The sequence below is a fragment of the Klebsiella sp. JN_Kp126 genome (assembly GCF_033843325.1).
In the GTDB taxonomy this organism is placed as follows: Bacteria; Pseudomonadota; Gammaproteobacteria; order Enterobacterales; family Enterobacteriaceae; genus Klebsiella; species Klebsiella michiganensis.
On sequence record NZ_JAWXQV010000090.1, the window covers coordinates 56,153 to 112,289 of the forward strand.

Below are 56,137 nucleotides of genomic sequence, written 5' to 3' on the forward strand. Positions count from 1 at the left end.
CGCACTCATAAAAAAAGATGTCATTCAAAATGAACAGCCCGCGCAGGTTCCTGCTTTACAGCAGTGTATCCAGGATGCCGACGCTTTAGTTAAGCTCGATAAAAAGTTTCAGCAGGACTCAAACGAGCTATATGGTTTAATCAATGACGCTAAGTTTTATGCTTCTGTTTCAGACCAAACCTCCGCCAGCGTAAAATCAACGATTACACCGCTTTTTGAATACAAGATAAACGATAAGTGTAATAGCATTTCGCAGAAATTAATTAAAGAGTTTGAAAGCCGGGCAAGAAAAGCTGAACTCAAGGATGGGCTAGCCAGATGATGGACGCTAAGGGGAAACTGAATATATGCAATCTACGAGGTCCTGCGATTGTATTTGCTCTTTTTACCCTTATTGTTGTGTTTCCTGCTCGTGCTGAGCCGGGAGACTTCCTTGATAATATATCGAAACTCGAAATAAACAATCCGCCGGCCTCAGGCGCCGCCAGCGGGGAGTCGGTCTCGTCTAAGCAAAATAACGATAGCCCTGATAAAAAAACGCCTCAGAAGCAGGACGTCGTCAGAAAAAAAAGTCATCAGAATAAAACAGAGAGTACGATTAACGCTCTGCGGAAACAGAATGCGGAGCTGAGCGCTGCCGCCAAAGCGGCGGAGAAAAAGCACGCTGAAACGACGCGCGAACTGTCGGCGCAGATCGCCGCGCTGAAGGCTCAGAGTGAACAGCGTGTACAGAAAGAGAGCGGCGAAACTACCGCCGTGAGCGCGCTGAGCAAAAAGAACGCCGAGCTGGCCGCCGCTGCCGAAGCGGCGCAGAAAAAACTGGATGAGACCACCCGCTCGCTGACGGCGCAGATCGCCGCATTGACGGCACAGCGTGCACAGAACGAAAGCGGGCAGACCACCGCGCTTGATGCGCTGAGCAAAAAGAACGCCGAGCTGGCCGCCGCTGTCGAAGCGGCGCAGAAAAAACTGGATGAGACCACCCGCACGCTGTCGGTGCAGATTGCCGCGCTGAAAACGCAGAAGGAGCAGAGTGAGAACCTGCAGAAATCGACGATCGATACGCTGACGGGAAAGAATCTGGAACTGCGCGCCGCTGCCGAATCTGCACAGAAAAAGCAGGATGAGACAACCCGCGCGCTGTCGGCGCAGATTGCCGCGCTGACCAAAAAGAACGCCGAGCTGGCCGCCGCCGCCGAAGCGGCGCAGAAAAAGCAGGATGAGACCACCCGCGCGCTGTCGGCGCAGATTGCCGCGCTGAACAAGCAGCGCGTGGAGAGAGAAGGTCAGCAGAAAACCGCGCTTGATGCGCTGAGCAAAAAGAACGCCGAGCTGGCCGCCGCCGCCGAAGCGGCGCAGAAAAAGCAGGATGAGACCACCCGCGCGCTGTCGGCGCAGATCGCCATGCTGAACAAGCAGCACGCGGAGAGGGAAGAGCAGCAGAAAACCGCGCTTGATGCGCTGACCAAAAAGAACGCCGAGCTGAACGCCGCCGCCGCAACCGCGCAGAAAGAATATGATGTTTCAGTCGCTGCTTTAAACGACAAAAATAAAAAATTACAGTCTACGCTCGATAGCCTGGCCATCAAGCAAAGTGATTTAAGCCTTGCGGATAAAAGTCATAAAAATGCCTATGCGCTCGGCGTTTTCTACCTTACCCAGGCGCTATCCGATGTGAATAAAATGGCCGACAATAATGTCAAGCTGGCGCCTTCAGCGTTGGTTTCCGGGTTTAACGACGCTTATAATAAAAAACTCAAAATTAAAGAAAATGAAATAGAAAGTATCGTTAACATGCTTAACGAACAACTATCGTCTAAGTACGTCGATATTGAAAAAAGAATCATGGCAAAAATCAAAAATAAAAAATATGAGATTTTGCCTAATGGCGTATATTTTGTGGTTGATAAAAAAGGAAAGGAGCCGTACAAGTCGAATGAGACTTTGTCTATGAATATCCTTGAGAAGAAGCTTGATGGTACGCCGATACTCAATACGATGAATTCAAAGATGGTTTACGATAAGCAAATCGATCCGCTAATGGCCAAAGTATTATCATCCGGATTAAAAGGGGGAACGGTCACGCTATATGGACAGGCCGGCTCGCTGTATAGCAGCACGCCAGCGGACCTGAACCCGGATACCTTAATCTCCATTACCTTCGAACTCATTCCCTGAGCGATCAATAGCGGCTCCCCGCCGACTTGCGTATCCGCAAAGCCATCGCCCGCATACCTGGGGTTGTCAGTCAGATGTCCGGGACGGACATCATGGCTGCAACTATCGCCTGGCGGACAGAATATTGCCCATCGCGCTTTCAACCGATCGCTTCCGGCAGCAGTCAATCCAGCTGCATGAGGTTTGACTCAAAGGCGGTGACGCCCGAGGCCTCTCCGGCGTAATGCGCCGCGTCGTCATACGGGGCGAGGTGTGAAAAGCAGCATATTACCATTCTCAACGAGTATGAAGACGGAACTGCGATCCTGTCCCTGTTGCTTTCCCAATGAATCCCGACTTGATATCTGCCGGATATTATTTGTGAATTTTATATTAATCTTGCCAGTCATTAATTATAACCATATTTATGCCCAGAGCTGGGCGGTTTACAGACTGTAAACCATAAAAAAATAATTTATTTCACACTTCGCTATTCGCGATGTTTTCAGTGTCAGGAGTGATCTTTATTTCCGCTGCACATTGATTTGCATCAATCAACTCTGTCTATTCAGATATGAATTTAATTCATATTCCTCTGGCAGGTATACACTCAGCCTTTATTGTAAGCAAAAGGTTGTTATTACATACCGGCTTTGTTTGTCTGATGCGTTTCATTTTTACATTTGCCTTAAGGTGTCTGAGGAAAGTCTTATAATGGACTTTGGGGCCGGCAGGTTGATATTTTTTGGCGCTTTGCTCTACTATATCCTGGTCATCACACGCCGTTATGTTTAACTCATTATTCCTCACGGGAAGGGACCGCTATGGCTGATACGTTCCAGAATGAGGTGCCCAGGGCACGCATTTTCAGAAAAGAGTTCGAAAAAATCCTGAAAGACCCGGCGCTAACGCAGGAATTACGCGACGAAATCAGCGCGCTGGCTCCGAAATAAACGGCGTGCGTTATTTAATAGATTAACCGGGAATATGCTGGACGCGCAGGTGGCTGATTCCGTGGCCCGAACGGCGCTGGCAGCCGGCCCGGCGCTGACCGGAGAGGAGATGTACTGATGGCCAATGTTTATACTCTGATTTCAGTCTGTCAGGCCGCTGCTGATGCGCTGGTGGTACAAACGCAACAACGTCTGCTGTTGTGGAACAACTGGCTGCAGCCGCTGTCAGCCGATAAACCCGCGGGGGACGATCCCGGCTACGATGATGATTTCCAGCTGATGCGCGAAGAGGTGAACAAGATCACCGGTGCGGATAGCGATCTGATTTGTAGGTTGGCCGAAAAACTGCTCACCACCGTGACCAAAGATATTCGCGTTGCCTCATATTACGCGTGGGCGCGGCTGCACCGGGATGGCGAAAGCGGTCTGGCGGACGGACTGGAACTGCTGGCCGGGCTGATGCAGGGTTTTGGCGAGCAGCTGCACCCGCTGCGGGAGCGCAGCCGAAGGGCCGCATTTGACTGGCTCGCCGGACAGCGGATGCTTGACAGCCTGTCGCTGTACCCCGAGGCCGGCAGTACTGATGCCTTGCGTATCAGCGGCGCATTATTGCTGATGGAGCAGGCGCAGGAGGGGACCGTCCCCGATGCGTTGTGCGGCGTCCTCGAGACTCGTCTGTTGAAGTCGGGCGGGCCGGATGCCGTCGTGCCGCAGAACGTCAGCGATGTTTCGCCCTCTCAGGCAAACAACTATACGCCGGCGCTGAGCCCTATCACCTCCGGTCAGGAACTGCTGACCCAGGCGCGTATCCTGGCGAAATATCTGGGAGACCAGCCGGAGGGCTGGCTGGCCGCTCACCATCTGATGAAAAGCATCCGCCACGACACGTTATATCAGCTGCCGCCGCTATCAGCAGAAGGCAGAACCCGTATTGAACCGCCGAAGCCGGACCAGCGGGCATTGCTGAAGCGGTTGTATCTCCAGCAGAGCTGGACGGAATTGCTGGAACAGGCTGACGGGATGTTTTCTCGTGGCGCGAATCATCTGTGGCTGGACCTGCAGTGGTATATCCACCAGGCTCTGCTGAAGGCTGGGCGGGAAGCGGAAGCCGCTATTATTCAGAATGACCTGAAAGGGCTGCTGACCCGGCTGACGGGGCTGGAAGGACTGGCATTTAACGACGGCACGTCGTTTGCCGATGAGGTCACGCTGAACTGGATACAACAGCAGGTGCTGGAGAACGCCGCAGGCTGGCGGGATGATACTGCCGCCAGCGCCGCTACCGCATCCGGCGATGACGATATTCTGCTGCTGGAGCCGGAGGCCCTCGCGGTTGCCGACAGCGACGGCCCGGAGGCGGCGCTGGCCTGGCTGCAGAACCGCCCGGGTATCACCAGCGTGCGCAGCCGCTGGCTGCTGCGCCTGCTGATGGCGCGTATTGCCGAGCAGACCGGCAAAAATGAGCTGGCGCAACACCTGCTGGCGGAACTGGGCGCGGATGCTGCCGGAATTCCGCTGGCACAATGGGAGACAGGTCTGCTGTTCGAAGTCAAAGCCCGCCACCTCAGGCTGCTACGCATGAAGGCCGGGCGCAGTGAAACCGACAAAAACCGCCTGCAGTCTGCTATGGACCGCCTGCTTGCCGAGCTGATTGCCATCGATCCCGCCCGTGCCGCAGTGCTGTGCGCTTAATCTGTTTACGAAAATAAGGTGGCGGGAGCGGCGATGAAAAAAAGAGAATGCGGCTTCAGCGCATATCTCACAACGTATTAAAAGTTAACGGGGACGATAACGTGTCGGCCAGAGAACGTTTTTTTAAGAAAGTGCAGCAGAATTTCGAGAGCACACCGCCCGGCAATAAATCCGCTGAGGCGGAAATTCAGGCATTCCGCCGCCGGATGGATGCGCTGGTGCAGCAAATCAGCCAGTGGTTTGCGGCTTCCGGCATTGAGGTCATTCTATCAACAAAGCATATTCATGATCTGAGCACGATCGGCTATAGCCTGAACAGCGGTATATGCCGTTATGACATCACCACACTCCGGCTACAAAACGGCGATCGTCACGTCAGCATAGTACCTGAACAGCTCTGTCGAGGTGTGGAAACGGGCTGCATGACAATGCGGGTTAATGCCCCTGGTATCACTCAGCTGTTTTACCTGAGCATGGCGCCGGAAACGGGCTGGTTTATCCGCCACGAACATCAGAGCGAAAAAGAGAATGTCATCATGACGGAAGAGCTCTTTTTCCACGCCGTTGATTGCCTTGCGTGAATAGTCGCAGCGGTTTCTCATATTGTGCAGGCAACCGTTGCCTGACCCATTACAGATATTCGTGCTGTCTGCTCTGAAGGCTTCATGCTTGTGCTTTCAGCCGCAATGAGCTTCTTAATGAGTTTTGCCATTTTAGGACCCGCGTTTTTTGGCTCTTTTCTCCTGGAGCCCAAAAAGGCACCACAAGGCTGCGGTCCTCAGTCATTCCCGCCAGACCGATACAGACACAAAAAAGCCCGCAGGGCTTGCGCCGTGCGGGCTTTCAGAACTTCATCGGATGACTCTGGTAATCACCGATGGAGAATTTTGGGCTGGCGTCCCTGTAATTAGTTATTCAATTCACTGATTTATATATTTATTTTGACTTTGTATTTTATGGGTGGTTCTAAAAAGGAACCATAAATCTTAATGGTATGAGTTCTCACGATTAGCTGATTGGCAAATTGTATCAAAAGATAACCAATCCTCAGTTCAACTCCCAGTAGGTAGCTGAACTGCGTAAGCAGGATCTGCTTTCCACCGATTAGTGTATACGGTAGTTTTTCAGCATAACTGAATTGTACCCGTAGGACAGTACTATCATAGGTGGAGAATGAATTTTGAACAATTGGTCACCAGAGCATACAAAAGACATCAAGAGTTGGTTTAAGATTGATACATATCGTAAATTTGAAGACCTCTCATTGATCCAGTTCTAACATGAGATATGGGCCCGAAACTTGTTCTTTAAGGAGTATAGAGAAGAGTTTGAGAGCAGAACTCTTATGGGTTACTTCTCAAAGATATTCAGTGGCAACCCTTTTTTAATCGAAGAAGGGCAACTGGGATACATGACTCCTGCTAACAAACTTTTCCAGCCACCCCATTTTTTTCTAACAACCCTTGATCGCCTTGCTGAAACGAGCATTATTGCAATGCAACGTGGAGGTTTTCTTTGGCATGAAGGTGACAATTATTCTATAAACGCAGAGCTTCGAGAGGAATCACTTTCAGACATTATGCCAGATCAGTTTACACGAACAGTCATGTTCGAGATTGATTTGGCAAGTGGCACAGACGAAGAGATTGCAGAGTCGCTTAAAGCTGCATTACCGCAATGGCGTAAAGTAAAGGGTATTGATGAAAACCCATTGGAATCTGTTCGTTTTGGATACGGAACTATCAAGAAACTCATCAGTTATCGTGTAATACCCATGCTGGATATCCTGGTGTGGGCAGCCGTTAAAAAAATCCGTGTCTCTGACGACAGGTTATCCAGACTACTATATACAGACGATGACGAAGAAAGCGAAATGAGGCAGTCCAGCCAAATCAAAGATACCGACAGGCCTTTGGCTCTTAAATCCTGCACAACTGACTTTATCCGACAATTCCATTACTTCATGAACAAAAATAGCCATTTGAAGCAAATGAAAGTCGCTGAGGTAATGAAACTATCGGATTAGTTTATATCCGTAACTGTTTGTTTTTATTTATAAAAAAGAAACTCAAAGCATCATTTTAAATGATGCTTTTTTTGCGATTTTTACTTTAAACCGGCCATTTTGCCACTTGCTATAAAACAGGGGAATTTCAGCTACTCTCAAGTTCCCCTGTTCTGTACGGCACCAACTTCGAGAGAACCATCCTGCATAGCAGCAAGGAACCTCCGCTTCAGGAGTCTCACTCCTTTCTTTTCCCAAGTGTTCGTATAGTGACTTCACCGCAACGACAAGGGAAAACAAAATGAACAATCAACCAACTCGCCTCATACGCCTACCAGAAGTTCTCGAACGAACTGGCTACGGAAAAGCATGGATCTATCGTCTGATCAACGATGGCAAGTTTCCTGCTCCTGTCAAAATTGGAAGTCGTGCAGTAGCTTTCGTTGAAAGTGAGATTGATACCTGGATTCAGTCTGTAATCGAAACAAGTCGAAATAATGTTGCTTAGTTAATTTTGGGAGACATGTTATGAATATCGAAGAATTTGTGAGTGAAGATAACCATATGTGTAATCTGGGCCAGGAACTTTTCTGTAAAATCTTCGAACCCGGAGCGATTTACGATTTACCTGATAATGAATTTAACAGAAAGATTGTTTACTGGTTAAGCCAGTATTTAGTGGGGAATCTAAGAGAACCGTTAGATTCGATCTCTGAGCTTAATATTTTCGAACAGTTTTATGTGTATGAAACATGGTTCTCGCTAATTAAATGTCCCGTTGAAATGAAAAATCTTTCAAAGCGAGTAATTCAATATCAGATTGGGCTGAAAACTCTTTTGTAAAAGTGTAAAGTTTGGTCCCATATTTTGGCTTAAAACCTTACAAAATAACTTACATAATTTTGGTTGCCGTTTATTAGCAAGGCAGTGAGATAGTTTTCGATGTATTAGGTGTACATAATAATAACTAGATCTACCAGATGATAATTTGACAAGAATAATCGTCTATCTCACTGTTTTAATTTAAATAAATATCTTAATCGGTCCAAATAAATTTGTAAATCTACGAAATGCTTATTATTAATATATTGGAATTATACTTTTTGTAAAGTTTAGGAGGAAAATATGTGCAGTATTTGTGTGGATTCTTTTATGTTCGAAAATGGTGAGAGATATTGTCATGTTGTAAATAAAGATACTGGTGAGCCATTGTATTATCCAAACTTGTATATAACAACACAAGTCAGGAATCGGTCAGAGTCTATATCAACAATGAAGGTTATCGCTGGGAGCATTTCATTGTTATATCGATTCTTTATGAGAAAAAATATCAATATTGATGAAAGAATCCAGAATAAGCTGTTTCTCGCTCCTCATGAAATTGAGGATTTGATTGAATTCACTTCATTAAATTTCCGAGATGGAGGGGATGGTAATTTTATGGTTTCAAATGTCAAAAAACCAACTAAGTATTTTCGCATTACAACAGTCGCTAACTATCTTGAATGGTTGTGCAAAATACTTCTTTCACATGCAGGTCAGAAAAATACTCTCAAGGAAGTAATGGCTTTCATTAATAACATAAAAAGAAAGAAACCAAGGAATAATGATAAATATAATATGGAAATCGAAAAAAGCTTAGACAAAGCACAATTAGATTCTTTATTCAGCATACTTTCGCCAGGGAGTAACTTGAACCCGTTTACGGAAAAAGTGCAACAAAGAAACAATCTAATATTCCTTCTATTACATTGCTTTGGTTTGAGAGCAGGTGAACTTTTGAATCTGCGTATTGGCGATATTGATTTTGCAGAATCAACAATCGCAATAAGAAGGAGAGCAAATGATAAAACAGATCCACGAGTTTATCAGCCATTAGTGAAGACGTGTGAGAGAAAATTAATTGCTGACACAAAACTTATATATGAAATTTCAGATTATATTTTGAATGATCGTAGGAAAGTTAAAAATTCTAATAAGCATGATTTTCTGTTTATTACCTATAAGGAAGGGAAGACCCAAGGGCAACCTCTGTCATTTTCCTCATACCATAAGATAGTGAGTGTTGTTCGTCAATCATCCTCACTTCTAAGTGGATTAACAGGTCATAAATTACGACACACATGGAATTATGAGTTCTCAAAATCAATAGACAAGGCCCAAGATATATCCGATGAAAAAGAACAGCAAATCCGTTCTTATCTCATGGGATGGCGACCTGGTTCAGATACTTCAATAATTTATAATCGCAGGCATATTTTTGAACTATCGAAAAAAACTGCACTTGAACAACAAGAGCAACTATTCAAAGGAGGATTTGATGAATAATTTAATTAAATATAAATCTGATAAAATGTCTTTGCATGAACATAAAATCGTCAGTTCGATTGAAAACAATGGAATCAATCTTACAAACTTAATGTATGCTATGAACGAAAATTTGGTTTGTGGATTTGTATATACAGTACAATATTATTTTAATAGCAACAGCTATTTGTATGTGAAAAATATTGTTAGAAATATGGAGAGTCTTATCCGTAAACTATCTCCTACTCATATTGATGATAAGGTTCTAATTGAATATCAAAATAAGAAATTATCAAAAGCCCCAGCATCATTTCGTGTTTTACGACCATTTTTGATTAAATGGTTTGAGTTAGGATATCCTGGAATAGATGAAAGTGCGGTAGAACTGTTAAAGCATTTGGACCTAAAAATAAAAAAATCTGGTCAGTCTGTGCTTCAAAATGATCCAACAGAGGGATCATTAACTAAAGAAGAACATACTTCTTTGATTAAGGCTATGAATCATTCATATAGAAAAGGTGAACTGTCACTGCCACATTATGCAATATCACTATTGATCAGCCTTACAGGTAGAAGACCTCAGCAGTTAGTTATGTTGAAATATAAAGACCTTCTTCAAAAGAACTTAGATAATGGAAAAGTAGAATATGTAATTTCAGTGCCACGAGTTAAACAACGGGGTAAAGAACTACGATATCGAGAACTTGCAATAATATCAGAGGTTGCATCAATTGTTCAATTGCAAGCTAATCAATCAGTGAAACTTGTTGAGCAAGCTCTTGGAAAAAGTCTTGATGATTATTCTAAACGAGAAGTTCCTATTTTTTTAAATGAGGAAAAACTCTCGGATTTATCCATAACAGGTTCAATTCTTCTGGAGTATAATAAATTATATGCGAAGCCTACAATTGCTAATGTAGCATTGAAAAGTATTGTTAATAATGGGGGTATAATATCCAACCGTACCGGTTCGATACTAAATGTTACTCCTCGTAGGCTTCGTTATACAATAGCAACTTTGCTGGCTAAGGATGGGCATAATGTTAATACTATAGCTGAATTATTGGATCATTCCTCTACTTCAAGTGCGGGGATTTATATTAAAAATCATGCTGACAGTGTTGAAAGGATTGATTCCGTAGTTTCAGAACAGTTGTCATTTGTCGCTGATATTTTTATGAATGGAATCACTTCGAAAGAGAATTATCATATTAAGTTTTGCTCTTCAAGAAAAAGCATAAGTCAGAATTTAAATAAAAATTTCCCTTGTGATAAATGTGCTTTCTTTATGCCAGTTGATATTGATGAGGTAAATGTCAAATGAATAATATTATTTTATTTAAATCTAAAAAACAACTTACGGCAGAAAGCAACTATAATGAATTTATAAAGTTTTGTCGCTATCAACTGACCGGACTAACCCAAACTCAGGATTGGGACCAGTATGCCTGGAAAGGATATGTCACATTTAGAAAAATAGGGGTTGGAAATAAAGTCTTTGATTCCAATGATGCAATGCACGAAGATTATATCAAGTTTGCGAAAGCATATATTAGATATCAACACTCATTGAAACCTTTGAAAAATTATGGGGCTATTATGATGGCCTTGCGATGTCTCGAACAGGCTCTTTTGCAGGTTCAGAACACGGGGCTCATTTATAATGTTACAGCCGTTGTTTTCGATGAGGCAATGCAGATCGGAAGTAAATATTTTGAAGGTAACGTTTTGGCTAAATGTGGAATACAGCTTGAAAAAATATCAAAGTTTCTATGTGAACATAATCTTGTGAAGTCAGGATATATCTCATGGAAAAACCATGTAAAACAGAAAGTCAAAAATAATTACCTACCTGAGATCGAGGATTATCACCGACGCGATAAGTTACCAGATGAAGAGGCATTACTCGCTATTGCTGATATTTTTTCTAAAAATGATGAGTTACTGAGCCCAAGGGATAAGTTCACTAGTTCAGTATTTGCACTTCTACTTTGTTGTCCGAGCAGAATCTCTGAGATTTTAGCCTTACCTGCTGATTGTGAGATTACACAAATAGATGGCAAGGGTATCGAAAGATATGGGTTGAGATTTTATTCGGTTAAGGGGTATGGCCCTAATATCAAATGGATTCCACGGGTTATGATACCAGTTGCAAAGAAAGCGATTAGAAGATTACTTTCCTTATCACAAAATGCAAGAGCACTTGCTCATTGGTGCGAAAATAACCCTGATAAATTTTACCGACATGAGCTTTGCCCAACAGTTGATGAAAAAACTAAATTGACCGTTGTACAAGTTTGCCATGCACTGGGGTATCATTTATTTGATCATAAATCATGTGTTTTAAAAATTAAAAGAACGAGTTTGGATGGTGGAAAAAGTTTCTTAAACTCCAATGATTATAATTATTCATTGTGCGAACTATGGGAAATGATTAGTTCTGGTTTTAGCAGAGACTTTCCATGGTACGATAAAGAGAAATCTATAAGATTTAGTAATGCTTTATGCTTGCTCAATGCTGATCAATTTTCTTTATCACGAATGGCTTCAATTTTCATATTTTACAAACCGACTAAAAGTTTCTTCTTTAGCGATATACAAAGTAAAAGAAGCTTTGAGGTGGGGTATAAAAATATATTTGCACGATATGGCTATTATGATGATGAGGGTAAACCACTACTTATTCGCTCACACCAACCACGGCACCTATTAAACACAATAGCCCATTATGGTGAAATGTCTGAACTGGATATAGCTAAATGGTCTGGTCGTGTCAATGTGAATCAGAACAGAGTTTATAATCACGTGTCAGAAGAAGATATGTTAGATAAAATCAAAACTATTAAATTGAGCATGGAAAATTATTGTCAAAGGAAGTCAATACCCACAAATGAATTGACAGTTGATTATAATAACCTGAATCAAGGAGCAATTCACTTAACAGAATTCGGCTACTGTGTGCATGACTATTTAGTTCATCCTTGTACTAAAATCAATGAATTTATAGAATATGATAATGAAACACTGGACATGAAATCAGTAGATAGTATTAGACTGGAATCAATCCGAGAAAAATTAATGCAATTGATAAATATAACTCAGATCGCTTTTGAAAATGGTGACTATGGGGCTGATAAATGGTTGCAGCACCACGAAAAAAACTTGGAAAGAATAAATAAACTTTTGAATAATTGAAACAGGAGATGCATATGGCAAAACATTTAAACAGGAGTGAAATAAAGGCAATTACACACATGATACTGACTTGGGACGGCAAAATCACATGGAGTGATTTATGTGAATCAGTTTATAAGAATTTAAACAGAACTATCACAAGGCAATCTTTAAGTGCTCATGATGAAGTTGTTGAAGCATATAGAACAAAGAAAAATTTGTCCAATTTGAAAAAATCAGGCCTTAAAAAACCAGCTAATTTAACGATTGCGGCACAACAAATATTAAATCTAAAAGCCGAAAATGAAATGTTAAAAAAACAGAACAATAGATACAAAGAGCAATTTAGTTATTGGCAGTATAATGCTTATAGACATGGTCTCACTATGGAACAATTGAATAGACCATTTAATAAAAAATAGCAATTGATAGGTTGCACCTATTGACAAGTTAAATAAATGCGATAAATATAAACATATGGTCAGGAAGACTATTTCAATTATGCAAGGATGCATTTTATGGACAAAAAAAATTTTAATTCAGTCGTGACACTTGAAGAACAGCTTGTTATCATCATAGATAAATACATATCAAAACGATATCAGCCACATGATAAAAGTTTTTCTTACCAGTTATACCTAGTGTTCGTTGGCTATCACTTAAAGTATTTCTACCCCAGGCAGTTATATACAGGTTCTAATAGAAACATAGACAACATCATGACGATGTTTAGTTCTGTGTATAAATCCCTTACAAGTAATCTGTTGCGACAGTTATACAATAAAGAGGCTGTTCTTCGTGAACTAAACTCTCTTGTTAACTACATAGATAGCAATCAAGAAAGAGCGGAAGAGATCTACGCAACATTTAAAGCTCAATATGAAATGAGAGCCATAGAGAAAGAAATAATTCATGAGTTCATTTGTGTTAATCGTGTTAGATTGTAGACAATAAAAAGCCCCTAATGGTAGGGGCTTTAAAAACAGATAGTTTTTAATTTTTATTGTTGTATCTCTTTCCAGACACCATCAGATTTCACTAATTTAACTGGTTTTGTTTGTTTCATATTGCTAATAGAAGCATCTACTATACAGTTGTAAACATTATTGGCTTCTTCGGAACAGCTAACTTTTTTAACATAATCGATTTTTAAAAGGTCTTTTTCTGACATTCTTGAATCAAAATCTTTCATACTGGCATTTGTTTTATCTACAACACTCTTAAATGCATTATAGATATCATCTTGACTGGGTTCGCTATTACATGCGGTTAATAGGAAAGTAGAAAGAATGATTGTAAGCATAGCATATGCTTTCATGTTTAATCCCTTTTATACTAAATTAATGTAGGTGTGTGAAAACTGCTCTGTGTGCAAATTTCTTGCGTAAATAGAATCTTAAAGAAATTGCTAATGCAAAATAGATTACGACGGTTAATATAAAATTTTGACTAATAGCGAATATGAAGAAAGCAATTGCTAACAGCACAATTCCTATCAGTACAGCTAACCAAGCTGAAATGGCTCCATATGCAATAGATGAATGACACCCTGTACAGATACGAACTCCAAAAGGACTCTCTTTGAAGCAAAATGGACACTTTATTGTTTCGTTATTCATACAAACTCCGTTTATTAAACAGGTTCCTGAGACTGCAAATTGTTTAAAAATTATCAGGCTCTTTTGAGGGATTTTCGATGGCTGGCTGGCTAAAGTAAAATCACTTGTACCGATCGATGATTGCTTCTTGATAGTTTGTGGCTATCATAAATAGATTATCGATCTGTATTAACGATCAATATTTTCTTGACTAAATGCAAATTGATTACTAGAGAATAGAGTGTAGTTACGGGAGCTGTTTGTAACTAGCTGTCTATAAACGAATTTTTCTCGCCTTGTTTAAAGGTTGCATTACATGAATTTTTGAGAGGTGTGTGTGGGTTTTGTGAAGAATGGACTTACCATAGCTTCGCAGAAGCTCTATGAACTGCTTTAGAGAAGCAAGCCTCCTAAGAAAAAGAAGATGTTTTTGCTGTTGTACTGCATTCTTTTGAAGAATTTTTTCAACGATCTCGTTTCGTCTGTCTTTTCTGAGTCGCAGTTCGAGTTCAGCAATTTTTTCACTTATGCTTTCGCTCTGGGCGGCCGTTCTTGCTATCGGTTCTGCAGGAACAGGAACAGGAACAGGAACAGGAACAGGAACAGGAACAGGAACAGGAACAGGAGCAGGAACAGGAGCAGGAACTTCCTTGGTCTGTATACCCTTTCGCAGAGCTTCTAAGTGATCCGGGTTGTAGTTAAGCTGCTTTTGAAGATTTGCCCATGAATAGCTCTTGCCTAACTGGGAAGCTTTGAAAGCTATTCCTGTGTATTCGAAAGAGAACCCGTTCATTTTACCTGTGCTTGCGACATTCGCCGTCCAGCCTACTTCTGCTTCTTCCAGCCTCTTGATAAAAGTTAAAAGGTCAGGTGTATCTGCCAAACTCTTGTCAAGAATAATCTGTAATTGCTTCTTATTGCAGATCTCACCTGTTCGTTTTTCATACATGGTTTCATTTCTAGAAAGCTTCTTGGCTTTTGTTGGTATTACATTATTTTTCTCTTTTCCCGTATTCTCAGGTTTTAGTGGTACTGGTCCTTTTGTTATCGTTAGGTCGTACTTAATTTCAAGTTCCTGGATTATACGACCACTTTTAAGGCTTTCATGTCTACCTAAGTTAACCTTACTTGATACCGAATCTATTCGGTTAGCAATGATATGTATGTGTTGACCAACGGGATCGTCATGCAATACATAACAACGAAGATGAGTGTCATTGAATCCCATACGGTGCATGTAATCATCAGCTATCGATTTCCATTGTTCGTTTGAAAGCTTATCTCCTTGAGGAAGACGAAGCGAGTTGTGCCATGCAGGTTTTGCAATGTCGGTTCTGAGCCTACTGGCCGTATCAAACTCAGCTATCAGTTCATTGGCACAATCACCTGTCATGTTGCCACCAATAACCACAGGATCACTTCTGTGATGAGAACTTGGCTTCAACACATACTTTACGACATTGATAAAGTTCTTATGCCTCTTTATCCGTTGCATTCCTTTCATGCAAGACTTACCTGCCTGGCAGAACGGAAGAAGCTGTCAGGCACGAACGAAGCTGATTGATTTGTTTTTTGACTGCGAAGATCTCTGTTTTGGTTAACTCACTATTACTATTTTTTGTATCAAGATGGCTTATAAGACGATTCAGCTTCTGTGATATGTCAGACAGTGATTTCCAGGCTTCAATATTTATAGCAGGAACGACAGGAGGAAGCCTATTAAGAGAGGTTAATCTAAGCCATTCACCTTTGCTTTTGTCACCTCTCTTTTTATTGAGAATATCCAGTTCTTCTTTATTAAATCGAACACTAACACAATGTATTCGTAATGATTCATTCGGTGACTTTTCTGTTTTATGAAGACAAATAGGCTGGAAATTATTTGTATAGGATAAGGTTATTGTATTACTCATAGAAACTCCTTTTCATATGTGTATGTTTGTATTCGCTTATAGTGAGCAATTCCTTTGCAACACTTATAATACAGTTATATTAGAAATACAGAGTAAGTCAATCTTTGGGATTCGACTTTGATTTTCTTTTTTCAACGGAACGGCGAAAAACAAGGAGACTAAACGAAGCTCCGCTTCGTTTAGTCATACCTTGCAGATAAATAAAGGTTAAAACACTAATCGGTTTATTAATAATTCATATACTATTTCTTTTATGCATTCGTCGTCAGCAGAAGGATAGCATTCACTTCGTAATGCTGATATATCTTCTTCTGATAACTTATTTATAATATCTTTTTTAATAAAAATTGGTTCTAAGTTGTTTCTTACTTCAAAATAATTCTTGTCAAATATATTGTAAAGAGTAAAAAAAGCTTTTGCGAATAACATCATTCCTTTGTCAAATGTTGCAATAGGTAACGACATATAAGGTTCTAATCGCATAGGTGTGGTTCTAATAACTTTACTCATTTGAACAGGTAAGTGAAATGTGTGGAAGAGAATATAGCAGTCCATATATACATTATAAGCTATTTGATCCTTTGTTTTCTTTTTGGGATTGTCATATTGCTGTTTCTTCAAAAAAGTCGCGGAGGTATCTTTTATATTTGCTTTGTTTCTGTATGAATAAAACAATGCAGTATGAACCAAGAATGGATTAATTAAATGTTGTTTGGATTTGGTGACAGGACCAAAACTTAGGAAATTATCGATGATAACTTTTAAATTTAAATCCTCTATTTCATAAACTCTTCTAAGAAATTGAATTCCACTATTATGGATATCCGTTGATGGATGGTTAAAAGCATCAAGGAAACTCTTTGTAAACTCTTGTCGTTGAAAATTATATCCATAACTCTCAAGTTTTGCTTTTGTTATATAACAATATCGTATGTATTTTTTGGTTTCATCATCAAAAGAAGACGAATTACCTTCTAAGGCCGAGTAGTTTGCACACATTTCATAACCATACAATTTTGCAAACCGACTTGACCAATAGTTACATAACAAATCAGTGCAACAGTTGCTATCTAATGAAATAAGAGTTTTTTTCTTATTGAATTCATTTTTAAAGCTATCGAAATCATATATTCTTCTTTTTATTGTATCTATTAAGTATAAATTCTCATTGCGCATTCTATAATCCTTTTAAAAATGATTAAAATAATAGGTATTTAATAAATGCAAACTAAATCTACCCTTTTTTATTGTGTGGATAATGGTATTGACATTTAAAAAAATTAATTTAAAGTTGTTCATTAGTAATTATAAAACATGTGAGGGTATATGAAATCTATTAAAGTTTGCATCTGTATCATCCTTTTTATAATAATTAATGTTTTAGCCTTCAATAACTGGAATAGCACTGAAAATTATGTTGCTTTGTTTAATGTCGCTGTTTTAATCAGCGATATATTTATAACATTATGTGTCGTGGTGTTTGTTTTGGACTTTGTTTTTGATTTTTTCAGGAAAAATCTTTCTGATAAATGAGAAAAGCTTTCTTATCGCACTTGGATATTTCCCAGATAATTTTTCATTTTTTCTGAGACTTAAAAATTCGTTTATGGTAATAAAAATTTTTGCTGTAAGGCAACAGGTTACTACTATAAACTTAGATATCATTAAATAATATGTTTGTGGATCGCTGTCTTTCAAGCCTAAAACAGGGATAATATCAAATTGTTTATTGCCGAAAAATAAATATTCAGAGGCAATAATTCCGGCTGATAGAGCGAGAATTAAATCATTCAGAATTTTGTATGATGCCCTGTGTTTTTGCAATAAATAAATGCCGAATGAAATAATACAAATGGAAGTAAAAAGATACCCTTCGGGGTGCTTTGAAATTAAGCTGTTGTCGATAATAAGGCCAGTTAAAATCCCAATAACTAAAGTGATGTGTATGGCAATAATTATTTTAGCTATTGTTTTCATATATTAATAACATCCGAAGGATAATTTTCCATTGGTTTAATTTAAATAACCATTTTATAATGAAATAAATACAAATTCGACTTATAAATCTTAGTAGGATTCATATAAATGGCTTACACATGTCCCACAAACTTTTCGCCCAATTTTAGCGATTTTCTCCCTTGCTTCTTGTTCAGTAGCACATGTGAAACGATTTTCTTTACTATCTGATTTGTCCATTTTTTTACATATGGATTTTGCCTTTGAATTACATTTATATTCTGAATCTTTTGGATACATATCCCCTTCAAAAAGGTGAAGTTCTCCGGAATCTTTATTTTCTTTAAGTGTGTAAGCTTTCATGTTTTTCCTATTTTATAAAATATAACTCTGTTGTTTATCATTCAAAAAGCCACTTTGCAGCTTCGGCTGATTAGGCAAACATTTTTACGGTTACAAGCTTCGAGTTCTATCTACATCCTACTTTCGTGCTTTAAACCATCGTAATTAATGTTCTACCTTCGTCATAGAACTACATATTACCGGGAATAGACATGTGGTGTTTCCCATATGCAGTCGTAAATCCCTATAAATAGTGTATCTATTGAATGGTGGTGAGTAAACAACCAATGCTTAGTTTTTTGCTCTAAGAGGAGTTTGTCATCTGCTTCTATCAAATCACAGCCATACCACCCAGAATGTATGCCATCAGTAAGCTAGAACCTACTTCGCAATCGCTTTCTGCCTCAATTTCAACAATTTGACCATTGAAAAATGGTACTGCTGCATCATGTGAGTGCTTGATTCGATTAATTTCTAGTTGAACTGAATCTCAGAATTTTGACATACTCAGTAACATGTTTTGAAAGGTGTTATATCATTAATCTATAAGAAAAATCCCTAAATGGAATAAGTTTCTTTCCGTTATTATTTCTTTTGGAAGGTAATGGCGATGTGGGAAAAGATATTACAAAAAAATCTTTATTCTGAATGGGTTATCCGAAACACCCTATACTGGATGACTCCTGTAAGTCCATGGAAACTTGAAGAAAACACATCCTCTTGGATTATCTTCTTTGAGATAAGTGGCCCTGAATGTGAGTTTGAATTCGGAAGGCTGTTAAACGATTTTAGCCTCCGCGAGAAACTTCATCATCAAACCGGTCAATTGCGTGATGCCATTGTCAGCAAGGTTCTCCGAAGCATAGATGACAGGCTTGCATAATGATACTGATGCCTTTCAACTTCGACAGGATGCCTGACGGCCGGGTATTCATCAGTAACCTCGCTGGCTTTCATCATTTTTTAGGAGAGCAGGAATTTCTCGATCTGGTAAACGGTCACATCAGTCAAGAACAGTCCTCATCGCTTGAAAGCAAACTTTTCATTTGCGGAGATGAATCTTCCTCCGTTACCCCTTATGCACTAAGTTCGGCTTTTGCCAAACGACTCATGAATGAACTGGCGATCAGGCCAATCTTCATGATTGTACCTACTCTTCGTTGTGATCATACTTGCAAATATTGCCAGGTCAGTAGGGCATCGGTCACCGCTGATGGTTATGACCTCAATCCTGAACTGATACCGCAAATTGTCAGCACCATAAAGAAACTAGGTACACCTCCCTACAAGATAGAAGTACAGGGCGGTGAACCACTTCTCAGGTTCGATCTTGTTCAGTCAATCTATCACGAGTGTGAGATTTCATTGGGTAGTGATGCTTTTGAAATGGTGATTGCTACAAGTCTGTCATTACTCGATGAAAGCATTCTCTCATGGGTTAAAGAGCGGAATATCACCTTCTCGGTCTCGCTCGATGGGAATGAAGCTGTCCATAACAAGAATCGCATCCTTACTGACTTTCAAGCTCATAACAAAGCAGTAACTGGTATTCGGAAAATCACAGAAGAACTTGGCGCAAACCGGGTAGCTACGGTTACCACAGTTACTAAGGAGCTGACTAAAGAGCCAGCTTCCATAGTAGATGCTCATTTGTCTCTGGGTCTTACAGACATGTTTATCAGGCCTGTTAGTCCTTATGGGTTTGCTCAGAAGCAGAGCTTCACTTTTTCAATGCCAGAGTATTTTGCTTTTTATAAAGAGTTGATGCAGGAAGTGTTGATTCAGAATGAAAAGGGAATACCTGTCATTGAGCACTCGGCTGCTATTCATCTCAAGCGAATTTTCAATCCAGGCTTCAGTGGTTATGCAGATCTAAAATCGCCAAGCGGAGTTGTGCTGAACTGCATCCTGTTCAATTATGACGGTAAAGTCTACGGTAGTGATGAAAGTCGTATGCTTCAGAAAGTAAACCCGGAAGCAGATTTCAGTGCAGGAGAGTTTGCCTCACTCTCATTCAGTAGCAACGAATACTACCGTTCCGCCCTCTCATCTTCATTTAACTTCGCAATGCCAGGTTGTGACACCTGTGCATACCAGCCTTTCTGTGGAGCAGATCCTTGCCAGAACATTAGTGTTCATGGCGAACCTGTTGGTGACAAGAGTCGTTCTACTTTCTGCCAGTATCACAAAGGCATGTTCCGCTTCCTTCTGAATGAAATCTCTCAGGATGGACCGATGGCAAAGATGCTTAAAGGGTGGGCTTATGTCTGAGGTGCTGAGAAACGACATTTTCAGATTTACGGCAGATCTGCCAGTTCAGCAAGGTTTCTATCGCTTGTGCAAATCTAAGCCCGAAAATCCTCAATTCTATCTGCCAAATTTACTGGTCAGTGAAACTCAACTTGATTCCAGACTTCCTGCATATTTTGCAGACTTCGTTGTGAGCACTGATCTTTTCAATTCCATAGAAGATGGTGATATAGGGATTGTTAACAATGGCAACATGATTAGGGTGATTTTGTCACGGAGAGCAAACCATAACACTGTTCTGGTAACTGAAAGGTGCAACAACCGTTGCCTTTTTTGTTCTCAGCCTCCTAAGACAGGAAACGATGACTGGCTTCTTAACCAGTCAGCACTTGCCATCGCCTCTTTCTCCCTGAATGGTGTAGTAGGAGTGAGTGGGGGAGAACCTCTACTGTATGGCGAAGATTTCTTGCAATTTCTGGACTTCATAATCGAAAACTCACCTGAGACAGCTTTGCATGTTTTGACCAATGGACGAAAGTTTGCAGATGTCAGTTTTATTCAACAGATGAAAGAGCGAAGCGAAAAGCTCAAAATAACTTTCGGTATTCCGCTTTATTCTTCAAGGTCGTCAGTTCATGACTATCTGGTTGGAAGCGAAGGGGCATTTGATGAGACAGTTATGGGGCTTATCAATGCCGGTAACTCAGGGATCAACATTGAGTTAAGAATCATTCCGACACTGGCTAACTATATGGAACTGGACAAAATCATAGAGTTCGCTGGTCGCGTGTTTTCCAATATCAACCAGATTTCTCTTATGGGGTTAGAATCTATCGGCTGGGCACGTAAAAACTGGTCATCAATCTTCATTGAGCATGATAGCTATAGTGAGAAAATTCTCTCTGCCATAGGAACAGCACAAAGGTCAGGCATCACCCTAACAATCTTCAATTACCCATTGTGCCATCTTCCTGAAAGAGCTTGGGGATTTGCTACTCAGTCAATTTCTGACTGGAAAAATTACTACCCCAAAGAATGTGATGAATGTACTCAGAAGTCTTCCTGTGCTGGTTATTTCAGTTCATCAAAAGGCCGTTTTCATCAACCACCGAGACCAATTTTATGAAAAAATTTAATTTCGCTGCTCTGCTTCCGGGATTTTTAGCACTCAATAATTCTGTATGGGCAAGTGATTCCTCCACTGGTGCAAGTGATTTGCCCGGAATGACTCTTAATGAGCATGATTTAGTTATAGCTCCACTTAACACGGAAGTACCTTTCTACATTGCAGGGCATCGTAGTCATAGCTCCCATCGAAGCCATAGTTCTCATAGATCTTCGTCTGGTGGTGGGTACTATGGTGGAAGCACTCCTTATTATCCTAAAACATACAGTTCACCAAGCTCATCAGGCTCATCCACTTCAGGTACAAATTCGCCATCGTCTTCTTCATCTGTTCGTTCGCTTCGCTCTAATGACACCGATGCCTCTACGACCACAAACTCTGCTGGAATGAATGGAACTACTCGTGCAAGTAGTGGGCTGGCTTCTGATACTGAAAAGCGTAAGCGTTTGATCATGCGAGTGCAGTTCGCATTACTGGATAAAGGGTTTTATAACGGCAATATAGACGGAAGTATGGGGCCTGCGACACGAACTGCTATCAAAAATTACAGAGTTGCATATGGGCTTTCTACTCCAGTAAGAGAAACATTAGATGCTCAGTTATTGAACTCTTTGAATATACTGGCTCGTTAAAATATTAGGTAAAATAGAATGAAGATAAAACTCTCTATTTATAAAACAAAAAGGTTTAGCGATGATATTGATCAGGTTTTGAATTTGGAAAGGGTCAAAAGACCTGTTGAATTCGAGATGGAGGATGCACGAGCATATCTATATGTAAAGGAGTACATGGACCCAAAACCTCCTGAATGGACCACCTTTTTTATGAACCAAAATCCTGGCATAGAACCTGATTTCTTCGGTATGAATAGTAGCACAGGAGCAGTATTAGTTATTGAAGCTAACAATTCCAGATATCTTATTCCCTTTGGAACCGGTCATCACTTAATCAATGATGGCAGCATTGTCAAAGGATTTGGGCTTAAAACAACTCTTAATAGTATAGAACATAAAAAAATTCGCAGTTTAGATAAAGGCAGTCACAACGAAACGAACCTGTTAACTCGCAGTCAGAGCAGTAAAGAAGTCGATATATACAACCTAAAAATAGATTCTGAGATGGATATTCTCACAACTCTCACAGGCACTTCGACAGAAGATATTTTAGGAAGTAAAATTACTGGCAAAGATGCTTTTGTGATCATGCCGGATATTGAATTGAAGGCTATTCCAGCACTATTGACCAAAATAGACTCTATTTACTTATTACCTCTTCCTGAAGAATTCGAATGGGTTAACAATATCAAGGAGGCTGATGAACAAGAAGTTGAGATATTGGATTCGCTTTTGATTGATCGGATAAAAGAAAAAGACTTCAATGATTTATGGCTTGGAGAGCCAGAAATAGTAGACTGGGAAAATCAAATAGGCTATTGCTTTGATAAGAGACAAAGATTCATTCATGAAACCTTATCAATATACCATGTTTGTGATTATTTTGATGGTAAGAAAACTGAAGTTACTGTTGATGAACTCAAAAAAAATTACCTGCATGTTTTGAATGCCGATTTTGAATCGATAAAAAAATGGTCTTTATATAGGTGCCTCTATGCCGAGATAAAAGAAGGTGATCAGAACTATATTCTTCGAGACTCTATATGGTATGTTGCAGATAGGAATTTTGTATCGACTATTGATGATGAAATGAAAAAAATAATTCATTATGAGGAGTCGGATAAATTCCCTGTATATTCATATAAACGAGAGGAGGATTATAATAAAAAACTTTGCCAAGATGATAATTCCTTTACACACATGGATCAGAAATTCATTCATCATGGTGGTGGTAAAAGTAAGATTGAATTTTGTGATCTTATCAGAGGTCAATCAGATTTTATCCATGTAAAATATTATACTGGTTCGCAAAGTATGAGCCATCTTTTTTCACAAGGATTTATAGGTTCTGAACTTTTTATAAGTGACTCTGAATTTCGAGGCAAACTTAATGAGAAACTACCTGCTCATATAAAATTAGCCGATCATATAAATAGACCAGATGCTAAAAAATATAAACTAGTTTTCGCCATAGCTTCTAATAAAAATCTTCCCGAAGATTTACCTTTGTTTTCTAAAGTAAACTTGAAAAATTTCCACAAGAGTATTACCAATTTTGGGTATGAGGTCAGGATCTGCAAAATTGCTGTGGACCCAGATATTTATAAAAAGAAGCTATGTAAACCACAAAAGAACAAGCTTTAAATAAATTTTTCAATGCCAGAGACGTTTGCCAGTTCATGCAGAAAATCGCTTTTGTAAGTTACAGCCCATGTATCTTGGTTTAGAACAAAGTGGTGTCAAAAATGGTTTATGTCTTGGTGGATAAGGGGCTGGGAGATTTAACCCCTTATAGAGTTGTTATGCCGCAATAGCTTTAAATTTTTGAGCAATGACATAATCACTCCACCACTGCATGAGAATCACTCGTTCTGCCAGATATTCCGGGCGATTGTAAGCTGCAATTATTTCATCTTTCTTCGAGTGGGCAAGGGCCGCTTCTAAGACACCAGTCCTGAACTTACCAGATTCGTCTGTCGCCGTTCTCACAATAGATCTCATTCTGTTAACCATAAGTTCACCTCCTTAAACCGTTCGAATGATCACGGCTTATACTGCCTACTTATGCTAATATCTAAGAGAAGCCATTATGGTTGTGTAAGTATACTTCATGGTTTATTTCGGATATATAAAACCATACCTATGACTGGCTGTTTTCAGCAAGAGTCTTATCATCTAAAGAATTAATTTTCGAAATTCTTTTTAACTCATTAAGATAATCAACCTCGTTTTCCAAGAACCAATGAAGAACTTTAGAGTTACCCAGTAATTTATTAATATATGACTGGATTATCACGAATTTCAACATATCTGAACCATACTCGGTTTGAAGTTTTTTTGTTTCTTCCGAAGTTGTTGCCATCTCCTGTTCCAGACGAAGTATGGTTTTTTTTATGTCCTTTTTATAGGGAGTGTTTTTCCCTTTATTTACTATCATTGATGCCGGTGTAGCATCCAAGATGCTCATTGCAAATTTTTTACTATAATTATCAAAATTAATCATTGTACCGACTGCTTCAATTTGACGAATTGGCTTCATTTTCCTCAAAACATCAAATGTAGCCTTAGGTATAGGTTTATCAGAAAGTTTCGCAATTACACTTGGATCTATACCGTTCATCACATTAGCTTTATCTTTTATAGCATCAATAGATATTCCCAAAGCAGCACTAAGTTTTTCAATTGAAACTTTTGCCAAGGACTTGATTATCATTCTATGTTCTTCAACTACATTTATATGATTGACTTGTTTGTTAGGAGTGAACGCATCATCTATGCTCGAAAGTATACATGGAGCTTTTTCTATGCCTAAGTCTTTTAAAGCCTCAACCCTCAAATGGCCATCGAGTATCTTAATGGCATCTTTATCTTTGTCATAGAACACTATTATTGGTTCAATAATACCTAAGCTTTCAATAGAGGTAACTATTTGATGATATTTATGACTTAACTTTACATTTTCTAACAATTCCTTAGAGGGAATTAACTTGTTAGTTTCTAAATAAATAAAATTGTCGCCAAAACGTAACTGAATCATTTTGATGCCTCTTTGTTTATTGGATTGAGGATTTGAGATGGCAGTTCTGATAGATTCTCTTGTTCAAGTATATTTTGAAAGCTTTTATTCATCATTATGATGTTAAAGATCTCATTTACTATCAGCAAATTAGTTTTAATAAATTTAGAGTTGTTATAAACAGATTTATGTTCAGCGATACTATTTTCATAAAGCTCAATTAACTCTTCAGCAGTCATTCTTTTTGATGGTTTGTGATAATAAAACCCGGCTGCTTTTGCACCTTTATTCCCTATTGTTCGCTGATTTAGAATGTGTTTTATCTTTATAATGTCCCGGCTTTTTATTAATTTTTTATCATATGCTTCGGTAAGAATATCTTGTGCTTCTTCAGTTTCACATCTTGCAAATTGTACTGCGAGATATAGAGGTAAATTCCCCCGTTCGACTGCAGAGAGAAGTTTATGCTCTCCCTTATCAAGAAGCATATTTATACTGCTCACCCAGTTCGATGAATACCCAGTAATCTCACTTATTTCGGAGTCTGAAAGTCCTCTGTTTTTCATATCTTTTATTATCTGTAATAACTCATTGGAACGTGGTCTCCTCCTTGCAATGTTTTCAACCAAACTCATAACATAAGCATCTTCTTCTGATACATCTCTTATAATTGCTGGAATAATGGTTTCACCTAATGCAACGAGAGCCTCTATTCTCCCTTGGCCACAAATTAAAGCATATTTGAAGTCGTCTTCATCAATTGCTCTTACGCTTATAGGCTTGCTTAATCCTCTTTTTTTTATACTTTCCTTAATTTCTTCATGCACTACCTTATTTCTAGTTCGCGGGTTAAGAAATTTTATTTTGGCAATTTCAATTTGGATTATTGGGAATTCATTTGATTCAGGCAGCATATAGTTCCCTCACTTTCATGCGAGTAATAATTTGTAGAAGTTTATCCAGATTATCAAATCTATACAGATCTAATCGAATGTTGTTTGTTTCCGTCATACACATTTTACTATATTCGTTTTCAATCTTTGGTATGATATAAAAATCAAGTGGTGAAATATTTTGTGAATCCATTCGTATAACAATTGTTATGTCTGCTTTCTGTGAGTTATCAAACCGGACTTTCCATCTAAGTTTACCCGATTTCATAGGTGTGCATTTAGTAATAAGGACGGAAATTAAAAGCTCATCATTGATGTAAAGCATTGGTGCATATTTATATTCGTCTATATAGCAGTTGCTTTTTAAAATTTCCCCCTTAAAATCCTCAATTATGCCTGAGTAAAATGATCTTAGTGCTTCATTTATTTGGATATAGCTGTAATCATGTTCTGGCTTATAACCAATCAAAGTATATGCTCTTAAAAGACCACCAAATCGGGTTCTGTAAACAGAAGATGAAGGGCCTGTATCATCTTCATCAATGATAAAGCCAGATAGTTTTCCATTAGATTCTAATTTTTGTTTTAGCTTTTCTAAAAGCTCTTCATTAGTCAAATGTACGGATCGGAGCTGAATTATTTCTTGAGCTTTATTATATTTTTTCTTTGAAATAATGGGTTTATATGCCTTGTCGCATCTAACCCATTCATTTTTGGGGTTTTTTACAAGCCTGCTTTTTAGTTTAGATGAGGTTTTGTTATATATGTTATTTCCAATATATTTTTCATTTGTCAAGATTTGATGTATTTTTGCACGAGTCCATAATGTTCCATTTTCTGCAGGTATATTCTGTTCATTTAGTCTCTCAGCAATAATGAATTCTGGCATGTTATCATCTATAAAGAGATCATAGATGCTATTTACAATTTTTATCTCATTTTTTGGTCCCGGAATTAATATCACCCTATCTGTTTGAATACTCTTTCTTTTGCGAAAGCCCAATATTTCTTTAGCTATGCCATTTTCATCTACTAAAAGACGTCTCAGCCCATAACCAGCCATTCCGCCTTGATGATAACCAAGCTTTATTAAATTTACTTGCCCTATAAATACCTTTTCTGATAAATTCCTGCTGTGATATGCGGCACTAGATCTTTTTATATTCAGTATAACAGAAGACTCTAAAGGGAAATCTTTAGTGGGAATAGGTTCAGAACAGTATATAAGATCTACACCGTTTCTCTCAAATAGAAAGGAATAATATGCAGCTTCATCACTATTTTGAAAACGACCAAAACGGCTCACATCATAAAATAATACAGCCTGTATATCTATTTTCTTTTGTTCTACATCACTAAGTAACTGCTGCAAAGAATGCCGGCCTATGATACTGACTCCGCTCTTACCTGCATCATCGTAGGTATAAGCGATTTCCATATTGTTCTTTTCAGCATAATCTTTTATATATTCGGACTGATTATGTAAAGAATATTGCTGATGGTCGGTAGACATCCTCAAGTACTGTGCGACCCTAACTTTATGATTTTTATCATTTTCGCTAGCCATGCACGAAACCTCATGGATGATTCAATACAATGTAGAGGATAAAATTGATCAATTTTTAACCAAATTCAACTGTTTTATCATTGATTAGAGCGAATTTAGTAAATCTTCAAGGTGTATGATAATCGAGAAGAGATGTGAATTATTTAGCTGATATGACCGACAGCTTTCGTTATGTGGCCTCAAGGTATCGATTCGTAAATGGCTATGCTTAGTCCACATAGGTTAATAGTATGATTATTAATTCTTTAACTAAATCAAGATAGTTAACCCATCATGGAAGAGTTATGCGGCAATAATTTTGTATTTTTGAGACGAAACAAAGTCACTCCACCACTGCATGAGAACCACCCGTTCTGTGAGATACTCTGCACGATTGTAGGCTGCAATTATTTCATCTTTCTTCGAGTGGGCAAGGGCGGCTTCTAAGACATCAGTCCTAAATTTGCCAGACTCCTCCGCAGCCGTTCTGGCGATTGATCGCATACCGTGAGCTACAAGCTCACCTCCGAAACCCATACGGATTATGGCCGCATTAGCTGTTTGTTCATGCATGTGATTGAGTGGAGCTTTGATACTGGGGAAAACCCACTCTCTATGCCCACTGATGGCTTTCATTAAATCCAAAACTCGCAAAGCTTCTTTGCTCAGTGGAACTTTGTGAGGCTTCTTCATTTTCATAAACTCCGCCGGGATGTTCCACATGCCAGTTTCAATATCAATATCTGACCATCTTGTGCGAACAGCTTCACCTGGGCGAACCCATGTGAGAAGTTGCCACTCAATCAGTAGCCTTGTTTCCAAACGGATAGAAGCATTGTTTAGAGCAACCAGGAAGCGAGGGAGTTCGGAAGGGGGTAATGCTGGCATATTCTGTTTTTTTGGCTTGCTGAACCGTTGCCCCAGATTGTCTGCCGGGTTGAATTCTATGAGTTCTTCTGTTGCTGCATAGCGGAAAATTTCATTCAGGCGGGATATGATGCGGCGAAGTGTTTCAAGGACACCTCGTTTTTCTATAGGTTCTAAATGCTGTTTAAGCATTTTAGGGCGAATCTCCTTAATGGGGGTATCACCCAATGTGGGAAAGATATTTCTCTCTAGGCTTCGCCAGATGTCGTTAGCATGATCTTGGGAGATGCCTGACGTTTTGACTTTCTCATCAAGCCACTTCTTGGCTACTGCTTGAAATGTATGTTCCGTGGCTTCTTTCAGTGCATTGGTTTTTTGGGTGTTATGAACTTGGGGGTCTATACCATTTGCAAGCAACGACAAGTATTCATCACGTAAAGCTCGTGCCTTCGCAAGTGTAAGGTGAGGATAGGTTCCTAAGCTCACCTTAGTTCGCTTTTTGGTCACAGGAACTGCATATCTGAAATACCAATTTTTCTTCCCTCCCTTCGCCAAGGGAGCGATTCGCAACAGCAAACCATCGCCGTCAAAAAGGTTAACCTCTTTCTCGGCAGGTTTGGTGCTTTTGATTTCAGTGTCAGTGAGTTTCTTAGCGATTTTGGCCATGTTTGGGACCCTCAATTTTAGGACCTTTTTTCGTGGGTCCCATTCAGGGTGCCATAACTCGAAGTTCTCAGCAATTCTCACTAGACTACAATAGACGTAAAAAAGCCCGCAGAGCTTGTGCTGTGCGGGCTTAGTAGACTTTACTGAACTTCAGTACATCAATATTTGGTGGAGCTGGCGGGAGTTGAACCCGCGTCCGAAATTCCTACATCCTCGGTACTACATGCTTAGTCTGTCTTTACATTCGCCTGGCACCTGCGGACGGACACGCCACTACCAGACTAGCCTGATTAGTTTTAACGCTTCAACCCCAGGCAGGGCTTCCACGCGATCTCTTTTGGGTTTGACCTCTCTTTGATCCCCGTCTTAAGAGCGGAAGCTAGGGAGAGAGGGCTCAGAGCAGGTTATTAAGCTGCTAAAGCGTAGTTTTCGTCGTTTGCGACTATTTTTTTGCGGCTTTTTACGAGGCCAACCGCCCCTCGGCATGCACCTTGGGTTTCGCAAATCCCGTCGAATCCAGAATCAGCCCCAATGTGTACGGTGAGTATAACAGATTTATGAATGTGCTTACCAGTCCTCGTTTTGAGGATTATGGCGTCAGGTTGGGTGAAAAATCAGCATCAACAACGATATAGCATCAGGGCCAGCAAAACTGACCCTGACAGGAAGGGGAATTAACGACCGGCGTGTTTCATAATTCGGGCTTTATCTACCGCCCACTCGCGGTCTTTGATATCGGTACGCTTGTCGTGCTGTTTTTTACCTTTTGCTACGCCGATTTTGACTTTGCACCAGGCATTCTTCCAGTACAGCGAAAGAGCAACCACGGTGTAACCTTCGCGGTTGATGCGCCCGTAAAGGGTATCCAGTTCGCGCTGGTTGAGCAGAAGCTTACGGGTACGCGTCGGGTCGCAAACGTAATGAGTGGAAGCAACGGCCATTGGCGTAAAGTTGGCGCCAAACAGATAGGCTTCGCCATCTTTTAAAATGACATAGCTATCGCCAATGTTGGCTTTACCTGCGCGGAGAGATTTTACTTCCCATCCCTGCAGGGCAAGACCAGCCTCGTATTCATCTTCGATAAAGTATTCATGACGAGCGCGTTTATTCAGCGCAATGGTGGCTGATCCAGGTTTGTGGGCTTTTTTCTTAGTCATAGTATCCTGAAGTCATCGTCTTAAAACAGTCGTACCTCAATCTTCCCGCGAGGCGTAATGGGCTATCTTAGCACGAGTTGCGGTACAGCGTTTTTTTTAGCAGCAGATAAATGATATTATTTACACCGTGTTTATATGTGGAACCTGCTATGCCTCAGATTAGCCGTACCGCCCTGGTGCCGTTCAGTGCGGAACAGATGTACCAACTGGTAAATGATGTGAAGTCCTACCCTGATTTTCTGCCGGGCTGCACCGGTAGCCGGGTTCTGGAGCTCGGTCCGACGCAAATGACCGCGGCGGTTGACGTCTCCAAAGCGGGTATCAGCAAGACCTTCACAACGCGAAATACGCTGACCAGTAACCAAAGTATTCTGATGAGTCTGGTCGATGGTCCGTTCAAAAAGCTGATTGGCGGCTGGAAGTTTATTCCCTTAAGCCCGGAAGCGTGCAAAATTGAGTTCCATCTCGATTTTGAATTCACTAATAAGCTGATTGAAATGGCCTTTGGTCGCATTTTCAAAGAGCTGGCCATGAATATGGTGCAGGCGTTCACGACCCGCGCTAAAGAGGTCTACAGTGTCGGCTAAAATCGTGGTTGAAGTGGCCTACGCATTGCCGGAAAAGCAGTATCTGCAAAGCGTTAAGCTGGAGGAGGGCGCGACGGTCGAGCAGGCGATCGTGGCCAGCGGCCTTCTGGCGCTGCGTGATGATATCGATCTGACGAAGAACAAAGTGGGGATTTATAGCCGCCCGGCTAAGCTTCACGATCGGGTCCACGATGGCGATCGGGTAGAAATCTATCGGCCGCTGATTGCTGACCCAAAAGAGCTGCGCCGGCAGCGGGCAGAGAAAAGCGCCGGAAAGTAACCGTTTCGCACGAAGATGCAGATATAAAAAAAGCGCTCATTGAGCGCTTTTTGCGTATTGATAGCTTTACTCCGCCGTCAGGGCAGGTTTGTTATCAATGTTGGTCAGCACACCGCTGCTGTTGAAGGTCAGGGTAAACGTCTGCTGGGTAACTTTCTCATGCCCAGGCTGCTGACGGAAAACGTAGAACCAGGTATTGGTGCCAAACGGATCCGACATCATAGGGGTACCAAGAGCATAGGCAACCTGTTGTTGCGTCATGCCGACGCGGATTTTTGCTACATCGGTTGGTGCCAGATAGTTACCCTGGTTGATGTCAGGACGGTAAACCACTCGTTCCAGAGTGGAACAGCCTGCGGTCAACATAAGAAGAACCGCTGCGGCAGCAGTCAGCATTTTACAGCGCATAGTGATTTGATTCCTTTTTGGGCCCGAGCAGTACGTGGCTCATCTGTAATATGCCGATGATAATAGACCTTTGCCCGGTTGGGAACCTTCGGCTGCAGGTCTGTCGGCAATTTGCTGTTCACTATGACTCTGTGAAAATCAAAAAGTTTACGCGGCGAGCAACTCTTTCGCGTTTGCCAGGGTGTTACGAGTGACTTCACTACCGCCCAGCAGTCGGGCCAGTTCCTGCAAACGAGCGCGTTTATCCAGAGGGTGCATATGCGTCTCGGTCATTTCACCGTCGGTTTCCTTGCAGACGAAGAAATGGTGATGTCCGCAACCGGCAACCTGCGGTAAGTGGGTAACGCACATCACCTGGGTTGATTCACCCAATTGACGCAGCAGCTTACCGACGACCGCCGCCGTAGGGCCGCTGATGCCGACGTCCACTTCATCGAAAATCAGCGCCGGAGTTTCCATCTTACGCGCGGTGATGACCTGAATCGCCAGCGCAATACGAGACAGCTCGCCGCCGGAGGCAACTTTAGCAATCGGCTGCAGCGGTTGACCCGGGTTAGTGGTGACGCGGAATTCGATATGGTCTGCGCCTTCAGCCGTAAGATGGCGCTCATCAAACGCGACATCAATGGAGAACACCCCATGCGGCATCGAAAGTGAGTGCATACTCTCCGTAATGAGCTGAGTCAGCTCATCGGCGCTATTTTGGCGTAAGGCATGCAGCTGTTTCGCTGTATCCAGCGCCAGCTGATGATGCTCCACAACCCTCTGGCTGAGTGATTCCAGAGAACCCGCGCTATCATCCAGCATACGCTGTTCTTCCAGCAGTGACTGGTAAAGGTCAGGAAGCTCTTCGGGCGTAATTTGATGCTTCCGCGCGAGGGCAATTTGCCGGGAGATACGCTGTTCCAGCTCAAACAGGCGGTTCGGATCGAGATCGAGTCGGTCATGATAATGGCGCAGTTCGTCCGTGGCTTCGCTAAGCTGAATAGACGCTTCTTCGAGCATATCGAGTACCCCGGAGAGCTTACTGTCCATACCAACCAGCTCGCTGACCAGCTGCTTCGCGGCGTAGAGTTGGCTTTGCAGGTTGGATTCTTCGCCGTCTGCCAGCACCGTCAGCGCATGCTGGCAGGTAGTCAGCAGCTGACCGCTGTTAGCAAGGCGTTTGTACTCTTCATCAATTTGCTCAAATTCGCCCGCCAGCGGGTTGAACTCATTTAGCTCTTTTAATTGATATTGCAGCAGGTCTGCACGCGCTGCGCGCTCCTGGCTTTGCTGCTGATGCTGCGCCAGATCGCGACAGCTTTTATGCCACTGACGATAGCGCTCTGCCATAAGCTGAGTAAGCGCATACTCACCGGTATAGCCATCAAGCAGCGTTTTCTGGTGTTCGGGTTTAGTCAGTAACTGGTGGGCATGTTGGCCGTGGATCTGGATTAGCAGCTGACCGAGCTCACGAAGCTGGGATAAAGGGACTGCCGTACCGTTAATAAACCCGCGAGAACGGCCGTCTGCGCTGATGACGCGACGAAGTAAACACTCACGCCCGCTTTCAAGCTGGTTCTGTTCCAGCCAGCGCTGCGCGGCAGGCGTGTCCTTCAGGGAGAAACGGGCGCACAAATCAGCCCGGCTGGCGCCTCTGCGCACCATGTCGGCTTCCGCCCGACCACCGAGGCACAGCCCCAGCGCGTCGATAGCGATCGATTTACCGGCGCCGGTCTCGCCGGTAATGGCGGTCATCCCGCTGTGAAAATCGATTTCCAGCTCACGAACGATAGCAAAATGACTGATAGTGAGTTGTGCCAACATAGCTGCCTTCCTGTATGAAAAACCATTACTGTGTTTTCGTACAGTATAATATGGTTTTTTATCCAGTAAAGGGGCTGGCTATAAAATCAGAACAATTTTTTCGACCAGCCAAGCTTGGTGCTTAATGTATTGAAATAGCTGTAATCTTTTGGATGAATGAGATTGAGGTGATAGTCACAGCGGCGGATCAGCACATCTTCACCATCCTGAATCGGCAGCGCTATCTGGCTATCGCAGCTAATCTCGAGGTCGCTACAGCGTTGAGAAAAGCGCAGGCGAATCGTGCTGTCACCGTTGATCACCAGCGGGCGTGCCGACAGCGTATGCGGGAACATGGGGACCAGAGTGATAGCATCCAGCGAAGGCGTGAGGATCGGCCCGCCGGCGGAGAGGGAATAAGCCGTGGAGCCGGTTGGCGTGGAGATAATCAGGCCATCGGAGCGCTGAGAGAAAGCAAACACCTCATCAATGTAGACTTCAAACTCGATCATATGCGCCACTTTGCCAGGGTGCAGGACGACTTCGTTAATCGCCGTGCTGATGCGCTTCTGGCAATCCTGCTGACATACCTGCGCTTCCAGCAGGAAGCGTTTTTCGGCGATATAGTGGCCTTCGAGGACATCGGCGAGCTGCTGTAGCGCGTTATCCGGGTCGAGGTCGGTCAGAAAACCGAGGTTACCGCGGTTAATCCCAATAACGTTAATGTCGTAGCGGGCCAGCGTCCGCGCTGCGCCGAGCATATTGCCATCACCGCCCACCACGACGGCCAGGTCTGCCTGCTGGCCGATTTCCGCCAGCGTCCCGGTCTTCACATTGCTGAGCTGCAGTTCATGAGCAATTTGCTGCTCAACCAGCACTTCATAACCTTTGCCGGACAGCCAGCGCCAGAGCATTTCATGTGTGGTCAGCGCGGTTGGGTGACGAGGGTGTCCCACAATGCCTATACACTTGAAGTGGTTCTTCATGATCTGGATGTCCTTGCGTTAAATGAATAGTGACAATCTGGCTGCGTTCCCTTGAAACCAGGAAACTGATCCCCATAATAAGCGAAGTTAGCGAGATGAATGCGAAAAAAAACGCGGAGAAATTCATGAGTAGTAAAGAACAGAAAACGCCTGAGGGGCAAGCCCCGGAAGAAATTATCACGGAGCAGCACGACGACGTTGAGGCGGTAGAGCCTGAGGTTTCGGCTGAGCAGGTGGATCCGCGCGATGAAAAAATTGCGAATCTGGAAGCTCAGCTTGCTGAAGCGCAGAAGCGCGAACGTGAAGTATTGCTGCGTGCGAAAGCCGATGAAGATAACCTGCGCCGCCGCACCGAGCTGGATATCGAAAAAGCGCATAAGTTTGCGCTGGAGAAGTTCGTTAACGAGCTGCTGCCGGTTATTGACAGCCTGGATCGCGCGCTGGAAGTCGCTGATAAAGCTAACCCGGATATGGCGCCGATGGTTGAAGGTATCGAACTGACGCTGAAGTCCATGCTCGACGTGGTGCGCAAGTTCGGCGTAGAAGTGATTGGCGATACTAACGTGCCGCTGGATCCGAACGTACATCAGGCCATTGCGATGGTTGAGTCTGAAGACGTTGCGGCAGGTAACGTTCTGGGCGTGATGCAAAAGGGTTATACCCTGAACGGCCGTACTATTCGCGCGGCGATGGTCACCGTGGCGAAAGCGAAGTAAATAAGCGAAACGGCTACCGCGAGGTAGCCGTTTTTCTATTCCCCTCAGCCAGGTCCCAGGGTTGCTATGACTCGGCCACGCTTTCGCGAATGGGTTTTACCGGCATCACTTTCACCCTTTTAATCATATTCTCCTGAACATCAAGAATATCAATGTCATACTGTTCGATGCGTACGCGGGTGCCCGGGGCGGGGATCTCTTCAAGTGCTTCCAGGATAATACCGTTAATGGTTCGCGCTTCATCTTCCGGCAGATGCCAGTTAAAAGCCTTGTTGATTTCACGTACGTTGGCGGTACCGTCGATAATCACTGAACCGTCGTTAAGCGGCGTCACCTCTTCAGCAAGCGTAGGCGACATTGACGTCGTAAAATCGCCAACGATCTCTTCGAGGATATCCTCAACCGTGACCAGACCCTGAATGTCTCCATATTCATCAACAACCAGGCCCACTTTCTTCTTATTGCGCTGGAATTTCACCAGTTGCGTACTGAGCGGCGTACCTTCCGGCACGAAGTAAATTTCATCGGCGGCGCGCAGCATGACTTCTTTCGTGAACTCTTTTTTCTCCGTCATCAGGCGATAAGCTTCGCGAACCCGCAGCATGCTGATGGCATCGTCCAGCGAGTCGCGGTACAGCACAATGCGTCCGTGCGGAGAGTGGGTCAGCTGGCGGACAATGGATTTCCAGTCATCGTTAATATTGATACCGACAATATCGTTGCGCGGGACCATGATGTCGTCAACGCTGACTTTCTCGAGGTCCAGAACGGAGAGCAGCATGTCCTGATTGCGGCGGGAGATTTGCGAGCGTGATTCATTAACGATAGTGCGCAGTTCATCCTTGCTTAAGGCCCCGCTCACGACGATATCGGTTTTTATACCCATCATGCGCATCAGAATGCGAGTAATGGTGTTGAGCAACCACACCAGCGGCATCATCAGGATTTGCAGCGGCGCGAGCAGGAGGCTGCTGGGATAGGCGACCTTTTCCGGATAGAGCGCGGCAATGGTTTTTGGCAGCACTTCGGCAAACACCAGCACCACAAACGTCAGGACGCCGGTGGCAATGGCGACGCCGGCATCCCCATACAGGCGCATACCGACAATGGTGCCCAGCGCCGAGGCAAGAATGTTGACGAGGTTATTGCCAATGAGGACCAGACTAATGAGACGGTCAGGTTTGCGCAGCAGCTTTTCGACACGTTTTGCCTGACGATTGCCCTGCTTGGCCATATGACGCAGGCGATAGCGGTTCAGCGTCATCATGCCGGTTTCAGAACCGGAGAAATAGGCGGAGATGACCACCATGACGATCAGCGTCACGATCAGCGTGGTGGTGGAGATATGTTCCACTTGGGATTCCTTAAAGACTTAGCTCATGAACTGTTGCAATACGCGGCTACCAAAGTAGGCCAGCGTCAGCAGCCCCGCGCCAGTCACGTTAAACCAGACGACCCGGCGTCCGCGCCACCCTTCATGATAGTGGCCCCAAAGCAGGACGATATAAACGAACCACGCAACGATAGACAGCACTGCTTTATCAATGTTTTCCGCACTAAACAGGTTGTGCATGTAAAACAGCCCGGTACACAGCGTCAGGGTTAACAGAACCACGCCTATCTGGGTGATATGAAACATTTTACGTTCAATGCTCATCAGCGGCGGCATTTCGCTACTGAAGGTCAACTTTTTATTCTTCAGCTGATAGTCAATCCACGCCAGCTGCAGCGCGTAAAGCGCAGCGATAATCAGCGTAGCATAAGAGAAGAGCGACAGGCCGATATGGACCAGCATCCCCGGCGTGGTTTCCAGATGCGTGATGTACTCGTTCGGCATAAAGGTAGCGAACGCGAGGTTGATTAAGGCGAAGGTGTAGACAATGGGTAGCAATAGCCAGCCGCGATTACGCGAGGCGACGATGGTCATCACCGTACAGATCATCAGGCTGACCAGCGATCCCACGTTTAACAGACTGAGATTTTGCCCGCTTTCGCCGCCGGGAAAAATGCGTGACTCCAGCGCGAAGGCGTGACAAATCAACGCAATAGTTGCGGAAAGAATCGCCATCCGCCGCCAGCTGCTGTTTTTTTGCAGCAGGCCAGGGACGATCAGCGCGAGGCTGATGGAGTAGGCGACAAGGGCGAGTAGAGCAAAAACAGGCATAGGGGTGTCGACTGTTGACTAAATAGTAAAGAGAAGCAGTATAGCGTCACGCGACTCTGGCTCCAACCGTTGCAGCACATTCGCGTTTATGTCGTGTTATACTGCGCCCATTCCGTTTTTGTGTCGCTGCGGCGACCGACCGTTTCCACCTCAGGCGAGAGACAATGTTTGATAATTTAACCGATCGTTTGTCGCGTACGCTGCGCAACATTAGCGGCCGCGGACGCCTTACAGAAGACAATATTAAAGATACCCTGCGCGAAGTGCGTATGGCGCTGCTGGAGGCGGACGTTGCTCTGCCTGTGGTACGTGATTTCATCAACCGCGTAAAAGAAAGCGCGGTAGGTCATGAAGTCAACAAAAGCCTGACCCCGGGCCAGGAGTTCGTCAAAATCGTGCGCAACGAACTGGTTGCCGCGATGGGCGAAGAGAACCAGGCGCTGGATTTAGCGGCGCAGCCGCCAGCCGTGGTTCTGATGGCCGGTTTGCAGGGGGCGGGTAAAACCACCAGCGTCGCTAAGCTGGGTAAATTCCTGCGTGAAAAGCACAAGAAGAAAGTCCTTGTCGTTTCCGCTGACGTCTATCGCCCTGCGGCGATCAAACAGCTGGAAACGCTGGCCGAGCAGGTTAACGTTGATTTCTTCCCGTCTGACGTGGGTCAGAAGCCGGTTGATATCGTTAATGCCGCGCTGAAAGAAGCGAAGCTCAAATTCTACGACGTGCTGCTGGTGGATACCGCCGGTCGTCTGCACGTTGATGAAGCGATGATGGATGAGATTAAGCAGGTCCATGCGTCTCTCAATCCAGTAGAAACCCTGTTTGTTGTCGATGCGATGACCGGCCAGGATGCGGCGAACACGGCGAAAGCCTTTAACGAAGCTCTGCCGCTGACCGGGGTCGTGCTGACCAAAGTGGATGGCGACGCCCGCGGCGGTGCGGCGCTGTCGATTCGTCATATCACCGGCAAGCCGATTAAGTTCCTCGGCGTTGGCGAGAAAACCGAAGCGCTGGAGCCGTTCCATCCGGATCGTATCGCTTCCCGTATTCTCGGCATGGGCGACGTCCTGTCGTTGATCGAAGATATCGAAAGTAAGGTCGACCGCGCGCAGGCTGAAAAGCTGGCCTCTAAGCTGAAAAAAGGCGACGGTTTTGACCTGACCGATTTCCTTGAACAGCTGCGGCAGATGAAAAACATGGGCGGTATGGCCAGCCTGATGGGCAAGCTGCCGGGCATGGGGCAGATACCGGACAACGTTAAATCACAGATGGATGATAAAGTTCTGGTGCGTATGGAAGCCATCATCAACTCGATGACGCTGAAAGAGCGCGCTAAACCGGAAATTATTAAAGGTTCGCGCAAGCGCCGCATCGCCGCAGGCTGCGGAATGCAGGTGCAGGATGTGAACCGTCTGCTCAAGCAGTTTGACGATATGCAGCGCATGATGAAGAAGATGAAGTCGAAAGGCGGCATGATGAAGATGATGCGCGGAATGAAAGGAATGATGCCGCCAGGGTTCCCCGGAGGCCGATAGGCTGGTCGCCATTTCTGCCGGGGCGCGCTTCTTTTCTGACACATGGTTGGCGCATTCTGGCTATGACTTATGCTCCGGTACCAATTTAAGGGTACCGGAGTCGCCCTTCCACAGCAGAGTTTATAACTGCTGATTGCAATTTCCCCAGAAATCAGTAAAATTTTCGGGCTTTTAATATGACACCGGGCTCCGTTCCTCGATGGGGCCCGGTGTTTTATTCACACAAGAGGATGTTATGGTTACTATTCGTTTAGCACGTCACGGCGCGAAAAAGCGTCCGTTCTACCAGGTTGTTGTTACCGACAGCCGTAATGCACGCAACGGTCGCTTCATTGAGCGCGTTGGTTTCTTCAACCCGATCGCTTCTGCGACCGAAGAAGGAACTCGTCTGGATCTGGATCGTATCGCTCACTGGGTTGGCCTGGGCGCTACTGTTTCCGATCGCGTAGCTGCGCTGATCAAAGCCGCTAACAAAGCAGCTTAATCTGTCACGGTGGTCATGATGAGCAAGCAACACACCGCACAAGCACCTGTTGAACCGATTGTATTGGGCAAGATGGGTTCTTCCTACGGTATCCGTGGTTGGCTCAGAGTGTTTTCCTCCACCGAAGACGCCGAAAGCATTTTTGACTATCAGCCCTGGTTTATCCAGAAGGCGGGTCAGTGGCAGGTTGTTGAGCTGGAAAGCTGGCGCCACCACAATCAGGATATCGTCATTAAGCTGAAAGGCATTGACGATCGCGATGCAGCGAATCTGTTGACTAATTGCGAAATTGTCGTGGATTCATCGCAGCTGCCTGCGCTTGAAGAGGGTGACTACTACTGGAAAGACCTGATGGGCTGCCAGGTAGTGACCACGGAAGGCTATAGCCTCGGCAAAGTCATCGACATGATGGAAACCGGGTCTAATGACGTTCTCGTCATCAAGGCAAACCTGAAAGATGCATTTGGTATCAAGGAGCGGCTGGTTCCGTTCCTCGATGGGCAGGTTATCAAGAAAGTCGATCTCGCTACTCGTACCATCGAAGTAGACTGGGATCCTGGTTTTTAAATTCTCCGAATAAACGGTAAAAAACGGCACTATGGGGATTGGCTTGTGTTTATAGGTATCGTTAGCCTGTTTCCTGAAATGTTCCGCGCAATTACCGATTACGGGGTAACTGGCCGGGCAGTAAAAAATGGCCTGCTGAGCATCCAGAGCTGGAGTCCTCGCGATTTCGCTCATGACCGGCACCGTACCGTGGACGATCGTCCTTACGGCGGTGGACCGGGGATGTTAATGATGGTGCAACCTTTACGGGATGCCATTCATGCAGCAAAAGCCGCGGCAGGTGAAGGCGCAAAGGTGATTTATCTTTCACCTCAGGGACGCAAGCTTGATCAAGCGGGCGTCAGCGAACTGGCAACAAATCAGAAGCTGATTTTGGTGTGCGGTCGCTATGAAGGCGTAGATGAGCGCGTAATTCAGACCGAGATTGATGAAGAATGGTCAATTGGCGATTACGTTCTCAGCGGTGGTGAGCTACCGGCAATGACGCTGATTGACTCCGTTTCCCGGTTTATTCCGGGGGTGCTGGGTCATGAAGCTTCAGCAATCGAAGATTCGTTTGCTGAAGGATTGCTGGATTGCCCGCACTATACGCGTCCTGAAGTGTTAGAAGGTATGGAAGTACCGCCGGTATTGCTGTCGGGAAACCATGCTGAGATACGTCGCTGGCGTCTGAAGCAGTCGCTGGGCCGTACCTGGCTTAGAAGACCTGAACTTTTGGAAAACCTGGCTCTGACTGAAGAGCAAGCAAGGTTGCTGGCAGAGTTCAAAAAGGAACTCGCGCAACAGCAACATAAACATGATGGGATGGCGTAAGCCCCCAATATCAGTTTACCCAGGATAAGAGATTAAATTATGAGCAACATTATTAAGCAACTTGAACAAGAACAGATGAAGCAGGACGTACCTTCCTTCCGTCCGGGTGATACCGTGGAAGTGAAAGTATGGGTTGTTGAAGGTTCCAAAAAACGTCTGCAGGCATTCGAGGGCGTGGTTATCGCTATTCGTAACCGCGGTCTGCACTCTGCATTCACTGTTCGCAAAATTTCCAACGGCGAAGGCGTTGAGCGTGTCTTCCAGACTCACTCTCCGGTAGTTGACAGCATTTCTGTCAAACGTCGTGGTGCTGTACGTAAAGCTAAACTGTACTACCTGCGTGAGCGTACCGGTAAGTCTGCTCGTATCAAAGAGCGTCTTAACTAAGATTCGCTTTCGCGACATCCTGAATGAGAGGGCTGGCCTGATGGGCCGGCCCTTTTTTTATCTTTATTTTAACCATTCCATTGCGAATCATTTACAATACGCCCCTCATGGGGAGGGACGGTGGTCAGCAATATTTTTCATCACGCAGCATTACAACGGCGGGCCGTATGGTTGGCGCTGTTTGCGATCCTGCTGATCGTGGTGGCGCCGTTGATCTCCATCGCCCTGCAAAAAGATCCGATGAATGGCATGCATCACGCAATGATGGGGATGCCGGAAGGTATGCCATCACATCAGATGTCCATGACGAATACCGATGCCTCGATGCCGGAACACGCGCACAGCGTGCCGCTCGATCATGCTGAAGCCTGTGGCTACTGCGTACTGTTAGCTCATGTTCCGGGCCTGATTTTCGCGCTGCTGCTGCTGCTCAGCCTGATGCTTCGACGCCAGCGAGCCCCGGTTTCCCGCCCGGAGAGGAAACGCTGGCATGACTTTACCTGGCTTTATCCCCACACCCGCGCGCCACCGCGTCCGTCTGCTTTCTCCCTTACATAAAAAATAATGTGCGCACTGCGCAACGTTCTCTTTTGCTTTAAAAAAAGGAAAAGTATGACTACCTGCACCTCGCGCGCGGCATGGCTGAACCTGCTGCGTCGTCTTCATTTCTATATCGGATTGTTTATCGGGCCGTTTATTTTTGTGGCGGCCCTGACCGGTACGCTATATGTTGCCACCCCTCAGCTGGAAAACTGGCTCTATCGTGATGCTCTGTACGGTACGTTGACTGGGGAAAAACAGCCGCTAAGCGCGCAAATTACCGTAGCGACGGAGGCCATTCAGGGAAACCTCCGCCTGCATGCGGTTCGGCCGGGGATAATGGCTGGCGATACGACCCGAGTGATGTTTATTGACCCGACCCTTGGCGAGTCGGAAACGCGGGCAATTTTTGTCGATCCGGTGACGCTACGGGTGACAGGCGATATGCCGGTTTACGGCACCAGCGGTATTTTGCCCCTGCGTCAGTGGATTGATTATGCCCATCGCTCTTTGCTGCTGGGTAACTTCGGCCGACTGTACAGCGAGCTGGCAGCCTCCTGGATGTGGGTTGCCGCTCTGGGCGGGATCGCGCTGTGGTCGATGACCCGGCCTCGTCGTCGTATAAATAATAGAGTGCAGAATAACCGCCGCCTGCACGTTTCTCTCGGCTGGGTGCTGCTGGTCGGTATGTTGTTATTCTCTGCGACCGGTTTAACCTGGTCGCAATGGGCCGGTAGTCACGTCGATAGGATGCGTGCCGCCTTTGGCTGGCTGACGCCGCAGGTGAATACCCAGCTGGAAAGTGCCGCTCCGGCCGCTCACGATCCGCATGCCGAACATCATGTGGGACATGGAGCAATGGGGGAGATAACGGCGCAGTTGCGTGTAGAGGATTTTGACCCGGTTCTGCTGGCTGCCCGCGCGGCGGGGCTGGATGCCGGTAAGCTGGAGATTCGACCGCCGTCGGGTGCCGGGCGCGCGTGGACGGTAAATGAAATCGACAGAAGCTGGCCAACCCGGGTTGATGCTGTCGCGATCGATGGTGCAACGATGCAAATCGTGGACCGCACTCATTTTTCCGACTTTCCTCTCATGGCTAAGCTGACCCGCTGGGGCGTTGATTTCCATATGGGAATTTTGTTCGGTCTTGCTAACCAGCTACTGCTTATCGCGTTCGGAACCGCACTCTGCGTGATGATAGCGGTGGGGTACCGGCTGTGGTGGATCCGTCGCCCGGCGCGCGCGGCGTTTAACCCGGCCAATACGTTGATACAGGCGTGGTTTGGCTTAGCGTGGCCCGCTCGTTTGCTGACTGCCGTTATTGCGGTGTTGTTGGGCCTGGCGCTGCCGCTCATGGGGAGCAGTCTCGCGCTATGTCTCGCCGTTGATTATCTGTGCTGGCGCTCAGCAACGGCGGTGATAGCGGCTAAACCAGTCGAATAGGTGTTTAAGGCGTGCTGATAACCACCGTGACGCGGCGGTTTTCAGCGCGCCCTTTCGCGGTATCGTTGCTGGCTATAGGATACTTTTTCCCGAGTCCGCGAGTGGTCAAGTTTGCGCGCGGAATATTCGCCCCTTCGGCCCAGGCATCCGCCACGCTGTTAGCCCGCTTAAGCGATAGCATTTCGTTGTAGCTGTCTTCGCCGTAATTATCAGTATGACCTTCAAGGCGACTATGGGTAATACCGGTATTCGCCAGACGTGAAGCCATTGTGCGAATTTGCTGTTTGCTTTCGGCACGCAGATGATAGTCGTTTTTATCAAACAGGATGGTATCAGATATTCCTAATAACCAGTCGCCGTTGGTTTCAGTAAAGCCATATGACTTCATTGCTGCAATTTGTTCTGCCGAGAATTTTCCTTGCGGAGCCTGGCAGCCGCTAAGAAAAAGTGCGGCCAGTAAAGCAGGAGCAAAATATTTTCCGATCATGGTGATTCCTTTTATTTTTGCGTTTGCTGTAAGCGCTGGTGTTTCATCCGATACATATTTTGATCGGCAAGCTCTTGCAGATTTTCCGCTGAGGTATGTTCCCAGGTTAAAGCGTAACCAATGCTCAGTGACAGGCTGGCGGTGTGGCCATTGTGTAGATTAAACGGCGGGATAAACTGTTCGGACAACGCGCTGCACAGTGCCCGAACTTCGGTTTCTGAATGAACATCCCGTAGCAGAACGGCAAATTCATCGCCGCCGAGACGCCATGCCTGATGCTGTTTACCGACAAAGGCCATCAGGCGGCTCGCGACCTCAATTAACACTTTATCGCCGGCTGCGTGGCCCCAGTTGTCGTTAATAAGCTTGAAGTTATCGCCATCAAGAAATAACAGCGCAGAATGACTTTGGGCGGTTTCATCCTTCATCAGATCATTAATGACATTCCGGAAAGCCGCTCTGTTAGCCAGCCCGGTTAGCGGGTCGTGTAATGAACTGCGCAGGAGCTGGGCGTTTTTAGCCTGAAGCTGCCGCTGCCAGTCCTCCATTTCACCCAGCAGGCTATTGAAGTCCTGGGCGAACAGGTGGAATTCTTCAATGCGCTCTTCGGGCACCCGGCGGGAGAAATGGCGATTTTCGCGGATGTCATGTACCACCTCGGTAATGCTCTGTAACGCTGCCACAATGCCGCGATGCAGCGAGTGGGTAAGGAGCAAGGCGATGCAGGAAGCCAGAAAAATGCTGCCGGTGAGCACAATAATAGAGATACCAAGAAAATAGCTTATCAATCTGTCCAGCGCGGTCAGACGGAGTTCACCGATAATTTTTCCCTGGTGCAGGATAGTTTGCACCGTGGGTTTCGGGAAGAGCCATTTGCTGATGACGTCGCTGATTTTATCCTGACTGACCAGACCATCGTTATGCCATGAGGCGAAGGGTCTTTGCCGGCCATCGACCAGAATTGCTTGAGAAAATTGCCCCTGTCTGCCCAGCGTGGCCAGCGTGTCTTCAGCCGCTGCGCTATCGCCAAAAACGAGCGCTGCTTCCAGGCTACGGCCCATGGTGGCGGCGGTAAGTTCCAGGTTTTTTTGGGCGTATTGCTTGAGTGTAAATATGGAAGCGGTGCAGAGTAACAGCCAGACCAGTGTCATAGAGATCACCACGCTTATCATGCTGATACGGCGCAGCGCTCTTTTAAATGTGGGGCGCGGGGCCTGAGAAAAATCCTTATTCATGTGATGTTTTCCGGGCAAGCATCAGCACCTCGGGATTAACCCGAACGCCGCTGTGCGTCAGTACATCCAGATTTACGGAAAATCTGACTCTCTCATTGTTGATGAGCAGGCAAAAAGCGCTGCCAATAGAGCAATCGGTGTTTTGTTCCGCAATAAGTAATAGGGGCCGGTTTCCATATTTGGCCGTAAATTCAGACTGTTGGGTCGGCGATTCACTGCCAAAATAAAAACCATCGCAGGTCGTCTGTAAGGCTTCTTGTGTATTACGAACAATCACGGGTTTATAAGGCAATATTTCCGGAGCGTCTTCGGCCAGGCTATGGATATATCGTGATGTTGAAAAAATACAGAGCCTTGGAGGACCGGATAATTGCGGCCAGCGAGTATAAGTCACGATCCCCGAAACGATTGTCCGAACATTTTCAGACGGTCCGGAGGCAACAGCAGAGATACCCACGAGTGATAGTACTAAAGTCAAAAAGAGACGGTGAAGAACAGTCATTACGGTTCCGTCAGATTGTCATAGCGTGGGGGATGCAGATTGCTGAAACCCGGGCGAAGAATAGCATTGTTGAGGAAAATCGTCATTAGCCAGCCTCGCCGCTTTGAGATAATTCTTACCAGGATTTTTCGTAAAAGAAATTCGTGGAAGCAGGGAAAAACTGGCGTTTAATGACTCACTGTAAATAATTTGATACGCATTGAATGAAATACAGCGCGATTTAATTTCTATGTGTAAAGTAAAATTTACGGAATATGGATTGAAATCTTTACTTTGTGTGGTATCGTTACGTCATCCTCGCTGAGGCAATAACTATCGCAAACGAGCTATACAGGATCGCAATCATGCAAAAAGACGCGCTGAACAACGTACACATTACCGACGAACAGGTTTTGATCACACCGGATCAGTTGAAGGCTGAATTCCCTCTTAGCGTTGAGCAGGAGGCGCAGATCGCGCAGTCTCGCCAGACCATCTCCAACATCATCGCCGGCCGCGATCCGCGTCTGCTGGTGGTATGTGGCCCTTGTTCGATCCACGATCCTGAAACCGCCATTGAGTACGCTCGTCGTTTTAAAGCCCTTGCCGAAGAGGTCAGCGATAGCCTCTATCTGGTCATGCGCGTCTATTTTGAAAAACCCCGCACCACCGTTGGCTGGAAAGGGCTGATTAACGATCCGCATATGGATGGTTCGTTTGATGTGGAAGGCGGCCTGAAGATTGCGCGCCGTCTGCTGGTTGAACTGGTCAATATGGGGCTACCGTTGGCGACGGAAGCGTTGGATCCAAACAGTCCTCAGTATCTCGGCGATCTGTTTAGCTGGTCTGCTATCGGCGCGCGTACGACCGAATCCCAGACTCACCGTGAGATGGCTTCTGGCCTGTCGATGCCGGTAGGGTTTAAAAACGGCACCGATGGCAGCCTTGCCACGGCAATTAACGCAATGCGCGCTGCCGCGATGCCGCACCGTTTCGTCGGCATCAACCAGGCCGGACAGGTGTGCCTGCTGCAAACGCAGGGCAACCCGAACGGTCACGTCATTCTGCGCGGCGGGAAAGCGCCAAACTACGGCCCGGAAGATGTTGCGAAGTGTGAAAAAGAGATGACTCAGGCGGGACTGAAGCCATCGCTGATGGTAGATTGCAGCCATGGGAATTCTAATAAAGACTACCGCCGTCAGCCTGCGGTTGCGGAATCCGTGGTCGCGCAGATTAAAGATGGTAACCGTTCCATTATTGGTCTGATGATTGAGAGCAATATCCACGAAGGTAACCAGTCCTCTGAGCAGCCGCGTTGCGATATGAAATACGGCGTCTCAGTGACCGATGCCTGCATTAGTTGGGAAACCACCGATGCGCTGCTCCGCGAACTTGATAAGGATCTGCGAGGCCATCTGGCGGCTCGTCTGGCGTAAGAGGATGATATGGTTGCTGAACTGACCGCGTTACGCGATCAAATTGATGAAGTCGATAAGGCGCTACTGGAACTGCTGGCTAAGCGCCTGGAGCTGGTAGCGGAAGTCGGAGAGGTTAAAAGCCAATACGGCCTGCCCATTTACGTTCCTGAACGTGAATCGGCGATGCTGGCGTCCCGGCGCGAGGAGGCTGCTGCGCTTGGGGTCCCGCCGGATCTTATCGAAGATGTTTTGCGTCGCGTCATGCGGGAGTCTTATTCCAGCGAAAACGATAAAGGTTTTAAAACGCTTTATCCGAACCTGCGTCCGGTCGTGATTGTTGGCGGCGGCGGGCAAATGGGGCGTCTGTTTGAGAAAATGCTGACGCTTTCCGGATATCAGGTTCGTATCCTTGAAAAAGACGACTGGTCGCGGGCGGAAGAGATTGTCGCCGATGCCGGTATGGTTATCGTCAGCGTGCCGATTCATATCACGGCGGCAACGATTGCTCAGCTGCCACCGCTGCCGGCGGACTGCATCCTGGTCGATTTGGCCTCGGTGAAAGCGGAACCGCTGCAGGCGATGCTGGCCGCGCACAAAGGTCCGGTATTGGGGTTACACCCCATGTTTGGGCCGGACAGCGGCAGCCTGGCGAAGCAGGTGGTGGTGTACTGCGATGGCCGCCAGCCCGAAGCGTATCAGTGGTTCCTGGAGCAAATTCAGGTCTGGGGCGCGCGGCTCCATCGTATCAGCGCCGTCGAGCACGATCAGAATATGGCCTTTATTCAGGCGTTGCGCCACTTTGCGACCTTCGCTTACGGCCTGCACCTGGCCGAAGAGAACGTGCGTCTTGAGCAACTTCTGGCGCTGTCGTCGCCTATTTATCGTCTGGAACTGGCGATGGTAGGCCGGCTGTTTGCCCAGGATCCGCAGCTCTATGCTGACATTATTATGTCCTCGGAAAATAATCTGGCGCTGATTAAGCGATACTACCAGCGCTTCGGTGAAGCTATCGGCCTGCTGGAGCAGGGGGATAAACAGGCGTTCATCGATAGCTTCCGTAAGGTTGAGCACTGGTTCGGTGACTATGCCCAGCGCTTCCAGAGCGAAAGCCGGACGTTGCTGCGCCAGGCAAATGATAATCGGCAGTAAGTCGTCAAACACGTATACAATAAAGCCAGAGGGGTGACCCGCTGGCTTTTTTTATAGGGATGAAAACGATGGCTGAACCACAACCGCTGTTTGATTACACCGGGCATTTACCGGAATGTCCGACCTGGAGCGAAGCCGAACAGGCATTGTACTGGGCCGATATTATGGAATGCGAGATTCATCGCTACGACGTGCAGACGGGTGAACATCAGGTTCTGCAATTTCCCGAGGAGCCCGGATGTTTTGCCCTGCGCGAGAAGGGCGGTTTTATCGTCGCTTTACGCAGCGGTATCTGGCTCACTGATGCGCATGGTCTTCTACAGCGCAAAGTCTGCGATAACCCCAGCAACCCGCAATTAGCGCGCTTTAATGATGGTGGAACCGATCGTGACGGCCGCTTTTATGCCGGGACTTTCTGGGGGCCGGGAGATTTTAATGGCGCGCTCTTAGTGCGCATCGATAACGATCTCTCCCCGCAGGTTATCCAGTGCGATATTCACGGCGCTAACGGTCTGGCGTTTAGCGAAGACAAACGTTGGATGTATACCTCGGATACGCCAAATGCCGTTATCTATCGAACACCTCTCGATGAGCGGGGCGAGGCGGGTAAACGTGAGGTCTTCCTGCGCTTTCAGCCGGGAGAGGGGATTCCAGACGGCGCGGCCATCGATGCTGAAGGTTGCTACTGGAGCGCGATGTTTGACGGCTGGCGTATTGCGCGCTTCTCGCCGACGGGCGAGCAGCTGGAGGAGCATCGTCTACCGGTGCGTTGCCCGACGATGGTCTGTTTTGGCGGAGCGGATATGAAGACGCTCTACATTACCACCACGCGGGAGAATATGGATGCCGAAGAAGTGGCGAAATATCCGCTTTCCGGCGCGATCTTCACCCTGCCAGTTGCCGTGGCAGGGATGAAGAAATTGCCGTTTATAGAACGTTAAACCGGGTCGACCGGTACCACGTTTTCGCTGGCATAGCAGCCCAGCACTTTCATTGAACGCGTTATCTCGGCCAGCTCTTTTAATGCCTTGCGCATTGGCAGTGATTCCAGGTTGGCCTGGATATCCAGATAAAACATCTCTTCCCACGGATTACCGTGAATGGGGCGTGATTCCAGCTTGGTCATGATCAGATTATGGTTTCGCAGCACCAGCAGCGCTTCAACCAGGGCCCCGGCTTGCTGGCCGGTGGCCATCAACAGCGTGGTTTTCGCGGGGACCTGATCGGAGACTTCCACCGCTTTACGCGCCAGAACCAGGAAGCGGGTGATGTTTTGCGTCTGGTTCGCCTGACAATGTTCCAGGACCTGCAAACCGTGCAGCGCTCCGCCTGCTTCGCTGCCCAGGGCGGCAACGGTCGGCGATTTAGCCTGAGCGACTTTTTCCATCGCTGAGGAGGTGCTGTCGGTATATTCAATGTTCCAGTGCGGATAGCGGCTCAGATACTGGCTGCACTGCTGAAACGGCTGCGGATGGCTGTAGACCGTCGTAATCTGTTGCGCATCGGTGGACGTTGAGACCAGCACGCAGTGATCGATAGGCAACGTCAGCTCGCCCACGATGGATAAGCTGGTGTGCTGCAGAAGATCGTAAACATCATTGATGCCGCCGGAACTGGTATTTTCAATAGGAACGACGGCATAGTCAGCCTGGCCGGTCTCCACTTGCTCAAAGATATCGGCGAACTTCGCGCAGCCGCTTTCGATAAACTGTTCAAAGTGGCGGGCGGCGTACTGACGAGCCGCAAGGTGCGAATATGAACCTTTAGGTCCGAGGAATGCCACCCGCGCGGAGTGCGGATTAATTTTATTCAGGTGCTGTTGCAGCAGCGTTTGTTGGGTAAGGACCGAGTCTTCAATGATCAGCTGGAACAGGCGCGTGATGTAATGGGCATCAAGATGGTGTTTTTTCCCCAGCGTCATCAGGCGTTCCAGCAGGTCCCGCTCGCGGTCGATATCCCGCACCGGCCGGTGCGATGCCAGCTTGGCTTTGCCGACCTCGACGGCCAGGCCGCGGCGCTCAGCCAGTAGCGCAAGCAGTTTCTCATCCAGAGCGCTGATCTTATCGCGTAGGGCCAGTAATGGGTTTTCCTCGGTCATATGTGTTGCCTTTCTTGTTATTGATTATCAATAAAAAAGGCCTCCCGTTTGGGAGGCCTTGTTGTTCGTCTTCGCATTCTTTATCACACGACGAATTGCCTCCCATTCAGGGGAAGGTAAAAAAGAATGCGAAGAAAAACGGGATCAGTTTCACGATGAATTCCTTGAATTAGTGGGGATTACAGTACCTGTACTGTTTTCACTCTGTCAATAAAAAACGCGCCCGAAGGCGCGTGGCATGACACAAGCTTAAGTTAAGGATTACTCTTCTTCTTCCACAAAGCCTGCCTCTTTCACCGACGTTGCGGCGCGGCGGGCTTCCCCTTTGTGTTGCACTTTATTGAGCTGCCGTTCCAGCTTGTTGATCAATTCGTTAATTGCGGCATACATGTCTTCGTGCCGTGCGCTGGCGACCAGGTGCCCGTTTGGCGTATTGATGGTTGCGTCAGCGACAAAACCCTGCGGCTCCTTAGAGAGGATGATGTGCGGGTTAATTAAGTGGGTTTGCCATTTATCCAGTTTGGCGAGACGGTCTGCGACGTGCTGGCGGATTGCCGGAGTAATTTCCATTTGTTTACTGGTAATGTTCATTGTCATAAATTTTACCTCTTGTCTTTCCCGTCTTGGTAAACTCAGCATACCTCGCCCAATGTCAAAATGCGTGATTTAAATCACATTTTATTGTCACTTTTTGTCAACAAATCTGTTTTGTGAGACAGGACAGGAACAGGTGAGATTTTACTTGTGGAATGGAAGAAAGAGAGCCATATTTGATGAGTTAACTCGGCGCTAAACCGCTTCAGCTTAACGGTTTAACGAATAAAAAAACGGCAGCCACTCGGCTGCCGTTTTGCTTATCTAAGGGCTATCAGGTGTTCTTGCTGTTAGCCGCGATGATTTTCGCAACCTTGTCCGCCTGCGCGTTCATCTGCATCTGACGGTAGGCGTTTTCCATTTTCGGAAGCGCGTCGCGGGTGGCCTGCGTATCCGGATAGTTACGCAGCATGCCGTCTACGCGGTTAACGACCGCAACCCATGCGCCACGATCGGTATAGTAATCCACGACCGACAGCTCGTACTTCGCCAGACGATCTTTCAGGAACACCATACGCTTGTAGGCGTCAGTAGCGTACTGGCTGTTAGGATAGCCACGAACCAGTTTGGAGAAGTCGTTAAAGGCATCGCGCGCGTGTTGTGGGTCGCGGTCAGAACGATCGACACCGAAGAAGCCCTGCAGCGCACTGTCATCCAACGCCATATTTGTCAGACCACGCATATAAATGACGTAATCAATGTTAGGATGGGTAGGGTTCAGGCGCACAAAGCGATCGATAGCTGCCTGAGCCAACGGCAGATCGGCGTTTTTGTAGTACGCATAAATCAGATCCAACTGTACCTGTTGGGAATAAGGACCAAAGGGATAACGGTTATCCAACGCTTCCAGTTGCGTTATTGCCTGTTTCCAGTTACCGTCCTGCAGCTTTTGCTGAGCGGTCGCGTAGATCTCATTCGGCGGATTATCGGGCACCTCCTCCTTTGAGCCAGAGCAACCCACCAAAGCCAGGCTCAGTGTGGCTGCTGCCACCAGGTATTTCATGCGCGTCATGACGTTTTGACTTCCTCAAAATGTTTATGCGGGAGAATCTCTGTTCCTGCTCCCGATTAAGACCAGCTACAATAGCACACTATATTAAACGGCAAAGCCGTAAAACCCAACGTTAAAACGAAGAAGCTGTATATGGCACAACGAGTACAACTCAACGCAACGGTGTCCGAAAATCAACTCGGACAACGCTTAGATCAGGCTTTGGCCGAATTGTTCCCGGATTATTCGCGTTCGCGCATAAAAGAATGGATCCTTGACCAGAGAGTGCTGGTAAACGGCAGCGTCAGCGACAAGCCGAAAGAGAAAGTGCTGGGGGGAGAAACGATTGCTATCGATGTTGAAATCGAAGAAGAAGTCCGTTTCCAACCACAGGATATTCCGCTCAATATCGTTTATGAAGATGATGACATCCTCGTAATTAATAAACCGCGCGATTTAGTTGTGCACCCTGGCGCGGGCAACCCTGACGGTACTGTGCTGAATGCGCTGTTGCACTACTATCCGGCCATTGCTGACGTGCCGCGTGCGGGGATCGTGCACCGTCTTGATAAAGACACCACCGGCTTGATGGTGGTCGCGAAGACCATTCCGGCGCAAACCCGCCTGGTGGAATCCCTGCAGCTGCGCGAAATCACCCGCGAGTATGAAGCGGTGGCGATTGGTCACATGACCGCTGGCGGAACGGTGGAAGAACCGATTAGCCGCCACCCGACCAAGCGTACGCATATGGCGGTACATCCTATGGGAAAACCGGCGGTGACGCACTATCGGATCATGGAGCATTTTCGCATTCATACTCGTCTGCGTTTGCGCCTGGAGACCGGCCGTACGCATCAGATTCGCGTACACATGGCGCACATCACTCACCCGCTGGTGGGCGATCAGGTCTATGGCGGGCGCCCGCGTCCGCCTAAAGGCGCATCGGAAGAGTTCATCACCGCTCTGCGTAAGTTCGATCGCCAGGCCCTGCATGCCACCATGCTGCGTTTATACCATCCGATCAGCGGCATTGAGATGGAATGGCATGCGCCAATTCCACAGGATATGGTTGATTTGATTGATGCCATGCGCGCTGATTTTGAAACCCATAAAGACGATATTGACTGGCTATGACTAAACTGATTGTACCGCAATGGCCAATGCCGGAAGGCGTGGCAGCCTGTAGTTCCACGCGCGCTGGTGGGGTGAGTTTGTCGCCATACGATTCACTTAACCTCGGAGCCCATTGCGGAGACAATCTGCAGCACGTAGAAGAGAACCGTCGGCGCATGTTCGCCGCTGGCGGTCTTCCGTCATACCCGGTGTGGCTGGAGCAGGTTCACGGTACGGCAGTGTTAAAGCTCGATGGCGGGCCGTACCCGTCAAAGCGCGCTGATGCTTCATACTGCAATGTGCCGGGTACGGTATGCGCGGTGATGACTGCTGATTGCCTGCCGGTGCTTTTTTGCAACCGCGCGGGAACGGAAGTTGCGGCTGCTCATGCCGGCTGGCGGGGCCTTTGTGAAGGCGTGCTGGAAGAAACCGTGGCCTGTTTTGCCGATAAACCGGAAAACATCATGGCCTGGCTTGGGCCCGCCATTGGGCCGGACGCGTTTGAGGTTGGTCCGGAGGTGCGTGAGGCTTTTATGGCAAAAGATACTCAGGCGGAGCGCGCATTTCGTCCTGCAGGTGAAAAGTATTTTGCTGATATCTATCAGCTTGCGCGTCAGCGGCTGGCGAGCGTTGGCGTTGAGCAGATTTTTGGCGGTGACCGCTGTACCCTCAGCGAAAAAGATGATTTTTTCTCTTATCGTCGCGACAAGACGACGGGTCGTATGGCAAGTTTCATCTGGCTGATATAACCTCCCGAACTAAGACGATCCAGAAGGCAAACTTATTTTTGCATAGTTCAGGTCTTTAACCTTGAATAATTGAGGGATGACCTCATTTAATCTCCAGTAGCAAATTTGACCTGTTATGGGAGGAGTTATGCGTCTGGATCGTCTTACCAATAAATTCCAGCTTGCTCTTGCCGATGCCCAGTCCCTTGCACTCGGGCACGACAACCAATTCATCGAACCTCTTCATCTTATGAGCGCCTTGCTGAATCAGGAAGGGGGATCGATACGTCCTTTATTAACTTCGGCGGGCATCAATGCCGGAGAGTTGCGCACCAATATTGAACAGGCGTTGAGCCGATTGCCGCAGGTGGAAGGTACCGGCGGCGATGTTCAACCGTCCCAGGATTTAGTGCGTATCCTGAACCTTTGCGACAAGCTGGCGCAAAAGAGAAAGGACAACTTTATTTCGTCAGAGCTGTTCGTTCTGGCAGCGCTTGAATCACGCGGCACGCTGACCGACCTTTTAAAATCCGCCGGGGCCACAACCGCCAACGTGAGTCAGGCGATCGAACAAATGCGCGGAGGTGAAAGCGTGAACGATCAGGGAGCCGAAGACCAACGTCAGGCCTTGAAAAAATTTACCGTCGATCTGACTGAACGTGCCGAGCAGGGCAAGCTTGACCCGGTGATTGGCCGCGATGAAGAAATTCGTCGTACGATTCAGGTTCTGCAGCGCCGTACCAAAAACAACCCGGTGCTGATTGGTGAACCCGGTGTAGGTAAAACGGCCATTGTTGAAGGACTGGCGCAGCGGATCGTCAACGGTGAAGTGCCGGAAGGTCTGAAGGGGCGCCGGGTGCTGGCGCTAGATATGGGCGCGCTGGTGGCGGGTGCCAAATACCGCGGTGAGTTTGAAGAGCGCTTAAAAGGCGTTCTGAATGACCTCGCCAAGCAGGAAGGCAACGTCATCCTGTTTATCGATGAGCTACACACCATGGTGGGTGCGGGTAAAGCGGACGGCGCAATGGACGCCGGTAACATGCTGAAACCGGCGCTGGCGCGCGGTGAGCTGCACTGCGTGGGCGCTACGACGCTGGATGAATATCGCCAGTACATTGAGAAAGACGCCGCGCTGGAACGTCGTTTCCAGAAAGTATTCGTGGCGGAGCCGACCGTTGAAGATACCATTGCGATTTTGCGTGGTCTGAAAGAACGTTATGAACTGCACCACCACGTGCAGATCACCGACCCGGCGATTGTTGCGGCAGCCACGCTGTCTCATCGCTATATCGCCGACCGACAGCTGCCGGATAAAGCTATCGACCTGATCGATGAAGCCGCATCCAGCATTCGGATGCAGATTGACTCAAAACCGGAAGAGCTGGACAGACTCGACCGTCGCATCATTCAGCTCAAGCTGGAACAGCAGGCGCTGAAGAAAGAGTCTGATGAAGCCAGTATTAAGCGGCTGGATATGCTGAATGAGGAGCTGGCCGATAAAGAACGTCAATATTCAGTCTTAGAAGAAGAGTGGAAGGCTGAAAAAGCATCGCTCTCCGGAACCCAGACGATTAAGGCTGAGCTGGAACAGGCGAAAATCGCGATTGAGCAGGCGCGTCGCGTCGGCGATCTGGCGCGGATGTCCGAGCTGCAGTACGGCAAAATCCCGGAGCTGGAAAAACAGCTGGCGGCGGCAACGCAATCCGAAGGCAAGACGATGCGTCTGTTGCGTAATAAAGTCACGGATGCGGAAATCGCGGAAGTGTTGGCTCGCTGGACGGGTATCCCGGTGGCCAGAATGCTGGAAGGCGAGCGTGAGAAGCTGCTGCGTATGGAGCAGGAGCTGCATAGTCGCGTCATTGGTCAGAATGAAGCGGTTGAAGCGGTATCGAATGCAATCCGCCGTAGCCGTGCCGGATTATCCGATCCTAATCGTCCAATCGGCTCGTTCCTGTTCCTGGGCCCTACCGGTGTAGGTAAAACAGAACTCTGTAAAGCGCTGGCCAACTTTATGTTTGATAGCGACGATGCGATGGTACGTATCGACATGTCAGAGTTTATGGAGAAACACTCCGTTTCACGTCTGGTTGGGGCGCCTCCGGGATACGTCGGTTATGAAGAAGGCGGCTATCTCACTGAAGCGGTCCGCCGTCGTCCTTATTCCGTCATCCTGCTGGATGAAGTGGAAAAAGCGCATCCGGATGTCTTTAACATTCTGCTGCAGGTACTGGACGATGGACGTTTGACTGACGGGCAGGGGAGAACGGTCGACTTCCGCAATACGGTCGTCATCATGACCTCTAACCTCGGTTCGGATCTCATTCAGGAACGTTTTGGTGCCCTGGACTATAGCCACATGAAAGAGCTGGTTCTGGGCGTGGTTAGCCAAAGCTTCCGGCCGGAGTTTATCAACCGTATTGATGAAGTGGTGGTATTCCACCCGTTAGGTGAAAAACACATTGCTTCTATTGCGCAGATTCAGCTGCAGCGGTTGTATAAACGACTTGAGGAACGCGGCTATGAAGTTCACCTCTCTGATGAGGCACTGAAGCTGCTGAGCGAAAACGGTTACGATCCGGTTTATGGCGCACGTCCTCTGAAACGTGCTATCCAGCAGCAGATCGAAAACCCGCTGGCGCAGCAGATTCTCTCTGGAGAGCTGATACCGGGTAAAGAAGTGCAGCTGGTTGTGAAAAACGACCGGATAGTGGCAGTGCAGTAAATCACAAAACAGCAAAAACGGGCCCGCCGGGCTCGTTTTTGTTTAAAAACCAGGCGATAATGTATTCTCAGCTGCAGCTTTGGTTGAAAAATAAGCGGGTGGAGTTTTTTTTTGAAATTCCTCTTGCCACTTCAGAATTACTCCCTATAATGCGCCTCCACTGACACGGAACAACGGCTTACAGCCCGCCGGGT

General features: G+C 46.1%; 56 protein-coding genes, 1 other RNA gene, 3 pseudogenes and 1 other annotated feature (1 of these 61 only partly in view). Of the genes and pseudogenes, 34 read left to right on the plus strand and 26 right to left on the minus strand.

What is annotated here, in order from left to right:
• The 13 genes and pseudogenes from SIK97_RS24340 to SIK97_RS24405 form a co-directional block, all read left to right on the plus strand.
• Positions 1–322, plus strand: the 3' portion of a protein-coding gene (locus tag SIK97_RS24340; RefSeq protein WP_014226465.1) for a hypothetical protein. Its footprint begins 83 nt before the window's first position; only the last 322 of its 405 coding nucleotides appear in the window; its start codon lies off the left edge, out of view; the stop codon is at positions 320–322.
• The gene (locus SIK97_RS24345) at positions 319–2,178 is read left to right on the plus strand and encodes a hypothetical protein (protein ID WP_057173728.1); all 1,860 of its coding nucleotides are present in this window, start codon (positions 319–321) and stop codon (positions 2,176–2,178) included. Before SIK97_RS24340 ends, SIK97_RS24345 begins: the two co-directional genes overlap by 4 nt.
• Before the next feature lie 845 nt (positions 2,179–3,023).
• A pseudogene (locus SIK97_RS24355) lies at positions 3,024–3,110 on the plus strand (type VI secretion system contractile sheath small subunit); the annotation flags it as partial.
• Between the two features lie 117 nt (positions 3,111–3,227).
• A complete protein-coding gene (gene tssA / locus SIK97_RS24360; protein WP_057173730.1) occupies positions 3,228–4,802 on the plus strand; it encodes a type VI secretion system protein TssA in 1,575 nt (524 codons plus the stop codon).
• Positions 4,803–4,903: 101 nt separating this feature from the next.
• Positions 4,904–5,383, plus strand: a complete 480-nt coding sequence (locus tag SIK97_RS24365) for a hypothetical protein (RefSeq protein ID WP_057173750.1) — start codon at positions 4,904–4,906, stop codon at positions 5,381–5,383.
• A 599-nt stretch (positions 5,384–5,982) separates the two neighbouring features.
• Positions 5,983–6,828: pseudogene (locus tag SIK97_RS24370) on the plus strand (DUF6387 family protein).
• A 280-nt stretch (positions 6,829–7,108) separates the two neighbouring features.
• Positions 7,109–7,315, plus strand: a complete 207-nt coding sequence (locus tag SIK97_RS24375) for a helix-turn-helix transcriptional regulator (protein ID WP_038875572.1) — start codon at positions 7,109–7,111, stop codon at positions 7,313–7,315.
• A gap of 20 nt (positions 7,316–7,335) precedes the next feature.
• On the plus strand, positions 7,336–7,650 hold the full coding sequence (locus SIK97_RS24380; protein WP_057173734.1) for a hypothetical protein: 315 nt from the start codon (positions 7,336–7,338) through the stop codon (positions 7,648–7,650).
• Positions 7,651–7,932: 282 nt separating this feature from the next.
• A complete protein-coding gene (locus tag SIK97_RS24385; RefSeq protein ID WP_057173736.1) occupies positions 7,933–9,135 on the plus strand; it encodes a tyrosine-type recombinase/integrase in 1,203 nt (400 codons plus the stop codon).
• Positions 9,128–10,438 (plus strand): site-specific integrase, encoded by a 1,311-nt coding sequence (locus SIK97_RS24390; RefSeq protein WP_057173738.1) that lies wholly within the window; start codon positions 9,128–9,130, stop codon positions 10,436–10,438. The genes SIK97_RS24385 and SIK97_RS24390 overlap by 8 nt, the downstream gene beginning before the upstream one ends.
• Entirely contained in the window at positions 10,435–12,309 is a 1,875-nt protein-coding gene (locus tag SIK97_RS24395; RefSeq protein WP_057173740.1) for a hypothetical protein, read from the plus strand. Before SIK97_RS24390 ends, SIK97_RS24395 begins: the two co-directional genes overlap by 4 nt.
• 14 nt (positions 12,310–12,323) lie before the next feature.
• Positions 12,324–12,710, plus strand: coding sequence for a hypothetical protein (locus SIK97_RS24400; protein WP_001062153.1), 387 nt, complete (start codon positions 12,324–12,326; stop codon positions 12,708–12,710).
• A gap of 96 nt (positions 12,711–12,806) precedes the next feature.
• The gene (locus SIK97_RS24405; RefSeq protein ID WP_057173742.1) at positions 12,807–13,235 is read left to right on the plus strand and encodes a hypothetical protein; all 429 of its coding nucleotides are present in this window, start codon (positions 12,807–12,809) and stop codon (positions 13,233–13,235) included.
• Positions 13,236–13,288: 53 nt separating this feature from the next.
• Here SIK97_RS24405 and SIK97_RS24410 read toward each other — a convergent pair whose 3' ends face one another.
• The 7 genes from SIK97_RS24410 to SIK97_RS24440 form a co-directional block, all read right to left on the minus strand.
• Positions 13,289–13,606: a hypothetical protein gene (locus tag SIK97_RS24410; RefSeq protein ID WP_057173744.1), complete on the minus strand. Its 318-nt coding sequence runs from the start codon at positions 13,604–13,606 to the stop codon at positions 13,289–13,291.
• 22 nt (positions 13,607–13,628) lie between these two features.
• Entirely contained in the window at positions 13,629–13,907 is a 279-nt protein-coding gene (locus SIK97_RS24415; protein ID WP_071957323.1) for a hypothetical protein, read from the minus strand.
• A 253-nt stretch (positions 13,908–14,160) separates the two neighbouring features.
• The gene (locus SIK97_RS24420) at positions 14,161–15,390 is read right to left on the minus strand and encodes a relaxase/mobilization nuclease domain-containing protein (protein WP_057173746.1); all 1,230 of its coding nucleotides are present in this window, start codon (positions 15,388–15,390) and stop codon (positions 14,161–14,163) included.
• 7 nt (positions 15,391–15,397) lie between these two features.
• Positions 15,398–15,799 (minus strand): hypothetical protein, encoded by a 402-nt coding sequence (locus SIK97_RS24425; protein WP_071957324.1) that lies wholly within the window; start codon positions 15,797–15,799, stop codon positions 15,398–15,400.
• Between the two features lie 207 nt (positions 15,800–16,006).
• Complete coding sequence (locus SIK97_RS24430; RefSeq protein ID WP_057173748.1) at positions 16,007–16,975, minus strand: hypothetical protein; 969 nt, start codon at positions 16,973–16,975, stop codon at positions 16,007–16,009.
• A 288-nt stretch (positions 16,976–17,263) separates the two neighbouring features.
• Complete coding sequence (locus SIK97_RS24435; RefSeq protein ID WP_069720337.1) at positions 17,264–17,776, minus strand: hypothetical protein; 513 nt, start codon at positions 17,774–17,776, stop codon at positions 17,264–17,266.
• Positions 17,777–17,866: 90 nt separating this feature from the next.
• Complete coding sequence (locus SIK97_RS24440) at positions 17,867–18,118, minus strand: hypothetical protein (protein ID WP_072025488.1); 252 nt, start codon at positions 18,116–18,118, stop codon at positions 17,867–17,869.
• A 589-nt stretch (positions 18,119–18,707) separates the two neighbouring features.
• Between SIK97_RS24440 and hxsD the strand changes: the two genes are divergently transcribed.
• The 5 genes from hxsD to SIK97_RS24465 are packed head-to-tail and all read left to right on the plus strand — an operon-like array spanning position 18,708 to position 23,731.
• A complete protein-coding gene (hxsD, locus tag SIK97_RS24445) occupies positions 18,708–18,980 on the plus strand; it encodes a His-Xaa-Ser system protein HxsD (protein ID WP_024191988.1) in 273 nt (90 codons plus the stop codon).
• A complete protein-coding gene (hxsB, locus tag SIK97_RS24450) occupies positions 18,980–20,368 on the plus strand; it encodes a His-Xaa-Ser system radical SAM maturase HxsB (RefSeq protein WP_023323123.1) in 1,389 nt (462 codons plus the stop codon). Before hxsD ends, hxsB begins: the two co-directional genes overlap by 1 nt.
• The gene (gene hxsC / locus SIK97_RS24455; RefSeq protein WP_001624496.1) at positions 20,361–21,473 is read left to right on the plus strand and encodes a His-Xaa-Ser system radical SAM maturase HxsC; all 1,113 of its coding nucleotides are present in this window, start codon (positions 20,361–20,363) and stop codon (positions 21,471–21,473) included. The genes hxsB and hxsC overlap by 8 nt, the downstream gene beginning before the upstream one ends.
• On the plus strand, positions 21,470–22,105 hold the full coding sequence (hxsA, locus tag SIK97_RS24460) for a His-Xaa-Ser repeat protein HxsA (protein WP_071957394.1): 636 nt from the start codon (positions 21,470–21,472) through the stop codon (positions 22,103–22,105). The genes hxsC and hxsA overlap by 4 nt, the downstream gene beginning before the upstream one ends.
• Before the next feature lie 18 nt (positions 22,106–22,123).
• Positions 22,124–23,731, plus strand: a complete 1,608-nt coding sequence (locus tag SIK97_RS24465) for a TIGR04141 family sporadically distributed protein (RefSeq protein ID WP_057174181.1) — start codon at positions 22,124–22,126, stop codon at positions 23,729–23,731.
• A 156-nt stretch (positions 23,732–23,887) separates the two neighbouring features.
• Here the strand turns inward: SIK97_RS24465 and SIK97_RS24470 are convergent.
• From SIK97_RS24470 to smpB, 7 genes and pseudogenes are all read right to left on the minus strand, one after another.
• Positions 23,888–24,112 (minus strand): annotated as a pseudogene (locus SIK97_RS24470) (integrase); the annotation flags it as partial.
• Between the two features lie 115 nt (positions 24,113–24,227).
• Complete coding sequence (locus SIK97_RS24475; RefSeq protein ID WP_057174182.1) at positions 24,228–25,124, minus strand: ParB/RepB/Spo0J family partition protein; 897 nt, start codon at positions 25,122–25,124, stop codon at positions 24,228–24,230.
• Positions 25,121–26,017, minus strand: a complete 897-nt coding sequence (locus tag SIK97_RS24480; RefSeq protein WP_000936491.1) for a ParB/RepB/Spo0J family partition protein — start codon at positions 26,015–26,017, stop codon at positions 25,121–25,123. Before SIK97_RS24480 ends, SIK97_RS24475 begins: the two co-directional genes overlap by 4 nt.
• Positions 26,007–27,563, minus strand: coding sequence for a recombinase family protein (locus tag SIK97_RS24485; RefSeq protein WP_039102430.1), 1,557 nt, complete (start codon positions 27,561–27,563; stop codon positions 26,007–26,009). The genes SIK97_RS24480 and SIK97_RS24485 overlap by 11 nt, the downstream gene beginning before the upstream one ends.
• A gap of 282 nt (positions 27,564–27,845) precedes the next feature.
• Positions 27,846–29,075 (minus strand): integrase domain-containing protein, encoded by a 1,230-nt coding sequence (locus SIK97_RS24490; RefSeq protein WP_039102429.1) that lies wholly within the window; start codon positions 29,073–29,075, stop codon positions 27,846–27,848.
• A gap of 166 nt (positions 29,076–29,241) precedes the next feature.
• Positions 29,242–29,605, minus strand: a transfer-messenger RNA (tmRNA) gene (ssrA, locus tag SIK97_RS24495).
• Between the two features lie 144 nt (positions 29,606–29,749).
• Entirely contained in the window at positions 29,750–30,232 is a 483-nt protein-coding gene (gene smpB, locus SIK97_RS24500) for an SsrA-binding protein SmpB (RefSeq protein WP_004104655.1), read from the minus strand.
• A 149-nt stretch (positions 30,233–30,381) separates the two neighbouring features.
• Here smpB and SIK97_RS24505 point away from each other — a divergent pair, with 149 nt between their 5' ends.
• Complete coding sequence (locus SIK97_RS24505) at positions 30,382–30,819, plus strand: type II toxin-antitoxin system RatA family toxin (RefSeq protein ID WP_004123817.1); 438 nt, start codon at positions 30,382–30,384, stop codon at positions 30,817–30,819.
• Positions 30,809–31,099, plus strand: a complete 291-nt coding sequence (locus SIK97_RS24510) for an RnfH family protein (RefSeq protein WP_025107350.1) — start codon at positions 30,809–30,811, stop codon at positions 31,097–31,099. The genes SIK97_RS24505 and SIK97_RS24510 overlap by 11 nt, the downstream gene beginning before the upstream one ends.
• Before the next feature lie 66 nt (positions 31,100–31,165).
• Here SIK97_RS24510 and bamE read toward each other — a convergent pair whose 3' ends face one another.
• The 3 genes from bamE to nadK all read right to left on the minus strand — a co-directional run bounded on the left by bamE (position 31,166) and on the right by nadK (position 34,281).
• Positions 31,166–31,507 (minus strand): outer membrane protein assembly factor BamE, encoded by a 342-nt coding sequence (bamE, locus tag SIK97_RS24515; protein ID WP_057173934.1) that lies wholly within the window; start codon positions 31,505–31,507, stop codon positions 31,166–31,168.
• 147 nt (positions 31,508–31,654) lie between these two features.
• Positions 31,655–33,316 carry a DNA repair protein RecN gene (recN, locus tag SIK97_RS24520; RefSeq protein ID WP_032750923.1) on the minus strand — a complete coding sequence of 554 codons (1,662 nt, stop codon included), beginning with the start codon at positions 33,314–33,316 and terminating at the stop codon, positions 31,655–31,657.
• A gap of 86 nt (positions 33,317–33,402) precedes the next feature.
• Complete coding sequence (gene nadK, locus SIK97_RS24525; protein WP_004123797.1) at positions 33,403–34,281, minus strand: NAD(+) kinase; 879 nt, start codon at positions 34,279–34,281, stop codon at positions 33,403–33,405.
• A 125-nt stretch (positions 34,282–34,406) separates the two neighbouring features.
• Between nadK and grpE the strand changes: the two genes are divergently transcribed.
• Entirely contained in the window at positions 34,407–34,997 is a 591-nt protein-coding gene (gene grpE / locus SIK97_RS24530; RefSeq protein WP_004853330.1) for a nucleotide exchange factor GrpE, read from the plus strand.
• Positions 34,998–35,061: 64 nt separating this feature from the next.
• On the opposite strand, the gene SIK97_RS24535 is transcribed toward grpE, so the two are convergent.
• Complete coding sequence (locus tag SIK97_RS24535; protein WP_025107352.1) at positions 35,062–36,351, minus strand: HlyC/CorC family transporter; 1,290 nt, start codon at positions 36,349–36,351, stop codon at positions 35,062–35,064.
• Between the two features lie 18 nt (positions 36,352–36,369).
• Entirely contained in the window at positions 36,370–37,161 is a 792-nt protein-coding gene (locus SIK97_RS24540) for an inner membrane protein YpjD (RefSeq protein ID WP_004853326.1), read from the minus strand.
• A 164-nt stretch (positions 37,162–37,325) separates the two neighbouring features.
• On the opposite strand from SIK97_RS24540, the gene ffh reads away from it, so the two are divergent.
• The 7 genes from ffh to SIK97_RS24575 all read left to right on the plus strand — a co-directional run bounded on the left by ffh (position 37,326) and on the right by SIK97_RS24575 (position 42,927).
• Positions 37,326–38,693 (plus strand): signal recognition particle protein, encoded by a 1,368-nt coding sequence (ffh, locus tag SIK97_RS24545; RefSeq protein WP_057173933.1) that lies wholly within the window; start codon positions 37,326–37,328, stop codon positions 38,691–38,693.
• A 235-nt stretch (positions 38,694–38,928) separates the two neighbouring features.
• Positions 38,929–39,177: a 30S ribosomal protein S16 gene (gene rpsP, locus SIK97_RS24550; RefSeq protein WP_004123777.1), complete on the plus strand. Its 249-nt coding sequence runs from the start codon at positions 38,929–38,931 to the stop codon at positions 39,175–39,177.
• A gap of 18 nt (positions 39,178–39,195) precedes the next feature.
• A complete protein-coding gene (gene rimM, locus SIK97_RS24555; protein WP_014226441.1) occupies positions 39,196–39,744 on the plus strand; it encodes a ribosome maturation factor RimM in 549 nt (182 codons plus the stop codon).
• A 45-nt stretch (positions 39,745–39,789) separates the two neighbouring features.
• Entirely contained in the window at positions 39,790–40,557 is a 768-nt protein-coding gene (gene trmD / locus SIK97_RS24560) for a tRNA (guanosine(37)-N1)-methyltransferase TrmD (RefSeq protein WP_004104636.1), read from the plus strand.
• Positions 40,558–40,596: 39 nt separating this feature from the next.
• Positions 40,597–40,944 (plus strand): 50S ribosomal protein L19, encoded by a 348-nt coding sequence (gene rplS, locus SIK97_RS24565; RefSeq protein ID WP_004104634.1) that lies wholly within the window; start codon positions 40,597–40,599, stop codon positions 40,942–40,944.
• A gap of 120 nt (positions 40,945–41,064) precedes the next feature.
• Positions 41,065–41,502, plus strand: coding sequence for a DUF2946 domain-containing protein (locus tag SIK97_RS24570; RefSeq protein WP_057173932.1), 438 nt, complete (start codon positions 41,065–41,067; stop codon positions 41,500–41,502).
• Between the two features lie 54 nt (positions 41,503–41,556).
• The gene (locus SIK97_RS24575; protein WP_057173931.1) at positions 41,557–42,927 is read left to right on the plus strand and encodes a PepSY-associated TM helix domain-containing protein; all 1,371 of its coding nucleotides are present in this window, start codon (positions 41,557–41,559) and stop codon (positions 42,925–42,927) included.
• A gap of 4 nt (positions 42,928–42,931) precedes the next feature.
• Here the strand turns inward: SIK97_RS24575 and SIK97_RS24580 are convergent, their stop codons facing one another.
• Genes SIK97_RS24580 through SIK97_RS24590 form a run of 3 tightly spaced genes read right to left on the minus strand, consistent with a single transcriptional unit; the run spans position 42,932 to position 45,151 of the window.
• Positions 42,932–43,414 carry an OmpA family protein gene (locus tag SIK97_RS24580; protein WP_049101170.1) on the minus strand — a complete coding sequence of 161 codons (483 nt, stop codon included), beginning with the start codon at positions 43,412–43,414 and terminating at the stop codon, positions 42,932–42,934.
• A gap of 11 nt (positions 43,415–43,425) precedes the next feature.
• Positions 43,426–44,649 (minus strand): diguanylate cyclase DgcN, encoded by a 1,224-nt coding sequence (dgcN, locus tag SIK97_RS24585; protein ID WP_014839238.1) that lies wholly within the window; start codon positions 44,647–44,649, stop codon positions 43,426–43,428.
• Complete coding sequence (locus SIK97_RS24590) at positions 44,642–45,151, minus strand: YfiR family protein (protein ID WP_004853313.1); 510 nt, start codon at positions 45,149–45,151, stop codon at positions 44,642–44,644. The genes dgcN and SIK97_RS24590 overlap by 8 nt, the downstream gene beginning before the upstream one ends.
• Before the next feature lie 344 nt (positions 45,152–45,495).
• Here SIK97_RS24590 and aroF point away from each other — a divergent pair, with 344 nt between their 5' ends.
• From aroF to SIK97_RS24605, 3 genes are all read left to right on the plus strand, one after another.
• A complete protein-coding gene (gene aroF / locus SIK97_RS24595) occupies positions 45,496–46,566 on the plus strand; it encodes a 3-deoxy-7-phosphoheptulonate synthase AroF (RefSeq protein WP_014226435.1) in 1,071 nt (356 codons plus the stop codon).
• Positions 46,567–46,575: 9 nt separating this feature from the next.
• Positions 46,576–47,697, plus strand: coding sequence for a bifunctional chorismate mutase/prephenate dehydrogenase (gene tyrA, locus SIK97_RS24600; RefSeq protein WP_014226434.1), 1,122 nt, complete (start codon positions 46,576–46,578; stop codon positions 47,695–47,697).
• A 68-nt stretch (positions 47,698–47,765) separates the two neighbouring features.
• Positions 47,766–48,638 (plus strand): SMP-30/gluconolactonase/LRE family protein, encoded by an 873-nt coding sequence (locus SIK97_RS24605; protein WP_032751928.1) that lies wholly within the window; start codon positions 47,766–47,768, stop codon positions 48,636–48,638.
• On the opposite strand, the gene pheA is transcribed toward SIK97_RS24605, so the two are convergent.
• The 4 genes from pheA to bamD all read right to left on the minus strand — a co-directional run bounded on the left by pheA (position 48,635) and on the right by bamD (position 51,401).
• On the minus strand, positions 48,635–49,795 hold the full coding sequence (gene pheA / locus SIK97_RS24610) for a bifunctional chorismate mutase/prephenate dehydratase (protein WP_004853306.1): 1,161 nt from the start codon (positions 49,793–49,795) through the stop codon (positions 48,635–48,637). The two genes, SIK97_RS24605 and pheA, sit on opposite strands and share 4 nt — an antisense overlap.
• A gap of 30 nt (positions 49,796–49,825) precedes the next feature.
• Positions 49,826–49,950 (minus strand) — a sequence feature (Phe leader region).
• Positions 49,902–49,949 carry a pheA operon leader peptide PheL gene (gene pheL, locus SIK97_RS24615; protein ID WP_101706155.1) on the minus strand — a complete coding sequence of 16 codons (48 nt, stop codon included), beginning with the start codon at positions 49,947–49,949 and terminating at the stop codon, positions 49,902–49,904. It overlaps the preceding feature by 48 nt.
• 106 nt (positions 49,951–50,056) lie before the next feature.
• A complete protein-coding gene (gene raiA, locus SIK97_RS24620) occupies positions 50,057–50,392 on the minus strand; it encodes a ribosome-associated translation inhibitor RaiA (RefSeq protein WP_004104616.1) in 336 nt (111 codons plus the stop codon).
• Positions 50,393–50,663: 271 nt separating this feature from the next.
• Positions 50,664–51,401 carry an outer membrane protein assembly factor BamD gene (gene bamD / locus SIK97_RS24625; protein ID WP_004853303.1) on the minus strand — a complete coding sequence of 246 codons (738 nt, stop codon included), beginning with the start codon at positions 51,399–51,401 and terminating at the stop codon, positions 50,664–50,666.
• A 132-nt stretch (positions 51,402–51,533) separates the two neighbouring features.
• Between bamD and rluD the strand changes: the two genes are divergently transcribed.
• The 3 genes from rluD to clpB all read left to right on the plus strand — a co-directional run bounded on the left by rluD (position 51,534) and on the right by clpB (position 55,943).
• The gene (rluD, locus tag SIK97_RS24630; RefSeq protein WP_004853302.1) at positions 51,534–52,514 is read left to right on the plus strand and encodes a 23S rRNA pseudouridine(1911/1915/1917) synthase RluD; all 981 of its coding nucleotides are present in this window, start codon (positions 51,534–51,536) and stop codon (positions 52,512–52,514) included.
• Positions 52,511–53,242, plus strand: a complete 732-nt coding sequence (gene yfiH / locus SIK97_RS24635; protein ID WP_025107359.1) for a purine nucleoside phosphorylase YfiH — start codon at positions 52,511–52,513, stop codon at positions 53,240–53,242. Before rluD ends, yfiH begins: the two co-directional genes overlap by 4 nt.
• A gap of 127 nt (positions 53,243–53,369) precedes the next feature.
• A complete protein-coding gene (gene clpB, locus SIK97_RS24640) occupies positions 53,370–55,943 on the plus strand; it encodes an ATP-dependent chaperone ClpB (RefSeq protein WP_014226431.1) in 2,574 nt (857 codons plus the stop codon).
• The last annotated feature ends 194 nt before the right edge of the window (positions 55,944–56,137 follow it).

Bases quoted from the DNA above. Each gene is read 5' to 3' on its own strand.
- SIK97_RS24590 (WP_004853313.1), bottom strand. From the start codon at position 45,151: ATGACTGTTCTTCACCGTCTCTTTTTGACTTTAGTACTATCACTCGTG.
- SIK97_RS24490 (WP_039102429.1), bottom strand. From the start codon at position 29,075: ATGGCCAAAATCGCTAAGAAACTCACTGACACTGAAATCAAAAGCACC.
- clpB (WP_014226431.1), top strand. From the start codon at position 53,370: ATGCGTCTGGATCGTCTTACCAATAAATTCCAGCTTGCTCTTGCCGAT.
- aroF (WP_014226435.1), top strand. From the start codon at position 45,496: ATGCAAAAAGACGCGCTGAACAACGTACACATTACCGACGAACAGGTT.
- bamE (WP_057173934.1), bottom strand. From the start codon at position 31,507: ATGCGCTGTAAAATGCTGACTGCTGCCGCAGCGGTTCTTCTTATGTTG.
- hxsC (WP_001624496.1), top strand. From the start codon at position 20,361: ATGTCTGAGGTGCTGAGAAACGACATTTTCAGATTTACGGCAGATCTG.
- pheA (WP_004853306.1), bottom strand. From the start codon at position 49,795: ATGACCGAGGAAAACCCATTACTGGCCCTACGCGATAAGATCAGCGCT.
- dgcN (WP_014839238.1), bottom strand. From the start codon at position 44,649: ATGAATAAGGATTTTTCTCAGGCCCCGCGCCCCACATTTAAAAGAGCG.
- hxsD (WP_024191988.1), top strand. From the start codon at position 18,708: ATGTGGGAAAAGATATTACAAAAAAATCTTTATTCTGAATGGGTTATC.
- SIK97_RS24410 (WP_057173744.1), bottom strand. From the start codon at position 13,606: ATGAAAGCATATGCTATGCTTACAATCATTCTTTCTACTTTCCTATTA.
- grpE (WP_004853330.1), top strand. From the start codon at position 34,407: ATGAGTAGTAAAGAACAGAAAACGCCTGAGGGGCAAGCCCCGGAAGAA.
- SIK97_RS24415 (WP_071957323.1), bottom strand. From the start codon at position 13,907: ATGAATAACGAAACAATAAAGTGTCCATTTTGCTTCAAAGAGAGTCCT.
- rplS (WP_004104634.1), top strand. From the start codon at position 40,597: ATGAGCAACATTATTAAGCAACTTGAACAAGAACAGATGAAGCAGGAC.
- SIK97_RS24575 (WP_057173931.1), top strand. From the start codon at position 41,557: ATGACTACCTGCACCTCGCGCGCGGCATGGCTGAACCTGCTGCGTCGT.
- SIK97_RS24345 (WP_057173728.1), top strand. From the start codon at position 319: ATGATGGACGCTAAGGGGAAACTGAATATATGCAATCTACGAGGTCCT.
- nadK (WP_004123797.1), bottom strand. From the start codon at position 34,281: ATGAAGAACCACTTCAAGTGTATAGGCATTGTGGGACACCCTCGTCAC.
- rimM (WP_014226441.1), top strand. From the start codon at position 39,196: ATGAGCAAGCAACACACCGCACAAGCACCTGTTGAACCGATTGTATTG.
- SIK97_RS24440 (WP_072025488.1), bottom strand. From the start codon at position 18,118: ATGAAAGCTTACACACTTAAAGAAAATAAAGATTCCGGAGAACTTCAC.
- SIK97_RS24475 (WP_057174182.1), bottom strand. From the start codon at position 25,124: ATGATTCAGTTACGTTTTGGCGACAATTTTATTTATTTAGAAACTAAC.
- SIK97_RS24400 (WP_001062153.1), top strand. From the start codon at position 12,324: ATGGCAAAACATTTAAACAGGAGTGAAATAAAGGCAATTACACACATG.
- SIK97_RS24375 (WP_038875572.1), top strand. From the start codon at position 7,109: ATGAACAATCAACCAACTCGCCTCATACGCCTACCAGAAGTTCTCGAA.
- smpB (WP_004104655.1), bottom strand. From the start codon at position 30,232: ATGACTAAGAAAAAAGCCCACAAACCTGGATCAGCCACCATTGCGCTG.
- SIK97_RS24420 (WP_057173746.1), bottom strand. From the start codon at position 15,390: ATGAAAGGAATGCAACGGATAAAGAGGCATAAGAACTTTATCAATGTC.
- rpsP (WP_004123777.1), top strand. From the start codon at position 38,929: ATGGTTACTATTCGTTTAGCACGTCACGGCGCGAAAAAGCGTCCGTTC.
- SIK97_RS24485 (WP_039102430.1), bottom strand. From the start codon at position 27,563: ATGGCTAGCGAAAATGATAAAAATCATAAAGTTAGGGTCGCACAGTAC.
- SIK97_RS24580 (WP_049101170.1), bottom strand. From the start codon at position 43,414: ATGATCGGAAAATATTTTGCTCCTGCTTTACTGGCCGCACTTTTTCTT.
- SIK97_RS24395 (WP_057173740.1), top strand. From the start codon at position 10,435: ATGAATAATATTATTTTATTTAAATCTAAAAAACAACTTACGGCAGAA.
- SIK97_RS24430 (WP_057173748.1), bottom strand. From the start codon at position 16,975: ATGCGCAATGAGAATTTATACTTAATAGATACAATAAAAAGAAGAATA.
- SIK97_RS24405 (WP_057173742.1), top strand. From the start codon at position 12,807: ATGGACAAAAAAAATTTTAATTCAGTCGTGACACTTGAAGAACAGCTT.
- SIK97_RS24465 (WP_057174181.1), top strand. From the start codon at position 22,124: ATGAAGATAAAACTCTCTATTTATAAAACAAAAAGGTTTAGCGATGAT.
- hxsA (WP_071957394.1), top strand. From the start codon at position 21,470: ATGAAAAAATTTAATTTCGCTGCTCTGCTTCCGGGATTTTTAGCACTC.
- tyrA (WP_014226434.1), top strand. From the start codon at position 46,576: ATGGTTGCTGAACTGACCGCGTTACGCGATCAAATTGATGAAGTCGAT.
- hxsB (WP_023323123.1), top strand. From the start codon at position 18,980: ATGATACTGATGCCTTTCAACTTCGACAGGATGCCTGACGGCCGGGTA.
- SIK97_RS24425 (WP_071957324.1), bottom strand. From the start codon at position 15,799: ATGAGTAATACAATAACCTTATCCTATACAAATAATTTCCAGCCTATT.
- raiA (WP_004104616.1), bottom strand. From the start codon at position 50,392: ATGACAATGAACATTACCAGTAAACAAATGGAAATTACTCCGGCAATC.
- SIK97_RS24480 (WP_000936491.1), bottom strand. From the start codon at position 26,017: ATGCTGCCTGAATCAAATGAATTCCCAATAATCCAAATTGAAATTGCC.
- SIK97_RS24505 (WP_004123817.1), top strand. From the start codon at position 30,382: ATGCCTCAGATTAGCCGTACCGCCCTGGTGCCGTTCAGTGCGGAACAG.
- SIK97_RS24540 (WP_004853326.1), bottom strand. From the start codon at position 37,161: ATGCCTGTTTTTGCTCTACTCGCCCTTGTCGCCTACTCCATCAGCCTC.
- SIK97_RS24385 (WP_057173736.1), top strand. From the start codon at position 7,933: ATGTGCAGTATTTGTGTGGATTCTTTTATGTTCGAAAATGGTGAGAGA.
- SIK97_RS24390 (WP_057173738.1), top strand. From the start codon at position 9,128: ATGAATAATTTAATTAAATATAAATCTGATAAAATGTCTTTGCATGAA.
- SIK97_RS24605 (WP_032751928.1), top strand. From the start codon at position 47,766: ATGGCTGAACCACAACCGCTGTTTGATTACACCGGGCATTTACCGGAA.
- SIK97_RS24435 (WP_069720337.1), bottom strand. From the start codon at position 17,776: ATGAAAACAATAGCTAAAATAATTATTGCCATACACATCACTTTAGTT.
- rluD (WP_004853302.1), top strand. From the start codon at position 51,534: ATGGCACAACGAGTACAACTCAACGCAACGGTGTCCGAAAATCAACTC.
- tssA (WP_057173730.1), top strand. From the start codon at position 3,228: ATGGCCAATGTTTATACTCTGATTTCAGTCTGTCAGGCCGCTGCTGAT.
- bamD (WP_004853303.1), bottom strand. From the start codon at position 51,401: ATGACGCGCATGAAATACCTGGTGGCAGCAGCCACACTGAGCCTGGCT.
- yfiH (WP_025107359.1), top strand. From the start codon at position 52,511: ATGACTAAACTGATTGTACCGCAATGGCCAATGCCGGAAGGCGTGGCA.
- recN (WP_032750923.1), bottom strand. From the start codon at position 33,316: ATGTTGGCACAACTCACTATCAGTCATTTTGCTATCGTTCGTGAGCTG.
- SIK97_RS24380 (WP_057173734.1), top strand. From the start codon at position 7,336: ATGAATATCGAAGAATTTGTGAGTGAAGATAACCATATGTGTAATCTG.
- ffh (WP_057173933.1), top strand. From the start codon at position 37,326: ATGTTTGATAATTTAACCGATCGTTTGTCGCGTACGCTGCGCAACATT.